This window comes from Desulfuribacillus alkaliarsenatis, assembly GCF_001730225.1.
Lineage (GTDB): Bacteria > Bacillota > Bacilli > Desulfuribacillales > Desulfuribacillaceae > Desulfuribacillus > Desulfuribacillus alkaliarsenatis.
Genome location: NZ_MIJE01000034.1, coordinates 57,672 through 115,342, shown reverse-complemented (window position 1 = coordinate 115,342; position 57,671 = coordinate 57,672). Strand labels below are relative to the sequence as shown.

55 protein-coding genes (2 of these 55 cut by a window edge) are annotated in these 57,671 nt (G+C 38.7%); 7 read left to right on the top strand and 48 right to left on the bottom strand.

Features of this window, described 5'->3' with window-relative positions; all coding sequences use genetic code 11:
- The 12 genes from BHF68_RS13385 to BHF68_RS13330 form a co-directional block, all read right to left on the bottom strand.
- Positions 1-784: the 5' portion of an ABC transporter substrate-binding protein gene (locus tag BHF68_RS13385; protein WP_069644175.1), read on the bottom strand. 344 nt of this gene lie to the left of the window's left edge; only the first 784 of its 1,128 coding nucleotides appear in the window; the start codon lies at positions 782-784; its stop codon lies off the left edge, out of view.
- A 30-nt stretch (positions 785-814) separates the two neighbouring features.
- Entirely contained in the window at positions 815-1,639 is an 825-nt protein-coding gene (tsaA, locus tag BHF68_RS13380; RefSeq protein WP_084019466.1) for a tRNA (N6-threonylcarbamoyladenosine(37)-N6)-methyltransferase TrmO, read from the bottom strand.
- Between the two features lie 250 nt (positions 1,640-1,889).
- Complete coding sequence (locus tag BHF68_RS13375; RefSeq protein ID WP_069644173.1) at positions 1,890-2,684, bottom strand: ABC transporter substrate-binding protein; 795 nt, start codon at positions 2,682-2,684, stop codon at positions 1,890-1,892.
- 276 nt (positions 2,685-2,960) lie between these two features.
- Positions 2,961-4,106 carry a putative sulfate/molybdate transporter gene (locus tag BHF68_RS13370; RefSeq protein WP_084019465.1) on the bottom strand — a complete coding sequence of 382 codons (1,146 nt, stop codon included), beginning with the start codon at positions 4,104-4,106 and terminating at the stop codon, positions 2,961-2,963.
- Between the two features lie 22 nt (positions 4,107-4,128).
- Positions 4,129-5,205, bottom strand: coding sequence for a sulfate/molybdate ABC transporter ATP-binding protein (locus BHF68_RS13365; protein ID WP_069644172.1), 1,077 nt, complete (start codon positions 5,203-5,205; stop codon positions 4,129-4,131).
- A 1-nt stretch (position 5,206) separates the two neighbouring features.
- Complete coding sequence (modB, locus tag BHF68_RS13360) at positions 5,207-5,890, bottom strand: molybdate ABC transporter permease subunit (protein WP_069644171.1); 684 nt, start codon at positions 5,888-5,890, stop codon at positions 5,207-5,209.
- A 15-nt stretch (positions 5,891-5,905) separates the two neighbouring features.
- Entirely contained in the window at positions 5,906-6,685 is a 780-nt protein-coding gene (modA, locus tag BHF68_RS13355; RefSeq protein ID WP_069644170.1) for a molybdate ABC transporter substrate-binding protein, read from the bottom strand.
- Positions 6,686-6,801: 116 nt separating this feature from the next.
- Positions 6,802-7,506 (bottom strand): ATP-binding cassette domain-containing protein, encoded by a 705-nt coding sequence (locus tag BHF68_RS13350; RefSeq protein WP_069644169.1) that lies wholly within the window; start codon positions 7,504-7,506, stop codon positions 6,802-6,804.
- Between the two features lie 5 nt (positions 7,507-7,511).
- Positions 7,512-8,201, bottom strand: a complete 690-nt coding sequence (locus BHF68_RS13345; protein ID WP_069644168.1) for an ABC transporter permease — start codon at positions 8,199-8,201, stop codon at positions 7,512-7,514.
- 145 nt (positions 8,202-8,346) lie between these two features.
- A complete protein-coding gene (locus tag BHF68_RS13340) occupies positions 8,347-9,243 on the bottom strand; it encodes an ABC transporter substrate-binding protein (protein ID WP_069644167.1) in 897 nt (298 codons plus the stop codon).
- A gap of 201 nt (positions 9,244-9,444) precedes the next feature.
- Positions 9,445-9,810, bottom strand: coding sequence for a response regulator (locus tag BHF68_RS13335; protein WP_069644166.1), 366 nt, complete (start codon positions 9,808-9,810; stop codon positions 9,445-9,447).
- 65 nt (positions 9,811-9,875) lie between these two features.
- The gene (locus tag BHF68_RS13330; RefSeq protein ID WP_069644165.1) at positions 9,876-10,145 is read right to left on the bottom strand and encodes a DUF2325 domain-containing protein; all 270 of its coding nucleotides are present in this window, start codon (positions 10,143-10,145) and stop codon (positions 9,876-9,878) included.
- A 184-nt stretch (positions 10,146-10,329) separates the two neighbouring features.
- Here BHF68_RS13330 and BHF68_RS13325 point away from each other — a divergent pair, with 184 nt between their 5' ends.
- Together BHF68_RS13325 and BHF68_RS13320 are read left to right on the top strand one after the other, a co-directional pair.
- Positions 10,330-10,620, top strand: a complete 291-nt coding sequence (locus BHF68_RS13325) for a hypothetical protein (protein WP_069644164.1) — start codon at positions 10,330-10,332, stop codon at positions 10,618-10,620.
- A 15-nt stretch (positions 10,621-10,635) separates the two neighbouring features.
- The gene (locus BHF68_RS13320) at positions 10,636-10,863 is read left to right on the top strand and encodes a thioredoxin domain-containing protein (RefSeq protein ID WP_084019464.1); all 228 of its coding nucleotides are present in this window, start codon (positions 10,636-10,638) and stop codon (positions 10,861-10,863) included.
- A gap of 45 nt (positions 10,864-10,908) precedes the next feature.
- Here the strand turns inward: BHF68_RS13320 and clpB are convergent, their stop codons facing one another.
- The 9 genes from clpB to BHF68_RS13275 all read right to left on the bottom strand — a co-directional run bounded on the left by clpB (position 10,909) and on the right by BHF68_RS13275 (position 26,485).
- Positions 10,909-13,518, bottom strand: coding sequence for an ATP-dependent chaperone ClpB (gene clpB, locus BHF68_RS13315; protein WP_069644162.1), 2,610 nt, complete (start codon positions 13,516-13,518; stop codon positions 10,909-10,911).
- A 244-nt stretch (positions 13,519-13,762) separates the two neighbouring features.
- The gene (locus BHF68_RS13310; protein ID WP_069644161.1) at positions 13,763-14,050 is read right to left on the bottom strand and encodes a hypothetical protein; all 288 of its coding nucleotides are present in this window, start codon (positions 14,048-14,050) and stop codon (positions 13,763-13,765) included.
- A 156-nt stretch (positions 14,051-14,206) separates the two neighbouring features.
- Positions 14,207-17,458: a response regulator gene (locus tag BHF68_RS13305; RefSeq protein WP_069644160.1), complete on the bottom strand. Its 3,252-nt coding sequence runs from the start codon at positions 17,456-17,458 to the stop codon at positions 14,207-14,209.
- Between the two features lie 36 nt (positions 17,459-17,494).
- Positions 17,495-18,658 (bottom strand): PP2C family protein-serine/threonine phosphatase, encoded by a 1,164-nt coding sequence (locus BHF68_RS13300; protein WP_069644159.1) that lies wholly within the window; start codon positions 18,656-18,658, stop codon positions 17,495-17,497.
- A gap of 29 nt (positions 18,659-18,687) precedes the next feature.
- The gene (locus BHF68_RS13295; RefSeq protein ID WP_176719947.1) at positions 18,688-20,364 is read right to left on the bottom strand and encodes a putative bifunctional diguanylate cyclase/phosphodiesterase; all 1,677 of its coding nucleotides are present in this window, start codon (positions 20,362-20,364) and stop codon (positions 18,688-18,690) included.
- A gap of 261 nt (positions 20,365-20,625) precedes the next feature.
- Positions 20,626-20,931: an STAS domain-containing protein gene (locus BHF68_RS13290; protein ID WP_069644157.1), complete on the bottom strand. Its 306-nt coding sequence runs from the start codon at positions 20,929-20,931 to the stop codon at positions 20,626-20,628.
- Between the two features lie 101 nt (positions 20,932-21,032).
- Positions 21,033-22,193 (bottom strand): amidohydrolase, encoded by a 1,161-nt coding sequence (locus BHF68_RS13285; protein WP_069644234.1) that lies wholly within the window; start codon positions 22,191-22,193, stop codon positions 21,033-21,035.
- A 44-nt stretch (positions 22,194-22,237) separates the two neighbouring features.
- The gene (locus tag BHF68_RS13280; RefSeq protein WP_069644156.1) at positions 22,238-24,271 is read right to left on the bottom strand and encodes a TaqI-like C-terminal specificity domain-containing protein; all 2,034 of its coding nucleotides are present in this window, start codon (positions 24,269-24,271) and stop codon (positions 22,238-22,240) included.
- A 21-nt stretch (positions 24,272-24,292) separates the two neighbouring features.
- Complete coding sequence (locus tag BHF68_RS13275) at positions 24,293-26,485, bottom strand: Tex family protein (RefSeq protein WP_069644155.1); 2,193 nt, start codon at positions 26,483-26,485, stop codon at positions 24,293-24,295.
- Between the two features lie 175 nt (positions 26,486-26,660).
- Here BHF68_RS13275 and BHF68_RS13270 point away from each other — a divergent pair, with 175 nt between their 5' ends.
- Both BHF68_RS13270 and BHF68_RS13265 read left to right on the top strand, forming a co-directional pair.
- Entirely contained in the window at positions 26,661-27,578 is a 918-nt protein-coding gene (locus tag BHF68_RS13270; RefSeq protein ID WP_069644154.1) for a selenium metabolism-associated LysR family transcriptional regulator, read from the top strand.
- Complete coding sequence (locus BHF68_RS13265) at positions 27,553-28,320, top strand: sigma-70 family RNA polymerase sigma factor (RefSeq protein WP_069644153.1); 768 nt, start codon at positions 27,553-27,555, stop codon at positions 28,318-28,320. The genes BHF68_RS13270 and BHF68_RS13265 overlap by 26 nt, the downstream gene beginning before the upstream one ends.
- On the opposite strand, the gene BHF68_RS13260 is transcribed toward BHF68_RS13265, so the two are convergent.
- The 11 genes from BHF68_RS13260 to BHF68_RS13210 all read right to left on the bottom strand — a co-directional run bounded on the left by BHF68_RS13260 (position 28,313) and on the right by BHF68_RS13210 (position 38,816).
- Positions 28,313-29,038 (bottom strand): gamma-glutamyl-gamma-aminobutyrate hydrolase family protein, encoded by a 726-nt coding sequence (locus tag BHF68_RS13260; protein ID WP_069644152.1) that lies wholly within the window; start codon positions 29,036-29,038, stop codon positions 28,313-28,315. The two genes, BHF68_RS13265 and BHF68_RS13260, sit on opposite strands and share 8 nt — an antisense overlap.
- Before the next feature lie 100 nt (positions 29,039-29,138).
- Positions 29,139-29,945 carry a hypothetical protein gene (locus BHF68_RS13255; protein ID WP_069644151.1) on the bottom strand — a complete coding sequence of 269 codons (807 nt, stop codon included), beginning with the start codon at positions 29,943-29,945 and terminating at the stop codon, positions 29,139-29,141.
- A gap of 139 nt (positions 29,946-30,084) precedes the next feature.
- The gene (locus BHF68_RS13250) at positions 30,085-30,435 is read right to left on the bottom strand and encodes a type II toxin-antitoxin system PemK/MazF family toxin (protein ID WP_069644150.1); all 351 of its coding nucleotides are present in this window, start codon (positions 30,433-30,435) and stop codon (positions 30,085-30,087) included.
- A gap of 7 nt (positions 30,436-30,442) precedes the next feature.
- A complete protein-coding gene (locus BHF68_RS13245; RefSeq protein WP_069644233.1) occupies positions 30,443-30,694 on the bottom strand; it encodes a CopG family ribbon-helix-helix protein in 252 nt (83 codons plus the stop codon).
- Between the two features lie 371 nt (positions 30,695-31,065).
- Positions 31,066-32,193 (bottom strand): alanine racemase, encoded by a 1,128-nt coding sequence (gene alr, locus BHF68_RS13240; protein WP_069644149.1) that lies wholly within the window; start codon positions 32,191-32,193, stop codon positions 31,066-31,068.
- 181 nt (positions 32,194-32,374) lie between these two features.
- The gene (locus BHF68_RS13235) at positions 32,375-33,400 is read right to left on the bottom strand and encodes an outer membrane lipoprotein-sorting protein (RefSeq protein ID WP_069644148.1); all 1,026 of its coding nucleotides are present in this window, start codon (positions 33,398-33,400) and stop codon (positions 32,375-32,377) included.
- 71 nt (positions 33,401-33,471) lie between these two features.
- A complete protein-coding gene (locus BHF68_RS13230; RefSeq protein WP_069644147.1) occupies positions 33,472-35,025 on the bottom strand; it encodes a bifunctional ADP-dependent NAD(P)H-hydrate dehydratase/NAD(P)H-hydrate epimerase in 1,554 nt (517 codons plus the stop codon).
- A 55-nt stretch (positions 35,026-35,080) separates the two neighbouring features.
- Entirely contained in the window at positions 35,081-35,479 is a 399-nt protein-coding gene (gene acpS / locus BHF68_RS13225) for a holo-ACP synthase (protein ID WP_436796443.1), read from the bottom strand.
- Positions 35,480-35,517: 38 nt separating this feature from the next.
- A complete protein-coding gene (locus tag BHF68_RS13220) occupies positions 35,518-37,776 on the bottom strand; it encodes a GDYXXLXY domain-containing protein (RefSeq protein ID WP_069644145.1) in 2,259 nt (752 codons plus the stop codon).
- A gap of 80 nt (positions 37,777-37,856) precedes the next feature.
- Entirely contained in the window at positions 37,857-38,324 is a 468-nt protein-coding gene (locus BHF68_RS13215; RefSeq protein WP_069644144.1) for a helix-turn-helix transcriptional regulator, read from the bottom strand.
- 114 nt (positions 38,325-38,438) lie between these two features.
- Positions 38,439-38,816, bottom strand: a complete 378-nt coding sequence (locus BHF68_RS13210; protein ID WP_069644143.1) for a hypothetical protein — start codon at positions 38,814-38,816, stop codon at positions 38,439-38,441.
- Between the two features lie 144 nt (positions 38,817-38,960).
- On the opposite strand from BHF68_RS13210, the gene BHF68_RS13205 reads away from it, so the two are divergent.
- Positions 38,961-39,527 carry a nitroreductase family protein gene (locus BHF68_RS13205; protein WP_069644142.1) on the top strand — a complete coding sequence of 189 codons (567 nt, stop codon included), beginning with the start codon at positions 38,961-38,963 and terminating at the stop codon, positions 39,525-39,527.
- 4 nt (positions 39,528-39,531) lie between these two features.
- Here the strand turns inward: BHF68_RS13205 and BHF68_RS15440 are convergent, their stop codons facing one another.
- The 5 genes from BHF68_RS15440 to BHF68_RS13185 form a co-directional block, all read right to left on the bottom strand.
- Positions 39,532-39,699, bottom strand: coding sequence for a hypothetical protein (locus BHF68_RS15440; protein WP_176719946.1), 168 nt, complete (start codon positions 39,697-39,699; stop codon positions 39,532-39,534).
- Between the two features lie 178 nt (positions 39,700-39,877).
- The gene (locus BHF68_RS13200; RefSeq protein WP_069644141.1) at positions 39,878-41,515 is read right to left on the bottom strand and encodes a bacteriohemerythrin; all 1,638 of its coding nucleotides are present in this window, start codon (positions 41,513-41,515) and stop codon (positions 39,878-39,880) included.
- Between the two features lie 93 nt (positions 41,516-41,608).
- Positions 41,609-42,871: an efflux RND transporter periplasmic adaptor subunit gene (locus tag BHF68_RS13195; RefSeq protein WP_069644140.1), complete on the bottom strand. Its 1,263-nt coding sequence runs from the start codon at positions 42,869-42,871 to the stop codon at positions 41,609-41,611.
- A 12-nt stretch (positions 42,872-42,883) separates the two neighbouring features.
- Complete coding sequence (locus BHF68_RS13190; RefSeq protein ID WP_084019455.1) at positions 42,884-45,244, bottom strand: ABC transporter permease; 2,361 nt, start codon at positions 45,242-45,244, stop codon at positions 42,884-42,886.
- Positions 45,244-45,954 (bottom strand): ABC transporter ATP-binding protein, encoded by a 711-nt coding sequence (locus BHF68_RS13185; RefSeq protein WP_069644138.1) that lies wholly within the window; start codon positions 45,952-45,954, stop codon positions 45,244-45,246. Before BHF68_RS13185 ends, BHF68_RS13190 begins: the two co-directional genes overlap by 1 nt.
- Before the next feature lie 117 nt (positions 45,955-46,071).
- On the opposite strand from BHF68_RS13185, the gene sfsA reads away from it, so the two are divergent.
- Positions 46,072-46,830 carry a DNA/RNA nuclease SfsA gene (gene sfsA, locus BHF68_RS13180; RefSeq protein ID WP_069644137.1) on the top strand — a complete coding sequence of 253 codons (759 nt, stop codon included), beginning with the start codon at positions 46,072-46,074 and terminating at the stop codon, positions 46,828-46,830.
- 56 nt (positions 46,831-46,886) lie between these two features.
- Positions 46,887-47,477 carry a hypothetical protein gene (locus tag BHF68_RS13175; RefSeq protein ID WP_084019453.1) on the top strand — a complete coding sequence of 197 codons (591 nt, stop codon included), beginning with the start codon at positions 46,887-46,889 and terminating at the stop codon, positions 47,475-47,477.
- On the opposite strand, the gene BHF68_RS13170 is transcribed toward BHF68_RS13175, so the two are convergent.
- The 11 genes from BHF68_RS13170 to amrA all read right to left on the bottom strand — a co-directional run.
- Entirely contained in the window at positions 47,474-48,133 is a 660-nt protein-coding gene (locus BHF68_RS13170) for a 3'-5' exonuclease (protein ID WP_069644136.1), read from the bottom strand. The genes BHF68_RS13175 and BHF68_RS13170 overlap by 4 nt on opposite strands.
- Positions 48,134-48,157: 24 nt before the next feature.
- Positions 48,158-50,128 (bottom strand): DUF294 nucleotidyltransferase-like domain-containing protein, encoded by a 1,971-nt coding sequence (locus tag BHF68_RS13165; RefSeq protein WP_069644135.1) that lies wholly within the window; start codon positions 50,126-50,128, stop codon positions 48,158-48,160.
- Positions 50,112-51,773 carry a sodium:solute symporter family protein gene (locus BHF68_RS13160; protein WP_069644134.1) on the bottom strand — a complete coding sequence of 554 codons (1,662 nt, stop codon included), beginning with the start codon at positions 51,771-51,773 and terminating at the stop codon, positions 50,112-50,114. The genes BHF68_RS13165 and BHF68_RS13160 overlap by 17 nt, the downstream gene beginning before the upstream one ends.
- Positions 51,774-51,793: 20 nt before the next feature.
- The gene (locus BHF68_RS13155; protein ID WP_069644133.1) at positions 51,794-52,096 is read right to left on the bottom strand and encodes a DUF4212 domain-containing protein; all 303 of its coding nucleotides are present in this window, start codon (positions 52,094-52,096) and stop codon (positions 51,794-51,796) included.
- A 435-nt stretch (positions 52,097-52,531) separates the two neighbouring features.
- Positions 52,532-53,254, bottom strand: coding sequence for a LytR/AlgR family response regulator transcription factor (locus BHF68_RS13145; RefSeq protein ID WP_069644131.1), 723 nt, complete (start codon positions 53,252-53,254; stop codon positions 52,532-52,534).
- A gap of 1 nt (position 53,255) precedes the next feature.
- Positions 53,256-54,911, bottom strand: a complete 1,656-nt coding sequence (locus BHF68_RS13140) for a histidine kinase (RefSeq protein ID WP_069644130.1) — start codon at positions 54,909-54,911, stop codon at positions 53,256-53,258.
- A 191-nt stretch (positions 54,912-55,102) separates the two neighbouring features.
- On the bottom strand, positions 55,103-55,480 hold the full coding sequence (locus tag BHF68_RS13135) for a DUF948 domain-containing protein (protein WP_069644129.1): 378 nt from the start codon (positions 55,478-55,480) through the stop codon (positions 55,103-55,105).
- 48 nt (positions 55,481-55,528) lie between these two features.
- The gene (locus BHF68_RS13130; protein ID WP_069644128.1) at positions 55,529-56,032 is read right to left on the bottom strand and encodes a YtxH domain-containing protein; all 504 of its coding nucleotides are present in this window, start codon (positions 56,030-56,032) and stop codon (positions 55,529-55,531) included.
- Between the two features lie 114 nt (positions 56,033-56,146).
- Positions 56,147-57,016, bottom strand: coding sequence for a patatin-like phospholipase family protein (locus BHF68_RS13125; protein ID WP_367114267.1), 870 nt, complete (start codon positions 57,014-57,016; stop codon positions 56,147-56,149).
- A gap of 9 nt (positions 57,017-57,025) precedes the next feature.
- On the bottom strand, positions 57,026-57,205 hold the full coding sequence (locus BHF68_RS13120; RefSeq protein ID WP_069644127.1) for a hypothetical protein: 180 nt from the start codon (positions 57,203-57,205) through the stop codon (positions 57,026-57,028).
- 26 nt (positions 57,206-57,231) lie between these two features.
- A protein-coding gene (amrA, locus tag BHF68_RS13115; RefSeq protein ID WP_069644126.1) for an AmmeMemoRadiSam system protein A crosses the window boundary here: on the bottom strand, positions 57,232-57,671 show its 3' portion. 997 nt of this gene lie beyond the right edge of the window; the window shows 440 of its 1,437 coding nt (coding positions 998-1,437); its start codon lies beyond the right edge, outside the window — the gene reads right to left on this strand; it ends in the stop codon at positions 57,232-57,234.

The following is a 57,671-nucleotide window of genomic DNA, read 5'->3' as shown; positions in this document are numbered from 1 at the left end:
ATACATCTTGCCAACCGTATCCTTCTAGCTCGCCAGATACATTCGTCGCACCAGCGCTTTCTATCAGAAAATGCTGATAGTATTCCTTACCAATTGTATTAAATAGTCCTCCTGAACCAGCCATATAGGCCGTCCTTCTTTCCGATGCAGGCACATCCTTGATGCGGTCTGCTATATCTGCAATAATCTCATTGTAATAGCTTATGACTTCTTCGGCTTCCGCTTGCATACCAATAATATCGCCAACAATTCTGACAGCTTCCTTCATATCATCCGCCGTCTCTGGAATGAGCACAAATGCTGCTATCCCTTGCTGATTTAGGTGACCAATTACAGGCTCGGTGTCCGTACCTTGCCACAGGAATACAACTTCAGGTTCTGCTGCTACCATTTCTTCTAAATTTAGTCCTCTTCTATTACCAATGGCTGGCACATCGCCAATTTCAGGATACACCCCTAATAGAAATGGATTTCGGGTAGAATGTGTATCAGCTGCTACTAATTTTTCTTGTCCACCAATAGCAAACAACAAGGAAGTACTTGGTCTCCATGTTGTAATGACACGCTCGGCTACCATAGGCAACTCTACTTCTCTTCCTGCCTGATCAGTCACAATCCGAGTCGTTGGTTCTTCCATCGTAAGCTCTTGTGTTTCAATATTATTGGCTTCTTCCTGCTGTTGAGGTTCCTCAGTTCCAGTAGCTTCCTCCTTCTGACAGCCTACAACCGTAAATACTGTAAGAATTAATAATGCGGATAGTACCCATACCAAAGCTTTTTTCATTCATTTCTCCTCCAATTTAATCATTTGATATTAAGAGCTATGTATAACCTCAAACAACTCATCATCTTGTTTTTCTTGAATCTCTCTGAGATCCATGTTGAATATTTTGTGAGGGTTGCACAAAATTGTAAGCTGTTGATTATCTTTCCTCCAAACACTTTTCCAAAGCGATGTCTCATCTCCAGCATAAGCAATGATTTCAATGGATACCCTTGGAGGATTAGCAAAACGCCCCCTAGATAACCCTTGTAAAGTATCGAACAAACAAGCCGAACCCGCAGTATGTACAGTAATCTTAGAATCGCTAATTTTGCCAAGTATAAAATCAGCAATTGCAGCCATGCGGACACCAATTACCAGCGAGTGGCATAACTCCTTATGATGCTGCAGTGCTTCCTCCATAAACCACTCTCTTTTCATTTCTATCGTAGCTGGACGTATATCTGGCGTGTCTGGCGAGAAAACGATATCCTTTTGGAAATATGGTTTAATGTCTAATACTGGTGTCCCATGTGCAGCATCATATTTCGATACATACAGTTTATTTCCTGAAACGCCATCGAATTCTACCAAGGAAAGGGCAATGGGGTTGGGCCTTGGTGGTGTCCGTAAGGCAAACACACCAAACTCAGAAATATTCGGATCAATTCTGACTGGTCGCTTCACCATAACATTACGATCTGCTCGATCAAACCATGATAAAATCCATAGATGAGAATTGTGCTCTATCATTTTTAGCCCCTCTACATACTTTGGATCTACCTCAATAACGGCTGATTTACCGTGTAACGGCATGTCTTCAGGTTCTTTGAAGTCAGATACTACGTATCCAATCGGTGATATAGTAATTTCCAATATAACTACCTCCATTACCTTCCTAAGTATCTACGCACCCCATTGTGTCCACACAGGCATATGTGTCTCAATTAATACCAGTGTCTTTTTTGACATAATGACCACAAAAAAATATATCTACAACTCTAGTATTTTGGTGCTAGCATTTAATAGTATCCTACTATAGCAAACTCTACTGTGTCAATAGTCACATTTATAACACAAAAATGGACAGAATTTAATGATAACCATCCCATGTTTGTCAACAACCTTATTTTTTTAGTTTATGCCACTCATCTGAGTTCGGGAAATATAAGGGCTCGCCGTATATGTCTTGCTTGAAGTCTCGAATAATCGTTTGTCCTTCTTCTGAGGTTAAGAATGCAATAAAGTCTCTTGCTAACTGTTTATTTACATGTGGAAATTTTTGCGAACTTATAGGTATCACTGAAATGAAGTTAAGAAGTGCATCATCCCCTTCTACAAGCGGAACTATTGTAATGTCTTTTTTTAGCGATAAATATGTGGCTCTGTCAATAATTGTGTAGGCCTGTTGCTCGTCAGTGTATTTCAAGGTTGCAGAGTTTCCTTTTGCGCCGCCTTCCCATACCACATACCATGCTCCTGTCGGATTTATTCCTGCATTATCCCATAGCTCCATTTCTTTCACATGAGTTCCAGACATATCTCCCCTGCTAATAAACTTAGTTCCTTTATTCTTTATTTTCTCTAAAGCCTCAGGCAGTGATAGGCCTTGAATTTGTGCAGGGTCGCTGGCAGGACCAATGATAACAAAGTCGTTATACATAACAGCTATACGCTCTTCTCCATAGCCCTCGGCAATAAATTTTTCTTCTAAAGCTTTAGCATGTACAATTACCAAGTCGAAGCATCCTGTTTTGGCCATATTCAAGGCTTTTCCTGTCCCTGCTTTTTCGTATTCGATGCTTATACCAGTTTTTTCTTCAAATTTTTCAGCTAAAACTCCTACAATTCCTGTATCAACAGGTCCAATTGTGCTAGCCATTTTAATTTTACTGTCTTGGTCAAGAATAGAACTATTCATAATATCAACCACCTTCGATTTAGTAAATTAATTAGCACTAAAGTAGCATATAAAGACCACTGTGTCAATAATGATATAGTGGCCCAAATTCACTTCACATTCACAAAAAGCAAAAAAAAAAAAAACGAAGACATAGCGTCTCCGTCCATTTGTCTAAAAGACATAATGGGGATTATGTACTCTCCTATGATTTGGGGATCTAGAGAAGTACTAATTGACTGTTAATTAGTACTTTACTATAAACCCACCATTGTGTCAATAATGACATAATGGTTTTTATTGTTTTTTTGTAATGTTTTTTTTAAGTATTAATTCTACTAGTACAGCTACGATAATTGCGATAGCCATATTCCATAAAGCGAGTAAAACCGTTACTGCAAAAACAGCGATGTCTGCTTTTGCCCTTTCTAATCTGCGCAAAGTAGTGACCAATTCCCATCCAGCAAAGAAAAGGATTGCCCCAATCACTTCTAGCGGAAACAACATAATAAGCTCAACGTACTGACTTAGCAAGGTAGCCATGAGAATCAATAGCGCACCAAAGATGATAACAGCTCCACCCGTTCTTGCTCCGAACCTAGCATGTCCTACCATACCACCTACACCATGGCACATAGGGACTCCGCCCAGAAATGGTGACATTACATTAATCAAGCCTTGACTTTTTGTTATTTGATTCACTGTGACCCTTCTTGTTGGGTATCTTTCGTTATTCTCTCGAGTAACGGCTACTATAGCATTCCCTATTGTAAGAGGAATTTGCGGGATTGCCAGTAGCACGATACCCATTGCTAACTCATTCCACGAAAACAAGTTTAGGTTTATTGTTGGAAGTGTTATTAGGACCTCTTTAGAATGGAACAATGCTAGCATTCCAGGATTCTGCAGTGTCATAATGATTACCCCGTAAATAAGCAAAGCAAACATTGCAGGCATTATTGGTTTTTTAAATAGCACCATCGCTATTATTATAGCTAGGATTGCAATAAACCATTGGGAGCTCATTAATTCTAAGCTTTTAAGGATAAAAGATACTCCCAGAGCGACAGCAATTCCACAAACAATCGGCTTACTTATCCATTTTGTAATGTATTTTAACATGTCTGTGATGGATAAGAGTAACCATATTAAACCCATAAACAATCCAGCACCCCATACCATACCTAAGGAAATTGCTGCTGGTGATGCAATAGCAAGTCCAGTTACTAGTTTCATCGGTTGAACGGGCATGGGTGTACGGAAATAGTACCCTGCAATCAACAAAGCAATCCCAAAGGAGAAAAAGACTCCTTTGGGATCAATTCCCGTTACTATAATAAAGCCAAACACAAATGGGATAAAGGTGCCCAAGTCACCAAAGGCACCCGCCCATTCTGATAAATTGTATTGATTCTTCTGATTATGCTCCTTATTATGCTTCATTAAGCACCTCTATCGTTTCCTACTACCGATCCATCAAAAACAACGAGTGTGGATCGAACTGTAAATAGATATCTCCAGCATACGCTTCCCATTGGCTACGCCAATCTTCTTTGGACATTTCAAATTGAAGCAGTTTTCGTTGTCTACCATCTTCTTCGCTATCGATTTTCAAGGAAAGTAGCATTTGATGAACTCGTTCCTCAACTGCGGCTACAGAGCACAAGAAAGTATTATCTCCTTGTTTTTCTTTGATTAGCTTCAAATGCTGCGAACGTATACCAATATACATTGGAGTCTCAAACCTATCTTTATCAATAAAGACCTCACAACCCCAGTCTAATGCCTTTATTTTACCCATATTCCTGTCTACCACATCTACTCTAGATATGTTGCTACATCCAGTAATATTAGCTACTTCCAGGGTCGGTGGAGATAGAAAAATGTCATTTCGATTTCCATTAGCAACAATATCCCCATCATGTATTATCATAATCTGTTCACAGATACGATACGTCTCCTCTAGGTTGTGTGATACAAACAATGTGCTGCCACGGAACGAGAAGACATTTTCCAGCATTTCTTGCTCCATTTGCTTTCGCAGATGGTTATCTAGTGCTGAAAACGGCTCATCTAACAACAACGCTACAGGTTCAATTGCTAATGCTCGTGCTAAAGCTACGCGCTGTTGCTGCCCTCCTGATAGTTGATGGGGATAACGGTTTTTATACTGCTCCATACGTACAATTGACAGTCGTTCTTCAACAATGTGATCCTGCTCTTTTTTAGGCATTTTCTTAATTCCGAAAGCCACGTTCTGAGCGACAGTAAGATGGGGAAATAGGGCGTAGTTTTGAAATAAATAGCCTATACTTCGTTCCCGCGATGGAACATTAATTTTTTTCTCGCTGTCAAACATTGTTTTTCCATCAATGATAATCCTGCCTCGGTCTGGTGTAATGAGACCCGCGATGCATCGCAAAATCATACTTTTTCCTGAACCCGATGCCCCTAAAATCCCTAGCGGTTGATTTTCAACCTGGAACTTGGCTTTTAAGTGAAAGCTTTGGATTGTCTTTTCTATGTCGACGATAATACTCATTTTACATCCTCACCCGACCTGTTGCTGAATATTCTTTCCTAGAAAAGTAATGAGTTAACACAACCACAAACAGAGAAATGGCAATGATAATAAGAACTAATAATAGCGCTCTTCCCATATCCCCACCTTCTGCCGCAAAGAAGATTGCTACAGGTACGGTTTGTGTTCTCCCTGGGATACTTCCAGCCAACATAAGTGTCGCCCCAAATTCACCTAGCGCCCTGGCAAATGCCAAAATCGTACCTGCGGCAATTCCAGGCCACGCCATTGGAAGCATAATCTTCCAGAAAATTGACCATTCAGTGTAGCCTAAAGTCCTTGCTGCTTCTAAGTATGTGTTCTCTATTTGCTCAAAGGCTGCCCGTGATGTTTTGTACATCAACGGGAAGGCGACTACTGTAGCTGCTAGTACCGTAGCAGGCCACGTGAAAATAATACTATAGTCGAACATTGCTAAGAATTTCCCTATAGGACCATTTCGCCCTACAAGCAACAGAAGCAAAAAGCCCACAACAGTAGGAGGAAGTACCATCGGTAATATCAGGACACCATCAATAAGTCCTTTTGCCTTCCCTTGATAATTGGCCATCCATCTAGCTACAAGAATTCCTACAAAAAACGTAATAATCGTTGCTATTGAAGCCGTCTTCAGTGATATCCACAAAGCCGTCATGTCTGTTTGCATCGATACCCTCTACCTTTATGGTCTTTGGAAACCGTTTGTATTTAAAATCTCCGTTACTGTATCACTCTTTAGAAATTCCATAAAGTCCGCAGCCACTTCTTTATTTTTACTATCTTGAACTATAGCTACTGGATACAAAATTTCTTCATGTGCACCAGCAGGAGCCTCTGCAACAATTCGCACTTGATCTGAGACAACTGTATCAGATTGGAATACAAAGCCCGCTTCTGCATTTTGAGTTTCTACATAAGTAAGTACCTGTCTAACATTCTGACCATAAACCATCTTTGATTCTACGTCTTCCCAGATACCAACATACTCCAATGTTTGTTTTGCATATTCACCTGCTGGTACAGAATCTGGACTACCTAAGCCAATGTTTCTTACTCCCGAATTTGTTAAATCTTCTATACTATTAACGGTTGAATTATCTTTATGAGTTACTAATACTAATACATTTTTAATTGCATCAAATCTTGAATTATTATCAATTAAGCCTTTATCCTCTAGTGCATTCATTTGCCTTTGAGCCGCAGATATAAAAATATCTGAAGGAGCTCCTTGCTCAATCTGCTGCTGTAGCTGACCAGATGGACCAAGATTAATTACTATGTTCACGTTTGGATTTTCTGCTACATATGCAATTTCAATTTCTTCGATGGCATCCTTCAAGCTACCTGCTACCGATAGATATAATTCTTGCTGTGAAGCTGTAGAATCTTCATTGCTAGAACAACCTACTAACATTAAACCAATCAATAAAGTAAGAATAATTGCAAAACGTGTGCCTTTCATAAATATTCATCTCCTTGTTTTTATAATTTAAAAGCATTACTTACAACAGTTAGTTTTGTTATGTCATTTTAGACATAGTAGCCTTAGTAAAAAACTACAAAGACAGAGCTTTGTAGCTAAAACACAAATTCCCCACTAATAAATTGTCTTGTGTCTTCATTTCTCGGATTTGCAAATAACTCTTCCGTTGAACCTGCTTCAACAATTGTTCCATCGGCAATATATATCGTCTCGTCAGCAATGCGCTTGGCTTGGAACATGTTATGGGTAACCATAATAATCATCAAATCTGTTGACTCTCGTAGCTTTCTTAATAAAGATTCAACAAACATAACATTCTTTGGATCCATCGCTGCTGATGGTTCATCAAGAATTAACACCTCAGGATGAGTGGCAACAGCTCTGGCGATGGCTACTCTAGCATTCTCGCCGCCTGATAGTCCCTTTACATTTCTGTCGAGCAAATGCTCTATTTGATAGCTATGAGTCAATTCATTAATGCGTTCCTGTATTTTGCTTTTCGCCCAGCCTCTAACCTTCATTGGATACTCTAAGTTGTAGCGTACAGTACCACGAAACAGAAATGGCTTTTGCCAACAGCAAGCTATTTTAGGATTGGGCTCATGTAAGTTCTTGCCATGGAACATTACCTTGCCATCAACAGGCTTCTCCATCACCGTTAATAGCTTTAATAGCGTGCTCTTGCCAGATCCGTTCGGCCCTATTATGCCATGGATTCGATTCCCACAGAATGTATGCTTTATGTTTTTAAGAATTGTTTTTCCCTGGTAACCGTGGTTTACGATGTCAACTTCTAGCATTTTATCTACCTCTTCTGGATAATATATACGATACTATTAACTATAAACGATATACCTAGTAAAACTAAACCAAAGGCCATAGCGATTCCAAAATTACCCTGCCTCGTTTCAATTACCATTGCTGTTGTAAGAACTCGAGTAACACCCGCTATATCTCCACCAACAATAGTTACCGCTCCCACTTCGGCGATGACTCTACCAAATGCTGCTACCATTGCAGCTATAATACCTACCTTCGCTTCACGTATCGTCATCCATAGAGCTTGCGCTTTCTGAGCTCCTAAGCCTTTGGCTGTCATCATAACCTCTTGATAGCGTTCTTCGATAGCAGAAGCTGTAAGCCCCGCAATAATAGGTGCCGCTAGAATAAACTGTGCAATTATCATTGCCCATGGCGTCCATAATAGGTATATATATTCTGCAATCGGACCTCTACGTGACAATAACATGTATACTATCAAACCGACAAACACAGGCGGAAGACCCATAAATACATATATAATTTTAATAAATAATTTCTTTCCTATAAAATTATGTGTTGCTATAAGTGCACCAATCCCAATCCCGACTATAGAAGCAAAAAATATAGCGGTCAACGATACTTTCAAAGATGTTGTTACTACTTGAATAAGATAGGGATCGAGACTAATTATCATCTTTATTGCAACTTCAATAGCTTCATAGAAGTAACCCATAATCGCTTTGAACATCCCTTTATAATCAAATTGGATTTTACCTTAGTAAAAGTAAAACCCAATTTGATTCAGCTTATTTAATAATTCATTATAGCATATCTACTATTATATTTAATAGATTGCTAGATTCCTGTCAAATTGTCTCTTATTGAGCAAAAAACAATTGTTTACCTTCTAATTTGAAACCATTAATCACAGCTTTACCTTCTTCAGAAGTGATAAATTCTGCGAATGCTTCTGCCCCTGCAAAATTCACATGTGAGTGTAAATCAGGATTGACTGGAATAACACCGTATGGATTTAATAGAATTTCGTCTCCTTCAAGCACTATCACTACATCAATATTACGCTCCATTGAGATAAAAGTACCACGGTCTGCTAAAGCATATCCTAGCATTTCGTCAGCAGTATTAATCGTATCTCCCATACCTTTACCAATACTCATATACCAAGAACCTGATGGCTCGATTCCAAGACTATTCCAAACAGCAACTTCTTTTTGGTGCGTACCTGAATTATCTCCACGGGAGATAAAAGGTGCGCTTCCCTCTGCTAATATTGCAAACGCTTCTTCGATTGGCATGCCAGCGATTCCTGCAGGATCGCTTTCAGGTCCTAACACAACAAAGTCATTGTACATTACATCTCGACGATTTACACCGTAGCCTTCTTCTACAAATTGATCTTCAGCTGGACGGGCATGTACCAGAATTACATCAGCGTCCCCATTTCTAGCTATCTCCATCGCTTGCCCAGTACCTACAGATATTACACTAACGTCAATACCAGTTTTATCTTTGAATGCAGGTAATAACTCATCAAGCAGACCTGTATCATTCGTACTTGTTGTTGTAGCAAGTATTAAGTTCGTATTCTCAAATTGTGGCTGTTGCGGCTGCTCTGGTTGCTCTACAGGTGGTGCTGGATCTGGTGACGGTTGTGGTGCTGGTTCGTCAGCACCTTGTCCACAACCAAATAATGTGATTGCGAATAATGAAACAAGTACTAGTACAAAAAAGCTTTTCTTCCAATTTCTCAACATTTGTTGACTCCCCTTTGTCTTTAATTTCATTATGCCAAAATTTACACCGATGCTTATAATGACATAATGGTCGTATATGACTACCTAGAAAGAATATTACTATAAGGTACTTGTTGTGTCAATATAGGCATAGTGAAAAACTGAGTTTATTTTCAATAATAAAAAAGCAGTTCAAAGTCTGCTCTTTTAATTTAACAACTATTATACTGAAAAAGCCTTTTCAACTGCTGCCAGAACTCTTTCTGTTTTTATAGGTTTCACTATGTAATCACTTGCACCTGCTTCAATACAACGGGTCACTGCTTCCTTGTAACCCATAACTGAGCACATAATAATCTTAGCATTGTTATCAATTTTTTTAATTTGTTCAACTGCTTCAAATCCGTCCATCTCTGGCATTGCAATATCCATTATCACTAATGCAGGAGCGTGTTGCTGATACATCTCAAGTGCTTGCTTTCCATTTATGGCTTCCCCAACCACATTATATCCGTTCGACTCTAGTATATCTCTCATAACTTTTCTTATAAAAGTTGTATCATCAACTACAAGTACTGACCTACTCATCGTCGCCCTCCTCTTTTCCTACATAATATGATAACTTACAAGAAAAGGAATGACAACAAATGTTTTTAATTAATTGCAGTTGCAATATCAGACCATGCTCTTCTTGAAAAAACAGTTTTCACACCTAGACCCTTAGCTTTTTCTTTAATGCTTTTGCATAGATTATGATTTACATAATCCGTTAACACAAGTACGACATCTGTTCCTTGAGAAATGTTTACGTTATAATGTCTCTTTTTCCTACCATCAACATGTTCGATACGATTAAACCCAATACCTTTTAAGTTTTTATCTATATTGCCTAAACGATCTCCACCTATCACTAAAATTGACATATAAATCATCCTTTTCACGTTTATTTATTGATAACGATTATCATTATTATTTATATATTACCCTAGTATCATTTTGCTGTCAAGCTGCTATTTAATATTTTTATAGTTCAAATGTTTTTCTATTTTAGTCACTATTTTTAGTATATAATTATTCTAAGTTATATTACTTGGGGGTTAATAGCACATGTTTAACAAACAAACTAGACTTATCCTTGCACTTGCAATCATATTATCTATGTTTACACTAAGCGCTTGCGGTGGCCTTGGGGATTCTCAAGGAAATAGAGAACAAGCAGGAGCAAATGATTCAGGAGCAAATGAAAATATCATTGAGCCTAAATCTGATACAGAGATAAGCTCTGCTTCTGACGTAAATATCAAAATTTATAAAGATTACGGTGATGCTGTAGATGCATTCTTTTTAGCATCCGAGAACAATATTCCTATTTTTCTTTATTTCTACACTGACACTTGACCTGCTTGTGTACGGCTGGATGTCGTGTATAACAATCTAATCAAAGACGAGCAATATCAAAATATAGCGTTTATTAAAGTCGATGCAAACAATCGCGCAAACCAAGAATTTGTAAACTACTATCAAATTCGCTTTGTACCAACCTTATACACATACAACGCTGAAGGAGAGCGTGTTTGGGAGTACGTTGGACCAATAGACGAAGATACTTTCCGCACAAAACTTGACGAAATATTAAATTAAAAAAACAATGGACTTGATGGTACAAAACCTCAAGTCCATTGTTTTTTAGTTTTCCCAGCGTATATCTAGTTCGCCATCTTTGTGGTCGATAATAATCCTAGCATTTTCTAAAACTTCTCCACTGATTAGGAAGCGAGCTATCTTAGATTCTATCTGTCTCTGGATGAATCGTTTTAATGGTCTTGCACCAAAGATTGGGTCATAGCCTTCTTTGGCAATAAAATCAATTGCAGCGTCAGTAAGCTCTAAGCTTACATGCCGATCCTGTAGGCGTTTTTGTAAGTCGATTGTAAGTAGCTTAACAATCTCTGCAATTTGCGCACGTTGTAACGGAGTAAATAATACAATCTCATCAATTCTGTTTAAAAATTCTGGTCTGAAGTGAACTCTCAGTTCACCCATTACTTGGTCGCGTGCCATATCCTTAATTGCACCTGCATCATCAATTCCTTCTAACAGATGTGCTGAACCAATGTTTGAAGTCATGATAATTACTGTGTTTTTAAAGTCCACCGTACGTCCCTGTGAGTCAGTAATACGTCCATCGTCTAATACTTGTAGCAGAACGTTAAAGACGTCATGATGTGCCTTCTCAATCTCATCAAAGAGAATGACTGAGTACGGCTTTCTTCGAACGGCTTCCGTCAACTGCCCACCCTCATCATAGCCTACATACCCAGGAGGTGCACCAATTAGCCTGGATACCGAGTGCTTCTCCATATATTCACTCATATCGATACGAATTATATTCTCTTCACTGTCAAACAGGGATTCCGCCAACGCCTTTGCCAGCTCTGTCTTACCTACCCCTGTCGGACCTAAGAATATAAATGAACCTATAGGTCTACGCGGATCTTTAATGCCTGCACGGGCGCGGATAATCGCATCTGCCACTAATTGTACTGCATCATCTTGACCAACTACACGTTCATGCAGCACTTCATCTAAACGTAGCAGCTTTTCTCGCTCCCCTTCTACTAGCTTCGATAGTGGAATTCGCGTCCAGCGGGAGATAATTTTGCTGATTTCTTCGTCGTCTACTACTTCCCTTAGTAGGGCTTGACCACTTTGTTGATCCTTCAGACGTGCTTCCTCTTCCTGCAGCTTCTTTTCTATTTCTGGTAGCTTACCATATTTCAATTCTGCCGCTTTGTTAAGATCGTATTGACGCTCAGCATGCTCTATCTCGTGATTAACATCCTCTAGCTGCTTACGCAAATCGCGCACTGTTTGAATCGCTTTTTTCTCGTTTTCCCATTGTGCTTGCATTGTTGATAACTGTTCTTTGTAGTTAGCTAATTCCTTCTGTAAGCTCTGAAGACGCTCCTTACTTCCTGCATCCTTCTCTTTCTTGAGAGCTGCTTCTTCTATTTCTAGCTGCATAACCTTACGTTTTACTTCATCAAGCTCAGATGGAAGTGAATCAATCTCTGTACGAATCATTGCACATGCTTCATCTACCAAGTCGATTGCCTTATCTGGCAAGAAACGATCAGTGATGTAGCGATCGGATAACAGAGCTGCCGTTACAAGGGCGTTATCAAGAATCTTAACCCCATGATAAACCTCAAAACGCTCTTTTAATCCCCTTAGGATTGAAATCGTATCCTCAACAGTCGGCTCTTCTACCATTACTGGCTGGAAGCGGCGCTCAAGGGCAGCATCCTTTTCAATATATTTACGATATTCGTCTAATGTTGTAGCTCCAATACAATGCAGCTCACCTCTAGCTAGCATTGGTTTTAACAGATTACCCGCGTCCATTGCTCCGTCAGTTTTTCCTGCACCTACGATTGTGTGTAGCTCGTCGATGAATAATAAGATTTGCCCTTCACTTTTCTTGACTTCCTGTAGGACCGCCTTAAGCCTTTCTTCAAACTCACCACGATACTTAGCCCCTGCAATTAGTGCTCCCATATCAAGTGCAAATATTTGCTTATTCTTTAGTCCCTCAGGAACGTCTCCACGTACTATTCTTTGAGCCAGACCTTCAACAATTGCTGTCTTACCGACACCAGGCTCTCCAATCAGTACGGGATTATTTTTAGTCTTACGTGACAATATCCGAATCGCATGGCGGATTTCCGCGTCACGCCCGATTACTGGATCCATTTTATTGTTTTTTGCCGCCTTAACTAGATCTTGACCATACTTCTCAAGTGCATCATAGGTAGTTTCTGGTGTTTGACTTGTTACTCGCTGATTACCTCTAATTTCCGTTAACGCCTTTAATACACGGTCTCTTGTGATATCAAAGCTTTTATAGACTTGACTGGATTTCTGACTTTTTGATTCTTCGATAATTGCAAGCAATATATGTTCAACTGAGATGTATTCATCGTTAAATGCTTTTGCCTCGTCTTCTGCTTTAAGCATAGCTTGATTAAAGCGCTGGGAAATGTATATCTTTCCAGCTTCGCGTCCTGGTCCCGTTACACTTGGACGTCTTTTCACTTCTTGCTCAATAGCTTGTTGAAAGCTTGTAACCGAGACACCTAGCTTTTGTAATAAACGCGGTAATAACCCATTTTCCTGCTCTAAGAGCGCTAGCACCACATGCTCTACATCTACTTCCATATGGTTATAACGTAGGGCCTTGGTTTGCGCTCCCTGTATTCCTTCCAGTGCTTTTTCTGTAAATTTGTTAGCATCCATAGTACTAACCTCCTTTATAAATTGTTTTGTAATAATAAATAATCGTCTCTATTGAAAACTAATTATTTATAATATTAGCATTTTTGTATCCTTTACTCATTATAAGTCAAAGTTGGTCAAAAGTCAAACAAGGTCAAACTTTATGCAAAAAAAAACGCGACATTAAATTTGTCGCGTACACGGGGAGTTATGGGAGGGTTATGCTCCATTATATGCACTAATCCCCTAGAGGTTCCACCTATAATTATCCGTCTTTGAGCTGTGTCTTTTTAAGTTTATAAGCTTTTGAATAATGTAATAGTATTTTCCCACCTACAAGCTGCCCTATAATAGCAGCAGTTACAAACAAAGGAATATATAAATAACTTATATTGGCTTCCGTACGCAAGAAAAATATTAACGGTACGCTTAAATGGATTGCTACAAACCACTGCCAAGAAAACTTAGGCACCTTCACACGCCACATACCCATAGGTAAGTTCACAATAAAACTAACAAATGTCATTATAGCTAGCATCAATCCCAGACCCATATTCTCACACTCTCTATCATTGAACATTAATTGTACGCACAAGTATGTTTGGTTAATATTATAGATTTATGCTACTTGTTTTCAATTGAAGCGTCAATGATTTCTATCACAGCGTCACAAAATGTCTACATTTGCTTACAAGATAAAGTAGTTTACTTATATTTTTTTATCCCAATTAGATTTGGTGAAAAAATCCTTTATCTTCTGAATCTCAGATTCAATCTGTTGCAATAAATTAACTGCTTCCTCTTGGTCTAGACTCTTATATTTCCCAAGTTTTTCAAGCTCATATGCTAGCTCATATCCTTTTGTAACTCCTAGGTTACCCAACTCACCTTTAAGCCCATGGGCGACTGACCTTAATAATTCTGCGTCATTCTGCTCTATTGCTTGCTTAAGAGACTCTATGTCTTGTGGGTAATCCTCGAGGAATATATTAATAACTTCTTTCATAAGTTCTTTGTCTGCTCCCATTTGCTTAACCATTCTATTTAAATCTATTGGCAATTCCTTCATAGGCAAGAACTTCTCAACCGTTTCATACAGTTTATTTCTATCTATAGGCTTCGATACATATTCATCCATACCTGCTTCAATGTATTTTTCTCTATCTCCTGACATGGCATTAGCTGTCATCGCAATTATTGGCGTTCTACGACTTTTGTTTTCAGATTCTATCTTCCTTATATACGCTGTTGCCTCAATACCATCCATTTCCGGCATAGAAATGTCCATCAGAATAACATCAAACGACTCTCGCCCATACCTTTCTACTGCTATCTTGCCATTTTCAGCAATCTTTACATACCAGCCCTTACGTTCTAGAATCTTTTTTGCAAGTGTTTGGTTCATCTTCTTGTCTTCTACTAGCAAAATTTTCACAGGGTCATCTAAAGCTTCAACAGTAGCTGCCATATGATTTACGATGTCCGCCTGATCGCTTAATAATACATCTGGTATTTTAGGATTTTGTATATGTGTTACAATTAATTCTTCAGCCACTTCAAGGGCCTTCTGCTTTTGTTCCTTCGATATCATACTGATAATTATGTCATAAAGCTCAGATTGTCGTACTGGCTTCGCAAGATAGCTATCCAACCCTAATGCTTTACACTGCTGAGCTGTTTGATAAATATTTGCTGAAGATAGCATGATAATTTTAATTCCATTAAGTTTTGGATGGTCTTTAATTTTCTTAGCTACTTCAAAACCGTCCATATTCGGCATTTGCAAATCAAGTAATATAATATCAAAACCACTTGTCGCATCGTCGATGCTTGCAACTAATAAGTCCAGACCTTCTTTGCCACTTGCTGCTGTAGTTACATCTATACCCCAGCTTCCTACCATTTCTTCTAATATTTTGCGATTGAGACGATTATCATCAATAACAAGCACACGAAGCCCCGTGATTTCCTCTAATAGCACTACCTCTTCATCCTCTTCAACTTCCTTATCCACAACCTCAAACGGCACGTTGAAATAGAAGGTAGTACCCTCACTCACTTTACTATCTACCCCGATAGTGCCGCCCATATTCTCTACTAAATATTTAGAAATAGCTAAGCCCAGGCCAGTTCCTTCGTATTGCCTTGAAAGAGACCCATCTACTTGGCTAAAGCTCTTAAATAGCCTATCCATCTTATCTTCAGGAATACCTATGCCAGTATCGCGAACCTCAAAACGCAGTTCTTCTTTATTATCCGAGCGTGTTTGAACGCACTTAATACTGACCTCTATTTCACCTTTATCAGTAAATTTAACGGCATTACTAATTAAGTTTAAAAGAACTCGCTGCAGTCTCAAGGCGTCCCCAATTACATATCTTGGTGTGCCTTGATATATATTATTAATAAGCTCTAACCCTTTACCATGGGCTTGCACCGATTGAAAGCGTAGTGTTTTCTCTACTAGCTCAATTAAATCAAATTCAACTGTATCTAACTCAAGCTTTCCAGCCTCAAGCTTAGAATAATCTAGTATATCATTGATAATATCTAACAGTGAGAACGCAGAATCTCTGACCATTTTAATGTATTCCCGTTGTTCTTTTTTCAAATCAGAGTTAAGCACCAATTCAGACATACCTATAATTACATTCATTGGAGTGCGAATCTCATGACTCATATTTGCAAGAAACTCACTTTTAGCCTTTGAAGCATCCTCTGCTGATTGTTTTGCTTGGATTAATTCCTGTTTTATTCTATCTTCATTGGCGATAAATTTCTCTAGGTCTACCGCCATTTGGTTAATAGCAGTAGCAATCTCAGATAGCTCATCCTGTGTTGTCAATTCAATTCGAGTAGACAAATCACCCCTACCCATGCTTGCCGATCCCTTTTTCAGTGTGGAAATAGCTTGATGAACGGAAACGTAGGAAGCGAGATACATATAAAGTCCTATAAAGCCTACAAACATCGTTAGAAAACTAATAAACCACTTATCCCCTTGAAGCCGTTTAACATTGCTCTCTAGGTCATCGTATAGTTCTGTAACTATTTTTTCATACAACAAGTAATTATCCTGCATCATACTAGTAGTCTGGTTGTAGTATGTTTGAGAATCAACATCTATATCTACTGTTGTAATAAACTCTCTTTCAATTGCTTCCAGAAAACTCTGAATCCCGATACCTACTTGGCCCATATGAGCATTAATATCTTTACTAAATTTATCGCACTCTTCATTTAAGAAAATAAAGTTTATGTTTATAAATCTCCATAAGTCATCTGCTGTCCTAATATGTTCAATTAGCCGCTGCTGTTCAATAATTGATATCTCATTAGCTTCCGCTACTTTAGTTCCAAGTGCCCTTAGTTGTCCCAGCTCTTCTAATAATAGTGGATATTCGTTGGTAGTTATCGCTGACAAATAATACCGGTAACGATCGTCATCTAAAATCATCATCGATCTGTCTGCTGTGTATTTGATAAACTCTATAACACTATGAACCAAAGCGTTTGATTGGGCAAAAAACTCTTCTCTACTGATATTGCCAATTGAATTATTTAATTGGTACCAGTCCTCTTCAAGTTCTGTTAACATATTATCAAGACCAAGCTGATCCCTGCTTTTATCCATAGCTAGCCACAGTTTTGCAAAGGTCTCCTCGACTAACGCTTCCTGTAAAAGAATATCATCCTGGAAGCGGTGCTCTACCTGTCCATATGTAGCATAGCTCATGCCGCGGAACTGTTGTATGTGATTTAACAATTCCTTAGTTTCTGTAATATAAATTGCTCCCAATTGACGCTGTTTAGCATCTTCAACCTGTTGATTAAGGTCAAGAAACAAGTATACTACTATTGAAATAATCCCTATACCAACAGTTAAACCTATGATCAAAAATTTATAAAAATATGTCAATTTATCCATGATGTCGACCATAGGCCTTAATAAAAACTTCATCATAACCGCCCCTAATTTCTCACTAATAATTCCTCATCATGTTACAATCATATTTAAAATAGCAACATCATCCTGGAACTCTTTAGAACCCGCATAATTCTCTAGCTCTTCTATGATATTAGAAATCAACTTCTGCTTTTCATTCTCTGGTATATTGTTGATTATATCTATAAGCCTTTGTTCACCAAAATGATGCTCTAGGCTATTGTCTAATTGCTCTATAATCCCATCCGTATAAAATATTATTGCTTCTCCGTCTTGTAATGTAGTCTGCATTTCATCAAAGCCATCTTCAGTCTCTAGACCCATAATTAGTTTGCCAGGACAAGGAAGCTTGCGTGTTTCTCTGCCATAGACAATTGGAGCCTGAGCAAATCCCGCTGAGGAGTACGTTAATGTTTTCGTAGGCACATCATATACAGCCAAGTAAATCGTTATAAAAATTTCAATTGGAAATCCTTCCTTCTTAAAGGCTTTATCCAATATATCTAAACAATCCTTAGGACTGAAAGCCGCATCCTGCATAGTAACCTGTCTTGCATAGCTAGATATAACTTCCTTAATAAATACCGTTAGCATTGCTGCATCAAAATGATGGCCTGTTACATCAGCAATATATAAGCATATTTGGTTCGGGTTTAACTGAAATACATTATAGCAATCTCCTCCAATATACTCTGCAGGCTTATAATAAGCATCAAAAACAACCCCTTCAACCTCAGGAAATTTCTTAGGAAGAAGCGCACGTTGGATTCGTTCAGCTTTTTTAATACTATCTAGTAATTGATAATTTAATTTCTGAAGCTGGTCGAAATAGTTTTTCACATGAATAAGAGAACGTACCCTTGCCGTTAACTCTGCTGGGTCAACTGGCTTATTCAAGATATCGTCAGCACCAATATTGATACACTCTAGTTTTGATTCTTGGTCATTCAATGCTGTCACCATAACAATAGGTAGCATCTTTGTGTCTGGGTTTTGCTTTACCCGTCTACAGACCTCAAAACCATCAATCCCAGGCATAACAATATCAAGCAAGATTAAATCCGGCAGCTCTTGCTTAATAATATCTAATGCCTCTTGTCCATTTTCGGCATGGATAATATTACTATAACCAGCTTTCTGTAGATGACGTTCAAGTATTACTCGGTTTACGCGCTTATCATCCACAACAAGAATCCTTGCTTTTGCATCTCCCATCCAATTTCCTCCTCATATATCTCAAAAAGCTAAAATTGCAGGAACTTGCTCTGAAATTCTTCAGCAGTTATCGGCTTGCTAAATAAATATCCTTGCATCTCTAGACAACCCTTATCTCTGAGAAATTCTACTTGTTCTGGAGTTTCTACACCTTCAGCTACCATGTTTAATTTCAGTGTTTGACCAAGTACTAGTATCATCTCAACAATTGCAGCATCGTCTTGGTCTGTTGTAATATCTCGAACGAAGGAACGATCAATCTTCAATTCACTTATTGGCAAGCGTTTTAAATAGCTCAGGGATGAATAGCCTGTTCCAAAATCATCAATTGATACTTTAACCCCTTTTTCTTGTAGTGCATTAAGAGTTTTAACTGTATAGTTAACATCCTTCATCGCAACTGATTCCGTAATCTCAATTGTCAGGCAGTTAGGCTCGAGTCCTATTTCCGATAGTATTTCATAAACCCTATCAGAAACACCTAGTTGTCTAAATTGCAAGGCAGAAAAATTCACCGATAGCGACAATCTATGACCTGCATCATGCCATTCTTTCATTTGCATACAAGCTGTCCTTAGTACCCATTCTCCAATCGGTATAATTAGTTGATTTTCTTCTGCTATAGGGATGAACTCCATCGGTGGCACCATCCCTCTCTCTGGATGCTGCCACCGAATCAAAGCTTCTACGCCTGTAACTTTGTTCATACAGGACTGAAACTTCGGTTGATAATGTATAATAAGTTCGTTTTTATCTATTGCATGACGCAGTGCATTCTCTAATCCTATTCTTTCTAGCGCCTTTGTATTCATATCATGATTATAAAAACGATATGTATTTCTATGCTCTAACGCCGCTTGCTGCATCGCAGTCTCGGCATTTTTTAATAATGTTTGTACATCTTGACCATCATCAGGGTAAAGAGCTATTCCTATATCACTATCGATATAAACCTCTTGACGATTAATCGACCAAGGCTCGTTAATAGCTTCTATTACCTGTGCGGCTATCTTAGCTGCTTCTTCCTCGTGCTCAATGCGATTTAAAATAAAAGCAAAATCATCTCCACCCATTCTAGCTACAGTCACATCCTGCCCGACAGCTGTCTGTAGTCTTTGAGCGACTTCTCTAATAACCATATCACCAGCATCGTAGCCAAAAGCGTCATTAATTAAAGTGAATTTTTTTAGATTTAAATACAATACTGCAAGCTGTAACTGCTCGCTTGCTGCATAAAATATTGCAACTTCAAGGCGATCCTTGAATAATAATCGGTTAGGTAAATTAGTGAGTGAGTCATAATACACTTGACGTTGAACTTTTTCTTCTACAGAACGCAAATGAAGTAAGCGCTGGACACGATATCGAAGCTCTTCCCAGTTAATAGGCTTATTGATAAAGTCTGATGCTCCCGCCTGAAATGCAGCCTCTACAGACTTGCCATCATTAACACCTGTAAACATTAATATTGGTGTGCGATTGCCATCAGGTAGCCTTCTAATTTTTTCACACGCTGTAAGCCCATCCATCACCGGCATCACTATATCTAGCAAAATTAATTCTGGTGACTCTATCAGAAACGTATCGATAGCTTCCTGCCCATTCTCAGCCTCTAATACCCTATAACCGTCTTGTATTAAAACGTTTCGAATCAATATTCTCGTTGCCCGCCGATCATCTACTACCAAAATACAAGTTTTAGTCAAGATACTCACCACCTAACTGTATTATAACAAACAGTCATCTGTATTGATGTGACAGAAGTCATATTAATACTAATAATATCATAATTTATATAGGTTAGTATATTGATTCATTAACATTGCCACATTATTTATTTAGATTGATTTTATTTTTATATGTTTTTAGAATACAAAAAATGCTTGATAGACAAACACCAACCAAGCACTCTTTTTACTATTAATATTATATATGATTAGTCACTCATATATAATAACAGAAAAGCTTCATTTTATATTTAATATGCTAGACAGTCTTAATGCATTAAATAGATTTTGCACATGTGCGCTTCTAACGTTTTCTAAATGTATACTCCCATTTAAACGCTTTAGCTTCTTATGAAAGGCTATAATAACACCAATAGCTGAACAATCAATCATTTTTACATTTCGGAAATCAATAGTTATATCTTCATAACCTCTTTTAATACATCCTTCTAATTCACAGCGTAAACTTTTAACGGTTCTTAGCTCCATTCTTTCGTCGGCTATTAGCCGAATATTCTTGCTGTTGCCTTCTTTTGTATAAATCATAATAAGCATCTCCGTTCAGCAATACTACTAATTATATATAACGCGATGCCATTTACTTTATACTTTTTCGTTTGCAAAGTCTGTCGAAATTCGCGCCTTTTTTAGTTTCCATAGACAACGTGCCCATTTATAATTGTCCGTTCTACTTTACTGCGATAATCCAACGGATATCCGGACCATATTACTATATCTGCATCTTTACCTACCTCAATAGATCCGACTCTATCAGCTATCCCTAAGTGCTTTGCGGGGTAAATGGTGATTGCCTTTAATGCTTCCTCTTCAGTAATTCCTTCCTTTGCAGCCAGCGCCGCACATATTGGTATATATTGTACAGGTATTACTGGGTGGTCAGTTAATATAGAGACCTCAATACCTGCTTCCATAAGTATTTTAACAGTTTCAAAGCCTAAATCCTGCAATTCAATTTTTGAGCGGCTTGAAAGGGTTGGACCAACAGCTATATTTACCTGCTTCTGCTTTAAGAATTCAACAATCTTATGACCTTCCGTACAATGTTCAATTGTTATGTCCACATTAAACTCATCAGCTATACGAATTGCCGTTACGATATCATCCGCCCGATGGGCATGAGCACGTAAAGGTATTTCTTTCTTTAAAACTTTGACTAACACTTCCATACCCAAGTCTTTGTCTGGCATTTTCTCTGGGTCTTGTTTGCCTATCTGACATTTTTCTAAATACCCTTGAGCCTTAGTAAGCTCACGACGCAACACTGCAGCAGTACCCATTCTTGTAGATGGTAGCTGCTTGCGATCACCATAAATGCGCTTAGGATTTTCACCAAATGCGACCTTGATTCCAGCTACTGCTTTTAATACCATATCTTCAACAATCGTTCCAGCCGTCTTAATTACAATTGTCTCGCCACCAATTACATTTGCACTTCCAGGCATAGTATGAACTGTTGTTACGCCACCTTTACGAGCATCGACAAACGCTCGGTCAAATGGATTTATAGCGTCTAAAGCCCGTACATAAGGGGTTGATGGGTCTGTCATCTCGTTGGTATCATCACCTTCCCAGCCCATTCCTTCTTCACAAATTCCGATATGGCCATGTACTTCTATTAAACCTGGAGTAACTACTTTACCAGTAGCGTCAAATACTTCCACATCTGCTGACAATTCCAGCGCTCCCTTGGATATTTGCACTATTTTATCCCCGTCTATAAGTATTGTCCCTTGTTCTATTGTTTCATTGGCTACTGTAATAATTGTACCGTTGATAATTGCCTTCATTTTATTTGCCATAATTTTTCCTCCACTGTATTCCAAATAATTAGTTACCCTTTTATTTTGTCTTTTATTAATGCTTGCTGCTGTTGAGTTAATTGAAACAATTCCATGATATGCCTATCTATTTCTTCAAATATCTCAGTGACAACGGCTGCATTATCTATTTTATCCCGTTGTTTTTTCTCATTCTCAGCAAGTAGGTGGTTAACCAGCGAAACTATTGCTGTCTGTTTTCCATCGTTACATACAGGTATAGGCAAATCCTCAATGTATTTCCTCAATACCTTAACACTTGAAAAACTACATGTATAGTAAAATTGCGTGGCCCGGGCATTTAAAATCGCTAGCACATATTTCATATCATATCCAGGTAATTCTGGAATTACTATATTTGCACTATTAAGTGTAAGTCGCTGCCGATTGTCATAAGAGAAAATCAGCTTCTTGTTAATAAACCTATATATAAGCTTTTCAGGAGCACGGTAGATAGACTCTGGTGCAACCTGCTGGTATTTAGTAGGCGCATATTCTATAAACAGTTCTTCTTCGATAATTTGATATTTATTAATAGCTGTGCCATTTAAGATAACCTCTCCAAGTGGCGGACAGGTTTTATGTAAGTGCCGCTTATTATTGCCTGTCACAATCCCCAAGCCAAAACTAGCATTACCAGCTAAATATAAGTTGCCTGGCTTTTGTTTCATATGCTGGACTATTTCATTCTCCTGACAGCTAGTAGCTATATTTATAATGTAATGAGGGTTTTCCAAATAGCGCACTTGAGTTATATTGCTTATATTGTTTGTGTTTTTATTATTTGTGCTTCTTGTAGCTACCAGTGTAATTACTGAACTGTAGACATTGGAGAAGCGCTTGCTAGTCTGTTCAATATCATCAAGTCTAGTATTAGTTAGAAGTAGTTCTCTAATTTTCATATGACTTGTTACGTTTAGAATTGACTCAGGCAAAACAAAACCGAGCACACCATTTTGCCTTAGATTGGCTATTGCCCACTCAATAAACAAACAGCTCGACTCTACAGAGCCACTATAAGCCTGATACCTCTGTTTTAATTCAGTTAGCTCCCTCTTACTAAAATGATAACCCCAAGGTGGATTACCGATGATTAAATCATAGGATTTGTCGCTTGTGAAATCTAGTGTATCAATTGTTTCTATCATAAAATTAATCTTACCTGCTTCTAACATTAAACTTCTATTAACCTTTTCTGAAGCTGGAAATCCCATTATTAGGAACATATTGATAGTTGCTATAGCTGTGGCGATTGGGTCTATATCAAAGCCTGACAAACGCGCACTTATATTCTTTTTTTTCAATAATAAATAAAGGCGTATTAAGAAATTACCTGAACCACAGCACGGGTCTATAATTTCTATAGAGTCAGTAGCTTCCGCATTCTTAATAAATTGCTCCAGGGCGCGTTCTGCAAGGATGTCAGTAATATGTACTGGTGTATAATAGCTGCCTTTACGCTTGCGTTCCCCTAGCTGACTAAGAGCCATGTATAGTAGTCCAAGAAAATCCTCACCTTCTATATAAGGTATTTCTAGGTTTTTAACATTTTCTAAAAGCTGCTGTACTTCGGGCGATAGCTTCAAACTTGATAAATTCTCGCTAAGTGTCTGGATAGCATGCTTTAAGTTATTATTATTATGTGTTACCACTCTGTCACGAAGGAATTTAAATGCAACCTCTAATAGTACTAGTCTGATTAAATGAGTAGAGTCATAATTGCTACTAGTTAATCTTGGCTCACTATTTACCCAGCTTATAATTTGTTTCGCCAAGTCTATATAAGGTTTATAGGACACATACTCCGTTGCTACGAAATGTCCTTTAACTGCACCTTTGTTTCGACGACTTTGTAAGAGCTTTATACTGCCGTCATCTATTTGACTCTTAAGTCTTAGTATTTCATTTTTAGCGAATTGGAGATTACCTTCATCATTTTCAACTACTGAGATTTTACCAGTATGCATCCAGTTGCGTACAGTAGCCTTGGAAATAGATAGTATGTTACATACCTCATCAATGCTTATCGTCTCGATTGTCTTTTTCACCACTTCATCCCCAACTAATTCCTATTTCATGCTTAATCCTACCCGTTGACGCTTATGGTCAATGTCTATAACCTTCACTTTAACGATTTGACCAACCTGTACAACTTCAAGGGGGTGCTTAACATATTGCTGACTAATCTGCGATATATGGACTAAGCCATCATTTTTCAAACCTATATCGACGAAGGCTCCAAAATCTACAACATTGCGAATTGTCCCCTGCAGTTCAGTGCCAACCTCTAGGTCTTCTAGTGATGTTACGTCAGATTTCAGCATTGGCTTCTGCAGTTCATCACGCGGATCACGTCCTGGCTTTAATAGTGCCTCCACAATATCCTGCAATGTTGGCACTCCTACCTCGAGCATATTAGCGACCTCATTGATTTTCAACTCACGAAGATTTTGGTCAAACTCCTGCTTGTCCTGTTTATTACCATTAAGCACTTCTTTTTTATATCCGTAGTGCTGTAATAATTTCTTTGCCACGTCATATGATTCTGGATGGATTGGTGTATTATCTAATGGCTCTTCGCCATCACGAATGCGCAGAAAACCAACTGCCTGCTCATATGTTTTACCACCTAGCCTTGGCACTTTCTTGATTTGTTTGCGATTATTAAATTTACCAATTTCATCACGATAGGAAACAATATTACTAGCTACCGTCTCATTAATCCCTGATATGTATTTTAATAAAGACGGAGATGCACTGTTAATGTCTACGCCGACGTTATTAACCACCGTTTCAACGACAAATTGGAGGCTTTCTGTAAGCCGCTTCTGACTTACATCATGCTGATATTGTCCTATCCCAATAGACTTTGGATCAATTTTCACTAATTCCGCTAGCGGATCCTGCAGACGTCTAGCAATTGAGGCTGCGCTACGCTCCGATACATCTAGCTGCGGGAATTCCTTTTTGGCAATTGGCGAAGCAGAATAGACACTTGCACCTGCCTCATCAACGATAATATACATAATTTCTTTGTCGATTATTTGCTTCTCCTTGCCCTCACGAATTAAATCAGCAACGAATTGTTCCGTTTCCCTTGATGCCGTACCATTACCTACAGCGATGATATCGACATTGAATTCCTTGATATAGCTGTAAAATACTTCCTTAGCCCGTTGTATATTAACTTTGTCTTTGTCAGAGTTTTTACTAAGGGGTACTGGGTAGGTTACATCAATCTTTAGTAGCTTACCTGTTGGGTCTACGATAGCCAGCTTGCAGCCTGTCCGATATGCAGGGTCTACACCCATAACGACCTTATCCTTCACAGGAGCAATCAGTAGTAGACTCTTTAAATTAGCCTTAAATACTTCAATTGCCTTCTCCTCTGCTTGCTCTGTCTTCTCTTTGCGTACCTCACGTTCAATTGATGGCTCTAATAGGCGCTTATAGCTGTCCTGAATTGTCATTATTAATGCATCATAAACGACACTTCCATGCTTTAAATTCCAAGCCTTATGTATGCGCTCCAAAATCCGCTCTTGATCTACTTGCACGGTTACCTTTAAAGCCTTTTCCCGTTCGCCACGGTTCATAGCAAGGACACGATGGGGTGGCAGTCTTTTAATTCCCTCTTCAAAGTCAAAGTACATTTGGTATACATCACTAGCGTCATCAGCTGCTGCAACAGTTTTCATCGTAGCATGCTCTTGAAAATATTTGCGCACTAGCTGACGTATTTCTGCTGTTTCTGCAATTTGCTCAGCTACTATATCTAGGGCACCCTGGATAGCTTCTTCGATTGTTTCAACACCAAGCTCTGAATTGATGAATTTCTCTGCCTCAGCATTTAAATCACCTGTTGTAGGCTGATTATTAATCCATGCTGCCAATGGCTCCAAGCCTTTTTCCTTAGCAACACTCGCCCTAGTTTTACGTTTCGGACGATATGGCATATAGATATCTTCAACAACCTGTAGCTTCTCTGCTTTTTCAATTGCTAGCTTCAGCTCGTCCGTCAATTTGCCCTGCTCTTCAATAGAAGCAATAACTTCCTGCTTGCGTTTATCAAGGGATCTCAAATACTCTAAGCGTTCAGATAAATTCCTTAGCACTTCTTCATCCATTGAGCCTGTCAGCTCTTTACGGTAACGAGAAATGAAGGGAATTGTGTTTCCTTCATCAAGTAAGGCAATAGCCTTGTCTATGTACTCCTGTTTTAATCCCAGCTCTTTGGCTAGGATTTTATTGAAATCAGCCATTTTTTGGTTTCCTCCTGTTAACTCTAATCTGTTTTCTTATATTATCAGATTTTTTTAAGCATAGCATAATCACTAGCTAACGTCTATTAGAGCGAGAATTCGTTTCAATTATGCATAAAGTCAATAAATCGTGTATAATTAAAACCATGGAAACCTGTGAATGGAAGTGATAATAATGAATTATAGTCAGTTAGAAGCCTTTATCGATTTAGTAGAAACAAAAAGCTTTTCCCACACAGCCCAACGTCTATCAGTATCGCAGCCAGCGATTACTCAACGTATTAATGCTCTAGAAAAAAGCCTAGGATGTGCGCTTTTCAATCGTAAGGGCGACGATTTGATTGTAACTCAGGCAGGTTGCTATTTATACACACAGGGTAAAGCTATAATAGCTATGTGGAAAGCTACATACTTACGTATTCAAGATATAAAGAATTCTCCTTATGGAAGCTTACATATTGGTGCAAGTACCATTCCTTCACAGTTTTTTATATCACCAATTATTAAATCATTTCGTAACTCTTATCCACATATTAAGCTGCAGGTACAAGTAGCAGGTACTGAACAGGTTGTAGGCTGGCTGCAGGACAAAAAGGTAGATGTCGGAATAATTGGCTCTAGGCCAGATAAGCAGCAATGGTTAACATCATTTCCAGTAGCCAAAGATGAATTACAACTAATCGTTCCGATGTGTCATCAATGGGCCAGTAGACAAGCAATCACAATAGATGAACTCAAAGATTCAACTTTTATTGTGCGTGAAAAACATTCAGGGACTCGTAAAATTTTAGAAAAAGCCCTAGCTGAACATGAGCTTGAGCTTGAAACACTGCCTATACTAGGCGAATTTGGCAGTACTGATGCAGTCATCGCAGCCGTTGAAAGTGGTTTAGGTGTGTCTTTCGTATCAAAATTCGCCGCAGAGCGTTCAATATACTTACAAAAGGTGCGTTCGATTCCAGTTACCAACTTACACATCGAACGTGAACTATATTGTGTCACGAATACAAATAATATTACTCTATCAACTACTAAGTTTATAGACTTTATAAAGGAGCATACGCAAAATGCGCTCAGCGAGGTTAAAAGCTAAGAAAAAAACTAAAACAAACAATAACTTAACACTGCTTTTTCAAAAGTATCAGCTAAAAAACTCAAAAAAAATTGAAACTGAGATATTTAAACAGACATGTTATCTAGTTGAAATAATTGCAAGAAAATACGTTGACCGCGGGGTGCATATTGATGATTTACTACAAATCGGAAACCTTGGATTAGTAAAAGCTATCCGTAGGTATGACGCAGGTGTGGGCGTTCAATTCGCAACATACGCAACCCCTACCATTGAAGGCGAAATCAAACGATATTTCCGTGACCGTAGTTGGGACGTAAGTGTGCCACGTAGAATTACTGAGCTTCATCCAAAAATAGATTATGCCTATGAATCTCTAAGCCATCAATTACAGAGACATCCAACAAATGAAGAACTAGCCGACTATCTTGGTATATCATTGGATGAACTAATCGAAGCAAAGAGTGTGAAGTCGTTATACAATTCAATTTCCCTTGATACGACATACACAGACGATGATTACTCTGACTCTCTACATCATATGATTGGCAAAAACGATCCCGAGCTTGAAACCTTTATCGCGAGAAAAACCGTATTAAACGCACTAAATGAGTTAACAAGGCGTGAGCGTTTACTAATATATTATAGATACTATCAAGGACTATCCCAGCGAGCTTTAGCAGACCGTTTTAAAGTTTCGCAAATGCAGATATCGCGATTAGAGCGTAAAGCCCTTGGCAAATTGAAAAAGCATATTAATTAAGCTTCGTCTGCTTGCACGCTGCCACAAATGCTTCAAATAATGCAAACTGCTCTTTTTCTTTTTGCCACATACCTTCAGGATGCCATTGTACTCCTACTATAAACACTTTATCATCTGTGCTTTCAATCGCTTCAATAATACCGTCCTCAGATTTTGCCGATATTGTTAACCCTTCTGCCAACACATCAATCGCTTGGTGATGATAGCTATTTACTACAATGCTTGGCTGCTTACAAATTGCATGTAGCTTACTGTCTTTAACAATCTCGATAGCATGCGTGCCATACCAACGTGGAGCATTCTGACTATGCTTAAGTACATTAGGCACTTGACTAACAATATCCTGATAAAGCGTGCCGCCACAAACTACATTTAAGACCTGAACACCTCTACAAATTGCAAAAATTGGCATGTTTCTTTTAATTGCTAATGGAATTAGCGTACATTCTAACTCATCACGCTCTGGCGAAATCCGTCCTTGCTTTAGCTGTGGGCTCTGCTTATAACGCAGTGGGTTCACATCTTCACCACCACTTAGTAACAACCCATCATATTGCTCAATCCATTCCTCATCTATCACCTTAAGTTCCGTTAGCGGTAAAACTATCGGGATTCCACCTGCTTTAATAACACCGTCGATGTAGCCTTTATTGATATACGTACCTGACCCGTATTTAGTTTCCATAGAAGTTCCTGTCACTGCTATTCTCGGACGCACAAAAAAACCCCTCTCTTTCATATCCTACTACAGGTTATGTCAGAAACGGGTTTACAGTTACTGTATATGAATTGTATAAGTTACATGTATGTATTATATTCTATCGATGAATGTAACTAGCGTATACTAACAGGCTGTTTACAGTGCCAAAAAATTCGCTTCGTAAGCTCTTGCCTGTAATAGGTGTTCCATAGAATTGAACCCAGTCGCCAGTATTCAAATCCACTACCGCTGGATAATAGAGCAAGTAAACACCACCATCAGGCCCTACCACATTAACCTGCATTTCTTGTATACCTGTGGTCCCATCAACTGTTTTATCTAATACTACGCCTGTACCTTTGATAAAGCCTTGCCGATATCTATCAATACTTCTATATACTTGATCAAGGTTCCGCACTTCCTGAGCTTGATTCCTTACTTGAGCCTGGGTATCACTAGTACTGGCAGGAAAAAGCGTGCGATTCTGCATTAGCCAATCCCGCTGTTCTGCAGTAAGCCCTTCTAGCTCACCAGAGTAGCGTTTCGCAAACAAATCTAGCAGCATAATCCGTGCTACCCTTGAGTCAGATAGTTCGCCATTTCCATTTCTAGCACCATCGTTGCCATTAAACTGCCCTGAGTCTCCATTAGATTGTCCTGAATTTCCATTAGATTGTCCTGACTCTCCAGGGGGGTATACTCCCTCAGAATTGGCATTCACTGGAGTAGCAAATTTATTAACATCTCTAAGTTCAAGTAAATCGAAGGAGTCGACAATGAAAATAAACGTCGTAGTAAAAACTGACGCCGTTGCGATTAAAGCCCAAAATTTGGCCAGTGCCGTTTTGTTTAATGCGTTCCCTACGGTCATAATTATACTAATAAAGCTAACCAGCAGAGCAAGCAATAGCACAATTGTAAGCATGCTCATCGAATCCTTTCGAAGTCTATCTTTCCTGTACTTCTATTTACTTTACTTCCTCATTGTATCGTTTTCTGACCAATATAACAATCAATTACAAGTAAAAAAAGCCTCCTATAAAAACTTTATAGAAAACTTTTATTTAAAATTCTATTAATCCTAAACTAATACTTATCGCATCATCAACTTTAGACATTAAATCATCATTTAAGTGCGTTATCTTATCCGTCAACCTCTGCTTATCAATCGTACGAATTTGTTCAAGAAGAATTACTGAGTTTCGCTCTAATCCATATATTTCAGCGTTTACTTCAATGTGTGTAGGTATCTTTGCCTTTTGAATTTGAGCAGTGATTGCTGCTACGATTACTGTCGGGCTATACTTATTGCCAATATCATTCTGAATTATAAGAACAGGTCTCACACCGCCTTGTTCTGATCCAACGACTGGGGACAAATCGGCATAGAATACATCGCCTCTTTTTATGATCATTCAACATTTACACTCCACTTACTAATTTTTCTAAAGCTTCGTCAGCTTCTTCTTCGGCGTGCATTGCTTCCGATGCAATATTCAGGTTGATATCTGCCATTTCCATGTATCCCCGTTGCATTGATTCTCGAATTTGGCGTTTCTTCCGTTCACTTAAGTACATCTTCATAGCATTACGGATAATTTCACTGCGATTTGTATTCTCAGTTTGGACGACACCATCTACCTCTTGTAGTAAATTTGCTGGAATGCTAATCATAATTCTCTTAGTATTTACCACAGAAACACCTCCACCATAAACTCCAGTTTCTATACTTTGTATTATATCAACAGTATGCGGTAAATTATTGAAAAATATACAATAATCCTAGAAACAATTAATTCACCACTTTAACTAGCTATAGTCTATAGCTAGTTCACTTACATATTATTTCTATAATTAATCCTTGATTCCTGCAAGGCTTATACTTTTAATTAATACCATTTTTCACACACTGGTGCATTTATTAAATATTCGAACTCTACCACACTGTTTTAGACTCCAAAAAGTTTTAAAAGTTTCTAGGTAAAAGTTTCAAAAAACTCTGTGAAAAATCCATTTGAAAAAGTATCACTTTACTTTGATTGAATTTAAATATAAATCCTTGGTACTCTACTACTTATGGCACATACTACCTCATAGTTTATTGTATTAAGCTGTTTCGCTATGTCATCGACAGTAACCTGTTGATTACTCTGCTTACCAAATAATACAACCTCGTCACCCCTCTGTATATTAGGAACACCAGTAACATCTATCATGATTTGGTCCATACAGACACGACCAACTACAGGCACCTTCATGCCTCGGACAATCACCTTTCCTGAATTGGATAGCAAGCGGTTATATCCATCTGCATATCCTACTGGCAAGGTGGCTATCAGGGACTGTTTATCAGTCTTATACGTTGCACCATAGCCAATGCAGGTGTTTGCTGCAACTTCCTTTAAGTATACAACTTTTGTCTTAAATTCCATGGCGGGTAGTAATTTAACTCGCTCTTTGTTAACTTCAGCAGACGGATAGTAACCATATAAGCTTATGCCAGCACGCACATAATCATGTGCATACTTAGGCAAATCAATTATTGCGCCACTATTAGCCAGGTGCACGCTCGGTTTATTAGTCCGCTTACCGACATAATCAATATAAGCTTTAAATCTCTCATACTGCGCTATCGAATATGCTTTATCTACTTCATCAGAACATGCAAGATGTGAGTAGATAGCTTCTAGTACTACCCCTTGATAGCTGTCAAGCAATTCTATAACTTCCTTGAATTCTGTAAAATCTAATAGTCCTAATCTTCCCATCCCTGTATCTATTTTTAAATGCACCTTAGCCTGACTATTATTTTTCAGGGCAGCTGTATGCAGTTCTTTAATCATTGCTTGCTCTATTACTGTTATTGTGAAATTATGCTTTACAATCAACTCAGCAGCACTAGTTGGCACATAACCAAATATCAAAACAGGAGCGGTAATTCCAGCTTCTCTAAGCTCTAAGGCTTCTTCCAAGCTAGCTACAGCCAAATATTTTGCGCCGATTTCCTCCAATGTCTTAGCAATTTGTATAGAACCGTGTCCATAGGCATTAGCTTTAACTATAGGCATGACTGCTGTGCTACTTCCTACCTGCCTTTGCAATTCAAAAAAATTACTTTTAATTGCACCAAGATTCACTTCAGCCCACGTAGGTCGATATAATCCAATACTCATTGTGTCACCTCAAACCCTATTTGTATCTATAATAATATCATATCAATAACAAAAGAGAAAAGGGCACTAACTTGAGTGCCCAGCATCTATAATAACATTATTTTCTTATCAATACTTTTATACATAGTTTTTTATACTTAATATTATTTCCTTAGATTTTATGCTTAGATTTTATGCTTAGTTACTTCATAGCAGGGCGATATACTGTTGCTGCAACTTTCTGCATTTCAGCCATCGATAAGTTTCCAGATAACGTGAATTCAATACCGTTATCATGCCACTGCAGTGTCGGCGTTGCTCCGCCTGACAGAATCGCTACAGTCCCATATATCTCCACTAGCTCTCCATCTGCTCTAGCAATCGTGTCGAAGGTTATATCCGGCTTTTGAATTATTGTGAAATTGCTATCTGCTCCAGCATATTGAAGTACAGCATATTCCATATCACCTTCCTTCAATACACTTAACGAAGTCATCGTCATTCCCGCAGGTACATATTCTGGTTGCATCGGAGTCCAATTTTCTTGTAATTGTGCCATTGCTGCCGTTGCATCCATACCTTCTGTTACGCTGCTCTTTAATTGTTCATCTACATCAAACTCTAACTCGGATATAGCAATATTAGCTTCGAAATTTTCGAAATTCACAGTAATCTTAACCGTTTCTGCTTCATCAGTCATCATAGCTGTTTTCGGATAAAATCCTTCCTCAAGTACAACTTCTTGCTTAGCAATATACTGCCCATTTTCTACCTCATACGTGAAGTAATAAGCTTCGTCCTTATATTCATAATCTAAGCTGTCTGCTTTAGTAATGTTATTTAATAAGGTCTGATATAGATAAAGCTGCCCTTGTGCATGCGGCCAATCCTTGCTGAACTTAAATACTTTATTCATGTACGGGTTAACTACATGTACGCCTTCATTGTTTTTAATAATAATCTGCGAAACTTCTCTACTATCATTTTTCAGTGCTACTTTATATAGCTCCGGCTGTTGATACCATACTTCTACATAATAAGTCTGGGCCAATCCATCGTGATCGACTACCATTTCAGCCTCTAAATGGTAGTTTTCAATCTCTTCTAAGATTTTTCCTAACTCTTTCATGACATCCTCTTGCTTTGTAATCGTACCACCGCAAGCTGCTAATACCAAAGTTATTATGGTAGCTAATATTAGCCCTAGTTTGCGTTTACCCTTTAGCACAACACCATCTCCTCACTTATTCGACAATCTTTATGAATTAATTGTCTATTTCCCGGGAAATATGTCATAGGTTATGCACGATTCGCTATAGTTTGCAATATGGCTCCTACGTTGCGGGAAACATCGGATGCCATTGTTGATACATAATTAGTCTCAGCTAGCTGTTTTGCCACTCGACCATGACAGTAAACAGCCACGCAGGTAGCTTGTTCTGTGGAAATTCCCTGGGCAAGTAACCCTCCAATAAAGCCTGCTAAAACATCACCACTTCCACCCTTTGCCAATACATGGCTCGCTGTAGTATTGAAGTACAGCCTACCATCTGGTGTCGCAATTGTAGTGTGACAACCTTTAAGCACGAGCGTTACTTGGTGCTCCTTTGCAAAATCCAGACAGATATCAGCACGATTTTTCTCTACTTCTTCTACTGATATTCCGAGAACCTTTGCGAACTCACCAGGATGAGGGGTCACAATTATGTTCCTTTTACTTTTCAGGTTCGAAAACCGATTCCTAAGCAAAATAATCGCATCCGCATCAATCACCATTGGGCACTCTATTTCGTTCACCAGCTGTTCAACCCACTCTTCTCCCCAAGGAAATTGATCAATACCACATCCAACTACGATAGCATCTGCCGTTTTCGAGACCTCGATTAACGACTGTAAGCTCTCGCTAGCAAAACATCCTTGCTGGGATGGATGACTTGTAAAAATCAATTCAGGAGTTTGGCCTTGCCACATTGGTGCAATTTGTTCAGGAGCATCCCAGAACACCAGCCCAGCACCTATATGCAAACTTGCCGTAGCTGACAACAGTCCAGCTCCGAAATATTTACTTGAGCCGGCAATGCAGCGAACTTTCCCATATGTGCCTTTGTGACTATTGGATACTCTTTTAGGAATCCAAGGGTAAATGAGTTTTTCTGTTAGCACCTGCTTATTAAATGCATATTGTTGTTCGATCATTTTAGGAATACCAATGTCTAGTACGATAACTTTTCCTGCATAGTCTGCCGCTGGATAGGTAATTAGGGATTGTTTTATATAACCTAAAGTCAAAGTAACATTTGCATTAATGGTTTCACTAGCTACCTCTCCGTTATTACCGAAAACACCAGTCGGATTATCAATACTTATAACTTCAACCTCTTCATCGAGCATTTTGCGAGCATTTATCATCTGTACGACTTGCCCATAAAGTGTTCCTAAACTTCCTCGACTGCCCGTTCCTAGCAACGCATCGACAATAATCTCACATTCATCAAGTCGAATGCTTTCGTATGGGTCACCTGTAGAACTAATGCATTCAACAGCTAAACCTATCTTGTTAGCAACGTAATATTGTGTTTTCGCATCTGGAGAAAGTTCGTCAGCTTCCCCTAGCACATATACCTTAACAGTAAACCCATGGTTTATAAGATGTCTTGCTATAACAAGCCCATCTCCACCATTGTTCCCTTTTCCACAAACCACCCCCACTTGCCTCTTGTTACTATACTGCGCCTGAATCCAATCAGCCGCAGCTTTTCCCGCATTTTCCATCAACACCAATGACGGAATTCCAACTTCTTCAATCGTATAGCGATCGATTTCACGCATCTCCCTATTTGTAACCACAAACACAATATTCCCTCCTGCGTGTACTAAAGTGTATGACAAGTTTCGCTCAATCATTACACTATGTCCGTATTTTTTCGAGAATTACTTGCGCTATTGCATAGGTGCTGCTATGGGTGATACTAACCCAGGTTTGTTCTACAGCCATTTCTGCCGCCATTTTTTTTGCATTCCCAGTAAGATGTATCCCTGGTTTGCCCTTAGCGTCTTTAAATACACAAACATCCTGAAACGACACCTCTCCAATTCCAGTACCAAAGGCCTTTGCTGCCGCTTCTTTAACAGCAAACCTTCCAGCTAGAAATTCTACTTTGCGGCCTTCGTTGGATATCTCTTGCCATTCCACTAACTCAGATGTAGTTAAAATCCGCTTACTGAATGCATCATGATTTTTATCTAGTGCTTTTTTTATCCGCTCTAATTCTACAATGTCTAATCCAATTCCAAGTATCAAACCCACACACCCTTTCACTTTCCAATTTGTCCGATGTCTAACTACTAGTCTTCCGATAGCCGCTCTATAATTGCATTTCCCCTACTCGAAATTCTCACATAGGCATAATTGGCCGCCCGCTCTACCTCTAACCCTGTACCCTCTGGCACAAAATATGTTTCAATGCCATAAAGTACTCGCCAGCCTCGATATGTTCCATTTATAACTACTTCATCTACTGCAAGCTGTTGCCCTGCATAAAGTTCTTTATATTGATGTACGCCATCTTCATCAGGAGCAAGCACTATTCGCAGGCGCTGACCATGCCGGAAATCTTTATCCCATTGTTGCTCTCGCTCCCATTGCCTTTCACGTTCGGCTGTGGGCTGAGATATTGTGTAGTTAAGGATTACATAATCTCCCTGCATCAGCGAACGGGGGTCTACCGGCTCTAATTGCAATTTAATCTGTTGCCCATTTGCTAAGGCATGCTCACTGACAGCAATTTGAACTCCTAAAAAGAGTAGCTGCAAAATAATCAGGCTAATAATTAGTTTCTTATTCACTCCTGACCAAATCATTACTTGCGATTTACCATCTGAGGCATCAGTATTGGGATTATCAGTATCTGGAGTTTCTGCTTTTAAGGAGTATTTACGCTCTATCCAGTTAACAGCTACAACTACTATAACCCCTAAGACTATCATAGCAATCGATTTATGCAGCAACTGCCATATTAGGTCATAATATTTATAAAATAAAAATGCAAACCAAAATCCTAGGGATATTCTAAACTCGTAAACTTCGTCTTTATTTTTTGCCCAAAACAACAGCGCTGTAATCAGTATAAAGAACAATATATTATAGATAAGATTAAGGCCCATTAGTTGCCCACTAGTATCGACAAAGGTCAGCATAAAGAAAAACAACAACACATAAAAGAAACTATTCCTATAAACTGAGCTTTTAATGCTTTCAGTTAAGGACTGTGAATTGCTATTTTTCATCACCAATCTAGATTTCGTTATCAGGATAGCGACTAAATTGATTACTATAATACTTATGAACACAAGATCAAATTCCCTAAATAAATCTGCATATAATTTAATCGTCAGTGCGATATGCACAAGTATATAAAGTAGCATTCTGATACCGTTGCTAGAAATAGTAATTAAGCCTACAAAAACTAGAACAAGCCAGATTGCAAAAAATATATCAGCTATTTCTAACAAAGCTATGGAGCTCATTAGGTAACCGATACACATCAGCGTGCCACCGATGATTTCATTTCTCTTGTTAATTAAAAGACCCGTCAACAAAAAGCCAATCAAACCTAAAAAGAAGAAAACTAAAGCTATTCGCTGAAAATTACCAATCGTATCTGATATTAGGAGCATTAAAGATACCGTAGCTACGATTGAAGCAACTATCGTTAGCATTATTGTTATGACATTCTTCGAGCTGCTATAGGAAGTCGAAATCACTTTAGCTTTTAAGCGCTTTACTATTAAGACATTAATGTAAACTATAGCACCAGCTAAAACTATTGTAGCTATAAACACTGGTGGGCCAAAATGTACGGACAAGAGCTCAATATATTTGATTATTGCATATGCTGTAGCTGCTATACCAGTTACCGTTATGTAGGTTTTTTGTTGTGCTATAGTAAAGAAATAGTAAAAGCATGCCGCTAACAGAAGCACGTACAGACTATTCGTCAAAAAGAAATATGTCTCCAGGAAAAATCTCATACTAAACAATAACGCCAACGCATGTCCTAGCATATAGCTTAGTAATTTAATGTGCTGTGACACTAGTAGCTTCTTTTCTGTAGCTAAAAATATGAGAATATTTATGACAATCATTAATGATATAGCTAGAAAGATATAGCTATCATCAAATGCTGATAAGCTTCCCTCAGGGAAAAAGTAAGACCAAAATGTTAACATTGCTAAAGTATAGCTCAAAACATACAACGGTTGATAGCGTGTTACAATTGATAACAGCAATGCTACGATAAACCAGGTTAAGAAAACTATATAGCTATTAGCATGAGAATTATAGATTTGACCTACTAATGCTATGCTTATACCAAAAGCAACACAGCCAGCAAACAATAACAGCCTGCTTAAAAACTGGTGCTCTGAAAACAATTTATAAAATCCATACGATAAACCATAAAACAACAGCATTACTCCGACACTCAACACTAATTTAGTAGCCTTTGTGAATCCTTGCCAGTTTGCCGCAAAGAAATAGATTAAACCTGCTAATATAAGAGCTATACCAAGTATATATGCTAGCTGGATTAGCTTCACTTTCATAGAACTACCTCCCCCCATAATTAATTGACGTAATCCCTGATGTCATAGTTACAGCGAATTTATGTAATTATTATAATTTTTCATTTAATAGCACAGTGTTTTACATGTAATTCTTGTAAACGTACCAACGCATCTTGCTTATCAAAACTACTATACCAGCGTCTATCCTTATTATCTAAAATTCTATAATGCTGGCTGATAACATTTTGTTGCAAGCGGAAATCTCCCTTAAAATCTATTTCCTTCCACCAAACCCTACCTCCTAAGGTTTTTTCTTTAGGGTTATCCAGTTGCTCATGGGCTATTGTCTCGATAACCTCTATTGGAGAATCTCCAAGCACAGACTCTAGTACTTCGCTATTTCTAAACAAAGTAACCAACGTAACAATGTGTGCCCAGCTAGCTAGCAATCTTTGTTTCTCTATTTGCACTAAGGTTTTTTTTGACATTCCTAAAACTTCTGCCATTCTATCTTGGGTATAGCCCTTTTCCGTTCTTATTAATTTAATTTTATTTGAAAGTAGTTCTATAACATGCTCTTTATTCATCATTTAGGCCACCTTTACACAATATTTATCATCATTAAACTTATAGTGTAATTTTACACTATAAGTTTATATAAGACAAACAAATAAACTTAAAATGGTATAAAAAAACCACACTTAAAGCGTGCGGCGATCTTTCATAATTGTTTGATAACTTAGGTTGTCCTTACCTTTTTTCTTTTCTGTATTCAATTTGTTTTGACCCACTAATGAATCTTTGGCGTTAGCTAATTCATTGTAAAGACGCTGCTTTTCCCGTTTCATCTGCTCTTCATATTGTTGATCTAGTACTAAATCTACTCTTTTCTCTTTGATAAACTTCTTCAGCATATCATAAGGTATCCCTGTCTCATTAATTACAACTGCGACTGGAGACTTCGGATGTTCCTTTAGATATTTCAATACTTGCTCTAAATATTTTTGCTCTTTATCCTTCTCTTTACAAGCACCGCAAATAGTTTGATTTGCGTCGGCAAAAAATGGGTTTTTGCACATTTCGCAATATTTCTCCAGCATAACAATACCAACCTTTGCTTTAAATTCCAACCCACATGTACTAAAATAGATTATATCAAACTTCGCCATCTGCAGGAATAGTATTTCTAGGAATTTAATTAACTGGATTTTAGGAGGGTTAGTATGAGTGGCACAGAGAGATTTTCAAAGTATAATGTAGATAGTTTTTTCTTAGAACGCTGGTCACCGAGGGCATTTAGCAATAATGCTGTTGATGATAACGACCTGTTAGCAATATTAGAAGCAGCCCATTGGGCGCCTTCATGCTTCAATGAACAGCCATGGAGATTTTACGTAGCTCGTTCCGATAGTAAACGGGCACAATTTCTTAGCTTTCTGACAGAATCAAATCAGGTGTGGGCTAAAAACGCACCTATTTTAATTGCTATTGTATCTAAACTAACTTTCAGTCATAACAATAAGCCAAATCGTTGGAACGGATTTGATGCTGGTACAGCTTGGGGTTATCTAACCATGGAAGCTTATAAACGTGGATATATTACCCACGCCATGGGCGGCTTTAAAAAAGATATCGCAGCTAGGGAATTACACTTAACAGAGGATTATCAAGTTCAGGCTATTGTTGCTTTAGGTAAGCACGGCGACCCGTCACTATTGTCAACGGATTTACAAAAACGTGAAATCATTTCCAGTCGAAAAACCCTTGAAGAGGTTATTAGCATAGAATAATGCACTAGACATTGTTATTATTTGATTCGCAGCTTGTAGAGCTACATCCAGTACAACGGCTTGATTCATCTTCTTTTAGTGTAATTTTTCTTAAATTACTATAAGTCCTATATACAGCATAGCCCAAAATTGAAGCTATAATCGCTAAAGCAATTACATTTCCTGAAAGCATATTTTCTCACCCTAACTATATTTCATCAGTCAACAGTCGATAATCATTATCACTTCTTGTTTCTTCATATTTTACTCAAAATTATCGTTTCAGTCAATTGTTTCTACTGCTTTTCACCGAAAAACCCCGATGTATAATTTTTATAATCGGGGTTTTTCGGTGATCTTCATATTCTATTCTATTTTTTCACTTGCTGCAGATAAGCTCCCAGTGCTTTATCGACCTTAGTTATGTGCTGCACTAGCCAGTCTACTACAATTTGATTTATTTTAATTGCCGTATGCGGTCCCACACCGTCCTGCTGCATTTCTTGCTTTAGTTCAGTAAATATTTCAATGAATTTAGTATGTTGTGCTTTATGCTTATCGTATTCTGGGTAGTTATACTTCTGCATTTGCTCTTCTTCCATACCAAAGTGGTTAACTACATAATCTTCTAGAAAAGCAACAATCTCATTAACAGTAGCTTTTCCTTTCCCTTGATTACAGGCCTCTAATAGCTGATTGATTTGACGAATAAGCTCCTGGTGTTGCTCATCAATTAAATCATGACCTACAGAAAGAGCTGGATTCCACGCAAGACATAATTCTATATTAAAACTAGAAACCGCTTTCGATAGCTTATCAGCCATAGACGCTAAGTGATTTGCGCCCTTTAGTATTGTATCAGTGGCATGTGCTTGCTCAGAGCTTGCAGCCGCCACCTCTTCTGAATGTGCTGAGAAAATCTCACTAACACTGGCTATGTCTGCAATCGTCTGATTTACACTGTCACTGCTAGACGCCATTTTAATAGAACTCTCACTTACATCTTGTACGTATGTTAATAGGTTTGTAGTCTCATTACTGATAGAATCAAAAACCTTACCTGTCTCCTGTATTGCCCCTGAGCCCTGACGTATTTGATCCATTCCCTCTTCCATAGTCTTAACAGCCTGCATGATTTCATTACGTATCTCTTCAATTAAGTCTGTAATTTTATCTGTTGCATCTGCGGAGCCTTCAGCTAGCTTTCGCACTTCTTCTGCAACTACAGCGAATCCCCGACCATGTTCACCAGCTCTCGCTGCCTCAATGGAAGCATTTAATGCTAGTAGATTCGTTTGTTCAGCTATGCCATTGATAATAGTTACTATGTCGCCTACCTCGGTTGACTTGTCCTCGAGGGTTTTAATAGAGCTAGCAGAGTTTCCTACTCTTAGTTTTATCGTTTCCATTTGTTCAATCGCTTTACCAATTGAGTTGTTACCTGCTGTGATGTTATTAGTTACTATTCTTCCGATGTCCGACATCTGTCCTGATTTATTACTTACCTTTTGTATTTCCTCTATTAGACTATCGATAGTTATTGCAGCGTCGTTTATCTGCTCTGATAATTCGACGGCTCCAGATGCTACATGTTCAATTGCATCACCTACGGTACGGGCATTATCCCCTACACTTCTGCCAGAGTGTACTAATTCTTGACTAGATGCCTTTACCTGCTGGGTAGCACTAGTAATCTCCATTATCATATCTCTTTGTTTTCCTATTATATCGTTAGTCAATTCAGCCATTTCTTTAAATTGACCTTCCCCAGAAACTGTTAATGGCTCAATCGAGTAGTCCCCAGCAGCTAAGCTTTTTTGTGCAATTATGATATTTTTCATAGGCTTACTTATTTCAGTAGTAATAATAACTGCCGCTGCAGCAACCAAAAATATCGTTAATATTACACCTACTATTGCAATAGGACCTGGTATAGTCATGCTAAAACCAATTAATACTAGTGCCGCAAGTAATACGTTTATAACAATTAACTTGTTTTTATAGTTCATAAGCAAACCCCCGAAACCATTCTCGTATTGTCAAATCTATTATACATTATAAATTATTTCTAGTAATTATATCAAATTATTATGAAACCGATACTAATTTTCTTTCTCCACAACCTCTATACCTTCTCTGAGATTATCAAACCTCGGGTTTCGGATGATTCTATCCCCTGAAACCAGGCCCGTTTCAATAACTACACGATCAGATGTTTCAAACCCAGTATTCACCTTTTTTATCTCAGCAATATCATTATTAATAACCCAAATAGCATCTGTACCTTGATATTTAAATAACGATGTTTTTGGTAGTACGATGCGGTTTTCTTCCCGATGGGTTACAAACTTCACATCAAACCGATAGCCAGGTCTTAGCTCAACTGTATCTGGGATTTGCTCCTGATCAATCCCAATAGTAACTTTAATCCTTGATTCTCTTAGCCCTAGTGCTGATACTGTTTCTACAGCTACAGGTGCTATGCGAACTACTTCCCCTACAAATTCAATATCCCCTCTTGCTCTCTCCTGGATTATTGTTACTGGCATTCCTAGATAAATGTCAATCATATCTTTAGTTAGGATGTAGGTTTCTAGCTCATACTGATTGTCAGCAAATAAAATTGCTGCCTCGAAGCCAGGATGTACAACCATATTGTTTTCTATCCGCTTTTCTTTAACGACCCCACTAAAGGGTGCGTACACTCTACTTTGTGATAATAGATATTCTGCCATGGCGATTTGTGCTTCTATTGATTCCCTTTGGCCTGCAAATTGTTCAGAAATTCCTGGTAACGGAATGAATTCATCCTTTAGTGCTTCAAGTGCCTGTTCTTGTTGAATTACTGCATGCCTTAATGTTGTTACTGCTCTATCGGCTTGCTGATACGCCTCATAGCTAATTGCCCCTGCTTCATATAAGGCCTTAATACGTTCATAATCCTCTTTAGCTATTTCATAACGCATTAGCGCATCCTCAATCGCAAGCTCCTGCTGTTGAATACGACTTGGTCGCAGCTCAGGATACATCTGCTGCTCTTGACCGTCTAAGGCAACCAACTGTGCCCGCAGCTGAGCTACCTGAAATTCCAGCTCCCGATTACTTATACTAAACAGCAACTGCCCCTGCTTTACAGGCTTACCAACTTCGAAGCTGACATTCTCAACTTTACCCTGTGCTAATGCAAACACGGATTGCTCCCTGATAGCTGCTACAACAGCCTCCTCTTCTATCACCTGTTCAATATCTTGATAACTAACTGCTAATGTCTCTACAGCCAAAGGCTGTATTGATTGCCAATACATATAACCTGCTCCAAGACCTAAAATCACTATAAAAAATGTCCATTTTATAAATTTCTTCATCTGCCTGCCCCCTTAATCCCGTTCTTTTAGTACATCTACTAAGGACAACTTTGTAACTCTTCTATACACTGACAATTGTGCTATTAATATTGAAGCTACCGTGCCAGCGGCCGCTAGCATAAATGTGTGTGGTTCAAACACAACAGGTATAACCATTATATCTGTATCTATCGACTGAGCAATGCCCGTTACCATACCATAGGCCAGTGGTATACCAGCAAGCATGGCAAAGAGCGATATCGTCCACTGTTCAAAACTTAGAACTTCAAATACCTCCTTTGACGACATACCCAACACTCGTAGTGATGCTAATTCTCGCTGACGTTCAGAAAGAGATATTATACTCGTGCTGTAAATGATTGCAAATCCACAAGCTGCTGCAAACAACACAAGTATCCACGTAGTATAACTAAAGGTTTCAAGAAGCTCTGTGATTTGACTCATAGTTTGCTCTTTATCTTCTATACTAGCTACCATAGTAGCTTCCTGATAGCGCTCTTTCAATAGCCGAATATGCTCCTGGTCTATGTTCAAGAGCGCCGATGTAACAATCTTCCCTTGACCCAACAGTTCCGTCAAGTATTCATAACGCATATATGCTGTTGAACCAATATTTTGGCTAATTACTCCTGCCACATATATGGTGAGTGGTTCACCTTTTAAAAATGGACTATCTAATTCTAATGAAGCTCCTACACCTACTTGTAAATCCTTTGCTAAATGCTCCGATAGATAGATTCCATTATTGTATAATTCAACCTTATTCCCTTTATCATCTATGACATTATATAGTACTCCACCATCTGGCAAGCCCATAAGCAATATGTCTTTAGAGCGCCACTCCTTTTCTAATGAGACTGGTGCTTCTAGTATGGTTTCTAGATTTTTGACCCCTTGGGCACCCCAAAGCTCGTTCTCGACTTGACTCTTCTCTAATGGTGAACTGAAAACGACCTTTGCGTCATAGGTTTGCACCTTCTCAAACTGCTCCCCTATTATTAAGTCACCAACACTAGAAAAATAGCCAGAGACGGCAATCATCGCAAATGAGAAGCTAACACCTATCAGGATAAAGAAGGCCCTTAACTTATTACGGAATAAATTTCTCGTAGCCATCTTCCCTTGAATAGATAAAATCGCCCACAACGGTTTAATCTTTTCAATGAAAATCCTCTTGGCTACTGGCGGCGCTGGTGGCCGCATTGCTTCTGCTGGCTGTAGCTTCAAAAGCCCTTTACTCCCTTGGTAGGCTGCTATAACACTAAAGCCTAAGGACAATAATATTCCAAAGAATAAATAACGAATGGAAAATTCACTTTCTAAACCTGGTAATGCAAAAAAGCTCTGATACAAAATAGTTAACGGATAGGCTAAGGCTATGCCCGCTAGCCCCCCTAACAGACCACCAGCTATTCCTAGCACTACACCATACGCCAGATAATGAAATAATATTTCCCTACTCGTATAACCAAATGATTTAAGCGTACCTATTTGACCACGTTGTTGTTCTACCATTCTCCGCAGCATAATATATACAACCATCGCTGCAATTCCAAGGAAGACAATTGGTATCGTCGCAACTGTAGCCTCTAGCTGTTCAAGCTCCTGCTGTAAGATAACATTACTAACCTGTTTATCCCTAGGAATAATATATTCTAGTCCATATCTCCTCAGCGTCGGCCTTAGCTGCTCTTCTACATCAAGATAGGTAAAACCTTCCCGCACAGTAAAAACTATGTCATTTACGTTAGCACCCGAACTAAACATATTAGATAGTACATCAAATGGCAGATAGGCGATTCCAAATGTCTCAGGTGACGGATATAAATCCTGTGCTGTGCGCATCGCGTAGACAAACTCAGGATTCTGTGCCGTTCCAGCAATCGATAAATCAACCTTTCTCCCTTCAGCTATAACTGAAACTACTGAACCTAACTGTAGCTCATTCGCTTCAAAAAAGGCTGGATCTACGAGGATGTTTCTTTCTTTTCCCTGTATTGGTACTCCGTCCACAATGCGTACTTGGTTAATAGCCACTTCTTTATTCGGATCCACTGACACTAATCTTAGATAAACGTTTTCATCCCTATCAGGTGCATAAACCCTAACGTCTTTAACTATTCGGCCCTGCACTTGCTCTATACCTTCAATTCGCTCTAGCTGTGTCACCTGCGTTATGGGCATGCCACGGACCTTTACGAAACCATCGGCAAAATTCTGCTCCTCATAAAAACGATTCTTAGCTGTTTCCAGGTTATCATAACAAATCGCCATTGACACATACATCATCAGGCCTATTATTATTACTGTCAAGCATGCTATATAAGCCGTTTTATTTAACCATAAATCTCTAAAAAGTTTACGCCACAGCACTACCAGCTCACCTCCTCCGGTGCAACTGGATTTTCATTGACCTTAATATCAGCAAGTCTGCCATCCTTCATCGAGAATACACGGTCTGCCATGTCTGCAATGCTTGCATTATGGGTAATAACCATAACTGTTTTATTATATTCTTTATTAAATTTTCGTAATAGCTTAAGCACGTGAATTCCAGTTTTATAGTCTAGTGCTCCAGTTGGCTCATCACACAGCAATATCTCCGGATTTTTTGCAATTGCTCGGGCGATTGCTACCCGCTGCTGTTCACCACCTGATAACTGCGATGGAAAATGATCTGAGCGTTCAGCTAGATTTACTTCCCCTAATACATCCATAGGCTTCAGCGGATCCTTTGCAATCTCCACTGACAAACTCACATTTTCTAAGGCAGTTAAGTTTGACATCAGATTGTAGTGCTGGAATACAAAGCCCACGGACTCACGACGATACTTTGTTAGCACGCGATCACTAGCCTTATGGAGCGCTAGCTTTCGGTAGTATAATTCACCAGCACTTACATTGTCCATTCCGCCGATGACATTTAGTATCGTTGTCTTCCCTGAGCCACTAGGCCCTAGCACTACTATAAACTCCCCTCGATATACCTCAAAGCTAGCATCCTTAAGGGCATTGACACGAACTTCACCCATTTGATACCATCTGCTTATGCCGTTACCTTTTATAATAACATCCTGTTCCATGAATCAGCTTCCTTTCAGCCTAAGAAACTACTCTTTCCGTATCCAATTCTTATGTTGATATATTTATATTATCAGCATTATCACAGCATGTCGACACATTTGCAAAGGGGTAAAAAAATGTACAATAATAAACTATCAATAGCTTTTCCCAAACTAGTACCTGCTACATTCATTAAGCGCATTAACCGTTTTATTGCAGAGGTAAATATAAATGGTGAACTTATTAAAGTTCATGTACCTACAACTGGTCGCTTAGATACGGTTTTGGTGACAGGGCAAACATGCTACCTACTGCCAGCAGCTAACCCTGAGCGGAAAACTCCTTATTCGCTTTTCTTAGTAGCGACAACTAGTTCAATTGATTCTAACCATACATCATTGGTATGTATTGACGCGATGGTGGCTAATCGGTTTGCTAGGGAATTACTAGAGAATAATTATATCGAAGAACTATCAAGCATAGATGCTAGTATTAGAGCAGAAGTTACCTATAATAAAGACCGCTTTGATTTTGTTGTTACTGAGCAGAAAACTGCCCAAGAGGATAATCAGATACAGCACCTTATAGAGGTGAAATCTGTAAACATGTGCGTCGATGGTGTTGCATGCTTTCCTGATGCCCCAACTGAGCGTGGTAAGAAACACCTCCGATCACTTATGCAAAAACAAGCGCAAGGAACTACGCAAACCCATGTTATATTCATTATACAAAGAAGTGATGCTAACGCCTTTTCCCCGTGCTTTGACCGTGATCCTGAATTTGCAAGGCTCTTAAAGGAAGCGCAGGAAGTTGGCACAAAAATACACGCCTGTCTGACATCAATTAAAACGGACGGTATGTACTTTCAATCATGGCTACCGATTCTATATCCATAATAATTTTCCTGCCGTGTACAAAAATTCAAAACATATAATAGAGAAGAGGGACATTGTTGCTTGTTGAAATCATTATACTTATTATCGTTATATTCACAGCCGCGTCTTTAATCTATTACACGCTGACTCTAGGAATTTCACCAGTGCCAAGTGGAAACAAAGTACGTCAGAAGCTTTTTAAAACCGTTCAACGTCATATCGTTCAACATCATACCAATCAGAAGCATATTAGAGCGCATCATATAACAGCGACGCCCACCATAAAAGTTGCCGAGCTTGGCGCTGGCTGGGGCACACTTGCATTCCCACTAGCAAAGCAGCTCCCACAGGCTACGATATATGCTTACGAAGCATCTTTAATACCTTATCTATTCATGAAGCTGCGGCTACTTGTATCACCTCAACAAAACCTTATATTGTTGCGCCAAAATTTCTACAACTGTTCTTTGGCTGATTATGATGTGTTCATCTGCTATTTATATCCTAAGGCTATGAAAAAGCTCCAGTCCAAATTCGAACTAGAGCTAGAAAAACCAGCAATCATATTCACCCATACATTTGCAATCCCAGATTGGAAGGCTAATGAAATCATACAAATCAACGATATACATCAAACAAAAATCTACATATATAAATCAAAAACCTAGTACATCCCTGCAGCGCGCTGGCGACTCTCAACGGCGAACAGCAGCTCTCCCCAAGTACGATATCTGCGCTTTAAGCGTTTCAACAGTTGGCATAATAGCTCGGCAGTAGCGGTTGCATCACCTAATGCTGTGTGCCTAGCTTCTATAGTAATGCCAAACTCACTAGCATAATCCTCTAAATCTCTACCCTGTTTACATATGTTTAAAAGGCGTAGCAAATCCAAGGTGTCAATAACCCTAGGCTTATTACATACAGCTTGCTGACGCTTTAGCTCCTGTTCAATAATTAAGGTATCGAACCCAACACAATGCCCTACCAGAGAGCAGCTTTGGTGCTCTTCTACAAAGTCTAAAAACTGTACTATCCCCTCTTCAGCTAGTACCGCACCTTGCACCTGCTCCTCTGTTATACCTGTCAGTTCAATGATTGTACGTGGGATATCCCGTTCTGGATTTATATAGGAATGAAAGGTACTAGCTGTTACTTGTAGGTTTTCTACATGTACAGCCCCTATCTCAATCAATCGATCACCTGCACCAACTTCAAGACCTGTAGCTTCTGTATCAAAAACTATAAACGACAAATTATCCACTGGGGTCAGCAGTGGAATCTCATAGTCTAACACATAATTATATTTTTTCTTTTTCCAAAACATAGCTATTCCTCCCTCTGGAAGAAGCTACAACCCAAATTCCGTTAGCAAATGGGTTTGTAGGGAACGCATTACCTTTAACGCACTATTTAGCTCTTCTTTATCCCTAGTCCGTAGTTGATTAAATGGAATCACAGATAAATTTGTTTCGTTTTTACGGTAGCGAATCCACGCCTGCTCCACCCGAACCTTCATAACGCTTGCGTAAGCAGCCAGAATATCCTCTGAGAACTCCTTGGTCATTACTTGTTTATTGACAAGCTGCTTGATTCTTTGTAAAGGTGTGCCTTCAATAATTCCATGACGCAATGACAGTATTTGAATTGCATGGTGGAATTGAAATAATGCTTCCTTCTTTAAATCAATTTGCTTACGTTCAAATCCAAATAAAGAACGAATTGGTGCACCTAGCTGAGATACAGGGTTTAATTTTTCAAGCTCTGCTAAACGGTATAGAAAAATGCTCGATCTCGAGGTTTGCTGCTTAATAACCTGTAGAAAATCCTCATATAAACGCTGATCTCCATATACAAAACGATAGGAAAAGAAGTTGTTAGCAATCATTAGCTTCTCATTAGTAGACCTGAGCATCCAGCTTCTTAACCGTTCCTCCCACCTCGATAGACTTCCGCGCCAAATAGGGTTGTTCGCCATCATGTCGCCGCGACAGCGTTTGTATCCAGCCATCTCTAAATATTTAACGATTTCCTCGCCAAGCAAGGAGAAATACCACTCTGCTTGCTCGTTTTGAGCTTCACTCTGTGGATCACCCTGCATTTCATCAATTTCTTTATATACGAGAAAATGATCTTGATCAGTTAATATGAACTGTTCACGTCTACCTGCGCTGCCCATTTGGAACCAACAAAACGGCACAGGCGGCTTACCGTTGCCTTGTCGATCTAAGGAGTTGATAGCTAAATCAATACAGTGCTTGACTAATCTATCGTATAGATTCGTTATTGTCTCTAATGTGTGTGTTACAGGTATTCCATCAGCAATCAACGAGTTCAGAACATCATAAATCGCTTTTTTGACATCTGCTAGATTATCTTCCGTCGATTCTTCGATGGTTTGTAAAATCTTGATAGTACCCCTATTCTTTCTTCTGAATAGGTCAGATAATGTAACTAAACCAATGACCTTGTTGTCTTCAACAACGGGTAAATGTCTAATATTCTCCGTCAAAAACAACGACAACGCCTCATAATAAAAAGCATGCTTATTAACTGTAGGCGGACTTAGCGTCATTATCTTATGAATCGGCTGCGAATAATCATTCCCAGATGCTATAATCCGTTTAACCAAATCTTTTTCAGTTATCAAGCCTACTAATTGTTCATTTTCCATAACAACAATAGAGCTTACCTTCGCGTCAACCATTTTTTTCGCTACATATTGAATATCTTCACTGTGATCTACTGCAACAACATTATTAGTCATGAAATCTTGTACTCGTTTTGTAAATGTTTCACTATCACCCCATTGCTTCGCTAGCTGTATGTGTTCAGCTAGCGTAGCATATACATCCCTAATCCGCACAGACAGCTTACGTATCAGATAATCCCTGACCGATTCCTCTGCCCAACGAATTTCTAGGACATTAAAGGGTATTTTCAAACAAACGGAATCCTCTACAGCTCGCACTTCAACGTTATTTTCTAAATGTATACCCTGCTGCGTCTCACCTAGAAAATCTGCAATACATGAAAGTCCGAAAATATCATTGGCATAAATAGCTTCGATTACGTCTTCCTTGCCAGTTTCATCATGCTCTACAAATACCTCAACCATCCCCTGTAGCAGCAGTATAATACCATCCCTTGGGGATTTTGCGTATAATACCTTCTCCGAACGGCTATAAGAACGCACTTCGCAGTATTGTAGCATTAGCTTTAATTGCTCTATTGACACCCCTATAAATAAGGGGTGTTTCAATAGAAGCTCATAATCAATTTTTGTAGCTATGTTACTATTATTATTACTTTGATGGTTCATCCATCCACACTTCCCCATCCTTAAATGTCATTTGCTCAGGGTAACGTAGGTCCATAACTTCTTCTTGTAAACGTTGTGCTGGTGGTGGAGTCATTTTTGATACTACATATGTTACTAGCAAGCAAACTGGTGCTCCAAATAATCCAGCCCCTGTATCGATAATCCCGAATAGTGAGAAATCGAAATATCTTGCTGCTATTATATACGAACCACTTACAAGCATTCCACTAATCATACCTGCAATTGCACCTTGTGCATTACAACGCTTCCACCATACCCCAAGGAATAAAACTGGGAAGAAGGTTGCTGCTGCCAACGAGAATGCCCATGCTACTATCTGTGTAATTACACCAGGTGGGTCTAAGGCAACTATACCTGCAACTACTGTTGCAACTGCAATCGAGATTCTAGCAACTAGTAAACGCTTACGTTCACTGGCCTGTGGGTTTAGTAGTCTATAATAAATATCGTGTGCAAAGGATGACGATATTGCAATTAACAAACCACCGGCCGTCGATAATGCTGCGGCCATCGCACCTGCTGCCACTAAACCGATAACGAATACACCAAGCTCAGCAATTTCAGGTGTAGCCATTACTACAATGTCATTACTAATTTGAATCTCATTCCATTGAAGTATACCATCATTGTTTAAGTCAGCTAATTTCAAACGTCCTGTATCAATCCACGACTCTGTCCATGCTGGTAGGTCTGTAAAAGGACGACCAGCTACTTGAGTTAAAAGAATAAATCTTGAGAATGCTGCGTATGCAGGAGCTGAAAGATATAATAAGCAGATAAACAATAGCGCCCAAGCCCCACTCCAACGAGCTGCCTTCATAGTTGATACTGTATAAAAACGAACGATTACGTGTGGCAATGCTGCCGTTCCTGCCATTAGACAGAACATTAGCGCAATAAACTGTGTCTTATCCGAAGAGGCGAAAGGTGCAAAGAACTCTGATATCCCTAAATCTCGATCTATTTCTCCCATCTTCGAAACTACTTCACCATAACTCATCCAAGGTAGTGGATTACTAGTTATCTGTAGTGACATAAAGATTACAGGAATTAAGTAAGCTACGATTAAAACTAGATACTGGGCAACCTGTGTCCAGGTAATACCCTTCATACCACCAAATGTAGCATAGATTGTTATAATTACTACTCCAATAATTGTACCAACGGCAGATGGTATTTCGAATAAACGACCTAGAACAACCCCTGCACCTGATAACTGACCAATAATATATACAAAGCTGATAATCATCGTACCTATTGCTGCAATTAATCTTGCAGTATGGCTATCGAAGCGATCCCCAATAAATTCAGGTACAGTGTAACGTCCATATTTCCGTAATTGTGGTGCCAGTAAGAATGTCAGTAATAGATATCCACCAGTCCAACCCATAATGTAGGCAAGACCATCGTAGCCAAGTATCATTACCGTACCAGCCATCCCAATAAACGAGGCTGCACTCATCCAGTCTCCAGCAATCGCCATTCCATTCCATACAGGCGGAACACCGCGGCTAGCAACATAGAAATCCGACGTTTGTTTCGCTCTATTGTAAATTGCGATTCCTATATATAAAGCAAACGAAGCAATTATTAATCCTAAACTAGTCATAAATTGTAAATCCACAGTCTTCCCCTCCTTTTATCTTAGTGATCTATTGATTTTCCAGAGCTTAAGCGCTCATTCTCATCTTCATCGATGCCAAACTCTTTATCAATCTTGTCACTTTGAATTGCGTTAACAAACAGCAGTATGATAAAGACAATCAGTGATCCTTGAGCCCCCATAAAGTAGTGAAACGGCATGCCGTTTACTGTGAAATTCGATAGCGGCTGAGCAAACATTACAACTCCAAAAGATACTATAAACCAAAGCGTTAAATATACAACAATATTCCTAACTCGCTTGTTAAAATAAGCGTCAGCAACTGCCTTATCAATTTTTTTCATTGCCATTCTCCTCTCATAATTATTGCTTTGTTTAATAGACTCTAGATACCCTTAATTACTTACTTAAGATTACTTAAGACTAAGAATTAACTGTATAGTTTCAAAAAATCCTAATGGTACCATGGCAATCTGTGCTATCACATAGACAAACATTGTAAAGAAAGGTACAGTTAATAGCAGTGGTTTTTGTTTCCTAATCGCAAAATACAGACAAATAATTGCTATAGAGACAAACAAGTATGGTAATATGATAATCTCCTCCTTCAGAAATCTTTGTTCTATATACAGATGCTCTTTTCTTTTTCTGTACTATAACAATACACTGTTTTTACGTTTTTGTGCAGATATTTGAGTGAACGGTAGAGATCTATGATTGAAATGCAAAAAACCAGAACCGAATGGTCCTGGTTTTCTCATAAAAAGCAACATCAAAAGTTACATCTGAAGTTGTTGAAGTACATCCTTTGCTGCAGCTCTACTAACTGGAATTTTCGTGTCTTCTTTTCCCCGCAGGATTATGTTATATGTTCCATTAAACCATGTTTCAACTTCTTTAACGTAGGAGAGGTTTACTAAATAGCTTCGGTGGGAGCGCACGAAAGGATACCCTACCAATTTTTCCTCTAGCTCCTGTAGCGATTGTTTTGTTTGAATTATTCTAGAGCCAGTATAAATGATTACCATACGGTCTTCTTTAACTGCATAATAAATATCCTCAGGTTTTACAACTACGATTTTGTCGCCTTCCTCAATTAACAGGTTGGAAATCTTTTTGCTTGTCGCACTCCCTCTATTAGCAATTAACTTGCGAACCCTAGCGAGAGCTTGCTGAAAACGTTCTTCATCGTAAGGCTTTAATAGATAATCTACGGCATTAACACCAAAGGCTTCGACTGCATAGTCTTCGTAAGCCGTCGTAAATATGATACATGGCGGTGTAAGCTGCTCCATTAATTGTTTGGCAGCTTCAGTTCCTTGAATCTCAGGCATTTCTATATCTAAAAAAATTAACTCTGGCTTAAGCTTAGGATACTGCTCCAACAGTTCTCTACCATTAGTTACGCTACCAACAATGGTAATATCCTTTTCCTTCATCAGTAAAAACTCTAACTCTTCCCTTGCAAATACTTCATCTTCAGCAATCATCACCCGTATCATACTAATAATTACTCCTTTCAGGCTGTCTATCAGGTAGGAAGAATGAAACCTCACAACCACCCTCTGCTAGATTTTTTATATGGAGCTGGGATGTTTCTCCTAACAATGAAATTAAGCGCTGATTTACATTATAAACACCAATACCATTTCCTTTGCGGCTTGTGATTTGTTGTTTAGCTAGTGTTTCTAGCCGTTCTTCTGGTATCCCTGTACCATTGTCCTTAATACTAACCCTTACCCCGTATTCTACTTTATCAATAGTAATTACTACTCTTCCGTTTTTCGGCACCTTCTGTAACCCATGTTGAATACTATTTTCTACTAAGGGTTGTATGGTGGCTGGCGGTAATTTGAAATGGTAGAGATTGTCATCAATATCGAGGTTAATTGTTAGCCTCTCTGAAAAGCGAACTCTGATAATTTTAATATATGATTCTAGCAGGCAGAGCTCCTGCTCTAATGATACCAATGGTGCAGCCATAAGTTTTAAATTCATTCTCATAAAGTTTGCCAAATGAACCATCACATTCCTAGCCTCATCAGGCTTTGTCCGAATGAGTGTGACAATTGTATTCAGGGTATTAAATAAAAAGTGCGGATTTATTTGCGCTTGTAGCGAACGCACTTCCGTGTCCTTAAGTAGAACCCTTAATTTCTCGGTTTCTACTAGACTCAACTGATAGGAAATCAGCTTGCCTAAGCCTTCAGCAAGTACAAGTTCTGTAGTTCGTATTTGATTAGGTCTCTTAAAATATATAATAATATATCCAGACTTCTGCGTCGAACGATGATATGGTATTACGATATTTGTAGCATCTTTAAGCTCCATAAAATTCTTCGTTGTCTCTATAGTGTATAAGACCGTATTATCACCAGCCTTGGCTATTATCTCATTACTATCAACAATGGCTACTGCTTCAGCATGTAGCTCCTTAATAAGCATTTCGCCTAAAGCCTTTGCCGTTATATGATTTAACCCTTCCTTAAAATAACCTAGTACCTTTTCGGAAATATCGAAGGCCCTACCAGTTTGTACCGCAACCTCCTGTTCCTTATCATGTATAGTCATCCTTAACATATTTGCTAAAACCATAATTGCAGCACTAATTACAGCTACTATTGGCACAAACTCATTTATAGCTATTTGTACCAAAGGGGTTTCTTGCATGCGCCACACCAACATTATACTAGCGTACATAGAAGCTGAAATCACTCCTATACTCAGTGAATATAACGGAGTTAATATTTGTTCACGCTCTAAACGTATTCTAGCAGAACCGATGCCAAACCCCAGCATTACAAACGTAAAACTAGCAATCACTCCTACTACTTGACCCCAAGTAATAAATAGCAAATGTAAAGCTATTATCAATACAATTAGCAGAAAAACCTTTGTACTGATTAAAGCTCCTGCTAAAAAAACAGCTATAATCGATATGGGAACTAAAAACGACTGATAGTTTACAACTATTATACTCATATGATTACCGATGATGCCAATGGTAACTATGACCAAAGCACATATAACATTAGCTTTCCAGCTAGTGTCCTGTTCAGTTATTAGCTGTCTAATCCTAGGAATATTCGTGAGTATATATATTAAAATTAGGAGCAATGCTACTCGCTCTGCTGAAATTATTAATATTGCATCGAACAATTTTGACCCTCTCCCATTAAGCGTTAATGATTAGTGCTAGATTAAGCATTATTTATACTACTCTTAATGATAATACTATTATATAACAGTTACTAGTTATCTGCTAAATTAATTTAATTGGATTCGGTTATACAAAAACAGGAAGCTCACGAGCTTCCTGTTCCATCATCATAGGCATTTTGTTAATCGTTTTACTTTTTACCGAAAAGCGCTTTAATTAAGCCGACAATCTCTGTTATTACATGTATGTAACTTGCTGCTTCTGAAGTTCCTTCACGGATAGTCGCTGCTGTTTCCGTTAAGCTTGTACCGATTGAGTCAATTGCTGAGTCAGCTTTATTGACACTATGTAGTATCAAATCCGTAGTATCATTGATATTCTCAAGGATTTCTGGAGCTGTCTCGAGAATTCGATTAATGTTCTCTGTGTTCTTATCTAACACCGCTTCTGCTTGTTTCATTACCTGACTCACTCGATATAAAACTATTATAGCGTAGACCATGAACACAGCCAGTAGTGCAAATAATATAAAATAGCCTAATGTCGATAGTGATATAGTAATTTCCATAAAAGTCCCCCTACTTGTAATGCTTGTTATTTTCTGTTTCGTTTATTATTATTTTTTATTTGATGCCTTAGCTTCTTCTTTAGCTGTAGCAGCTTCTTCCTTTGCCATATCTGAAACCTTCCCAGCATAACTAGCTACTTTCTCAGCTGCTTTGCCAGCTTTACCAGCTGTTTTTTCAGCTACTTCTTCTACAATTTCTGCAGCCGCATCGGATGTTCCAGCAATTTGAATTAATTTTTCAGCTTTAAGTGCCAAAAGCTTTGCTCTTTGCTCATCTGTCATCGTAGATATCTTTTCTTTTTGCTCTTCAACATATTCCATCAACTTCTCTTTTGCTTCTTGTATTTGTTCTTTTGTTAGCTCAGATGCTTCTTTTGCTTTTAGAGCTATCTCTTCACGTGTCTCTTTGCCAGCCTTAGGTGCAAATAACACTCCTACAAGCGTACCAACGGCAAGTCCAATTGTAACTCCCATAGTCATATTCTTGCAGGCTTCCCTTTTTTGCTCCTTTAATCTTTGCTCTCTGCTTAATAGTAATAGGTCTCTTAACATAGTAGTCTCCTCCTTATTATCTGAATACTAAACATTGTCTAGTATTGTTAATCTAGTATTGTTGGTCTATCATTAATAACATTATCTAGTAGCAGCACTTAATCTGTCAATAAATCATATGCTTCGCGTGAAATCTACAATTTCCTGGAACCTATTCGCTGCCTGCTTGTACCCCTGCAGATAAAATTCTTCTAGCTTGTTCGTGTCTTTATCTAAGCGATTTACTGTTACTGGTGCTTTAGGTTGAATAATAAGTACCTTACCCTGCTTTTCCAGTTCTTCTATATAGTCCAATGTTTCATTGTACCGTTGGTTCCTTAATTCCAGTGCTTTAATAAGGTTTGGATAGTTATGATAATATCGTTTTATTAGCCATTTCTTGATAGAGCTAGATTGCCGTACTGGCTTACGATAGCCCCGTTCCCTTGTTAAAATGATGATGTTTTTCTGATTGCCATCTGCAATCGATTTCCGAATCGGTATCGAGTCAGCTACACCACCATCTACTAAAATCATTCCATCTAGCTCAACGCTAGGAGTAACAAAGGGTAAGCTACTAGATGCACGTACTGCTTCATCATAGTTCGAGCATACGTCTTTATCGAAATAAACGGCGTTGCCAGTCTCACAATCTGTTGCGACGACAATCATTTTCTCTACGGCGCTTTTCAACGCTAGTCTGTCTAGTGGTACAAGCTTATTCGGGATTTCATCAAATAGGAAATCCATTCCTAGCAGCCCTTTACCACGCAAAAAACTCAAATAGCTTATATAGCGTGGATCTCGAACATAGCCAATGGTAACCTGCTTGTTCCTGCCCCGCTGTCTAGATACATACGAAGTGCCACTGCAGGCACCTGCGGACACACCAATTACATATGACACATAAAAGCTTTGCTCCATAAAATATTCTAGAACTCCACCCGTAAATACGCAGCGGAGTCCACCGCCTTCTAAAACTAATCCAGTTGTCAATATCTCCACCTGCAATATTTAAATTTTCACTGGCTTACATAGATTTTTTTGTTTATTTGCCAGCCTACCACATTTCTTGCATATATACTTCGGATCGTTTACAAGCTCTACATATTCTTCGAGGCATTTCTTTATACAATCATCTTTACATAGCTTACACAAGACCTTATCCTGCATAGACTTTTTCTTATCTCCCATTAGATTGCCCCCTTAATCGTCAAAAATCATTTTGCTTCGTGTCGTTCGACCTCGAAACGGTACATCTTCACCCGCTCATCAGCAGCAATACCAGCTTTTTGGCGAGCTATTGCTACCTGCTCCTCGATGCTGTTAATACCATCTATATTAGGCAATAATAATCCCCGCTTGTCTCCTGATTCTACGATAACCCCATAGCGTTCAATATCTAACTGGCTTTTTCTATCTATTGCCTCAGGCGGATGCAGAATGTCCACTTTAATGTCTAATAGCTGTAGCTCCTGGGGCTTTACTGGCGCAAAGCGCGGATCCTCCGAGGCAGCTGCGATTGCATTACGAATCATTTCATCTGCTAGCTTAACCGACGTTGGCTCAATCGTACCGATACAGCCTCGAAGCTGCCCCTGCTTATGTATCGATACAAAGACTCCAGCCTGCTCCTGCTCTAAGCGTTTGACAATTTTTT

Bases quoted from the DNA above. Each gene is read 5' to 3' on its own strand.
- BHF68_RS13375 (WP_069644173.1), bottom strand. From the start codon at position 2,684: ATGAATAGTTCTATTCTTGACCAAGACAGTAAAATTAAAATGGCTAGC.
- BHF68_RS13370 (WP_084019465.1), bottom strand. From the start codon at position 4,106: ATGAAGCATAATAAGGAGCATAATCAGAAGAATCAATACAATTTATCA.
- BHF68_RS13365 (WP_069644172.1), bottom strand. From the start codon at position 5,205: ATGAGTATTATCGTCGACATAGAAAAGACAATCCAAAGCTTTCACTTA.
- modB (WP_069644171.1), bottom strand. From the start codon at position 5,890: ATGCAAACAGACATGACGGCTTTGTGGATATCACTGAAGACGGCTTCA.
- modA (WP_069644170.1), bottom strand. From the start codon at position 6,685: ATGAAAGGCACACGTTTTGCAATTATTCTTACTTTATTGATTGGTTTA.
- BHF68_RS13350 (WP_069644169.1), bottom strand. From the start codon at position 7,506: ATGCTAGAAGTTGACATCGTAAACCACGGTTACCAGGGAAAAACAATT.
- BHF68_RS13345 (WP_069644168.1), bottom strand. From the start codon at position 8,201: ATGGGTTACTTCTATGAAGCTATTGAAGTTGCAATAAAGATGATAATT.
- BHF68_RS13340 (WP_069644167.1), bottom strand. From the start codon at position 9,243: ATGTTGAGAAATTGGAAGAAAAGCTTTTTTGTACTAGTACTTGTTTCA.
- BHF68_RS13335 (WP_069644166.1), bottom strand. From the start codon at position 9,810: ATGAGTAGGTCAGTACTTGTAGTTGATGATACAACTTTTATAAGAAAA.
- BHF68_RS13330 (WP_069644165.1), bottom strand. From the start codon at position 10,145: ATGTCAATTTTAGTGATAGGTGGAGATCGTTTAGGCAATATAGATAAA.
- BHF68_RS13325 (WP_069644164.1), top strand. From the start codon at position 10,330: ATGTTTAACAAACAAACTAGACTTATCCTTGCACTTGCAATCATATTA.
- clpB (WP_069644162.1), bottom strand. From the start codon at position 13,518: ATGGATGCTAACAAATTTACAGAAAAAGCACTGGAAGGAATACAGGGA.
- BHF68_RS13310 (WP_069644161.1), bottom strand. From the start codon at position 14,050: ATGGGTCTGGGATTGATGCTAGCTATAATGACATTTGTTAGTTTTATT.
- BHF68_RS13305 (WP_069644160.1), bottom strand. From the start codon at position 17,458: ATGAAGTTTTTATTAAGGCCTATGGTCGACATCATGGATAAATTGACA.
- BHF68_RS13300 (WP_069644159.1), bottom strand. From the start codon at position 18,658: ATGGGAGATGCAAAAGCAAGGATTCTTGTTGTGGATGATAAGCGCGTA.
- BHF68_RS13290 (WP_069644157.1), bottom strand. From the start codon at position 20,931: ATGATTTATACAAAAGAAGGCAACAGCAAGAATATTCGGCTAATAGCC.
- BHF68_RS13285 (WP_069644234.1), bottom strand. From the start codon at position 22,193: ATGAAGGCAATTATCAACGGTACAATTATTACAGTAGCCAATGAAACA.
- BHF68_RS13275 (WP_069644155.1), bottom strand. From the start codon at position 26,485: ATGGCTGATTTCAATAAAATCCTAGCCAAAGAGCTGGGATTAAAACAG.
- BHF68_RS13270 (WP_069644154.1), top strand. From the start codon at position 26,661: ATGAATTATAGTCAGTTAGAAGCCTTTATCGATTTAGTAGAAACAAAA.
- BHF68_RS13265 (WP_069644153.1), top strand. From the start codon at position 27,553: ATGCGCTCAGCGAGGTTAAAAGCTAAGAAAAAAACTAAAACAAACAAT.
- BHF68_RS13255 (WP_069644151.1), bottom strand. From the start codon at position 29,945: ATGCTTACAATTGTGCTATTGCTTGCTCTGCTGGTTAGCTTTATTAGT.
- BHF68_RS13250 (WP_069644150.1), bottom strand. From the start codon at position 30,435: ATGATCATAAAAAGAGGCGATGTATTCTATGCCGATTTGTCCCCAGTC.
- BHF68_RS13245 (WP_069644233.1), bottom strand. From the start codon at position 30,694: ATGATTAGCATTCCAGCAAATTTACTACAAGAGGTAGATGGTGTCGTC.
- alr (WP_069644149.1), bottom strand. From the start codon at position 32,193: ATGAGTATTGGATTATATCGACCTACGTGGGCTGAAGTGAATCTTGGT.
- BHF68_RS13220 (WP_069644145.1), bottom strand. From the start codon at position 37,776: ATGAAAGTGAAGCTAATCCAGCTAGCATATATACTTGGTATAGCTCTT.
- BHF68_RS13215 (WP_069644144.1), bottom strand. From the start codon at position 38,324: ATGAATAAAGAGCATGTTATAGAACTACTTTCAAATAAAATTAAATTA.
- BHF68_RS13210 (WP_069644143.1), bottom strand. From the start codon at position 38,816: ATGTGCAAAAACCCATTTTTTGCCGACGCAAATCAAACTATTTGCGGT.
- BHF68_RS13205 (WP_069644142.1), top strand. From the start codon at position 38,961: ATGAGTGGCACAGAGAGATTTTCAAAGTATAATGTAGATAGTTTTTTC.
- BHF68_RS15440 (WP_176719946.1), bottom strand. From the start codon at position 39,699: ATGCTTTCAGGAAATGTAATTGCTTTAGCGATTATAGCTTCAATTTTG.
- BHF68_RS13200 (WP_069644141.1), bottom strand. From the start codon at position 41,515: ATGAACTATAAAAACAAGTTAATTGTTATAAACGTATTACTTGCGGCA.
- BHF68_RS13195 (WP_069644140.1), bottom strand. From the start codon at position 42,871: ATGAAGAAATTTATAAAATGGACATTTTTTATAGTGATTTTAGGTCTT.
- BHF68_RS13185 (WP_069644138.1), bottom strand. From the start codon at position 45,954: ATGGAACAGGATGTTATTATAAAAGGTAACGGCATAAGCAGATGGTAT.
- sfsA (WP_069644137.1), top strand. From the start codon at position 46,072: ATGTACAATAATAAACTATCAATAGCTTTTCCCAAACTAGTACCTGCT.
- BHF68_RS13170 (WP_069644136.1), bottom strand. From the start codon at position 48,133: ATGTTTTGGAAAAAGAAAAAATATAATTATGTGTTAGACTATGAGATT.
- BHF68_RS13165 (WP_069644135.1), bottom strand. From the start codon at position 50,128: ATGAACCATCAAAGTAATAATAATAGTAACATAGCTACAAAAATTGAT.
- BHF68_RS13155 (WP_069644133.1), bottom strand. From the start codon at position 52,096: ATGAAAAAAATTGATAAGGCAGTTGCTGACGCTTATTTTAACAAGCGA.
- BHF68_RS13145 (WP_069644131.1), bottom strand. From the start codon at position 53,254: ATGATACGGGTGATGATTGCTGAAGATGAAGTATTTGCAAGGGAAGAG.
- BHF68_RS13135 (WP_069644129.1), bottom strand. From the start codon at position 55,480: ATGGAAATTACTATATCACTATCGACATTAGGCTATTTTATATTATTT.
- BHF68_RS13130 (WP_069644128.1), bottom strand. From the start codon at position 56,032: ATGTTAAGAGACCTATTACTATTAAGCAGAGAGCAAAGATTAAAGGAG.
- BHF68_RS13120 (WP_069644127.1), bottom strand. From the start codon at position 57,205: ATGGGAGATAAGAAAAAGTCTATGCAGGATAAGGTCTTGTGTAAGCTA.